The sequence below is a fragment of the Methanomassiliicoccales archaeon genome (assembly GCA_026394375.1).
In the GTDB taxonomy this organism is placed as follows: domain Archaea; phylum Thermoplasmatota; class Thermoplasmata; order Methanomassiliicoccales; family UBA472; genus JAJRAL01.
This window is the reverse complement of the sequence record JAPKYJ010000003.1, coordinates 55002-105765: the sequence shown is the minus strand read 5'-3', so window position 1 is coordinate 105765 and position 50764 is coordinate 55002. Positions and strand designations below refer to the sequence as shown.

Sequence of the window (50764 nt, the reverse complement as noted above, 5' to 3'; positions counted from 1 at the left end):
GTTGAGCATGGCCAGCAATGCCGATAATCCGCCGAAGTTGGCGCCGTACCCGATGCTGGTGGGTACGGCTATGATCGGCTTGTTCACCAGTCCGCCTATCACGCTGGGCAAAGCGCCTTCCATGCCCGCCACCACGATGAGCACGTCCACGTCCGCCTTCAGCATGTCCTCCAGGGGAGTGAGGAAGCGGTGGAAGGCCGCCACTCCTATATCGTAGGAAGTGAGGACCTCGCAACCCATGGTCTCGGCGACGATCCTGGCCTCGTCTGCAACGGCCACATCGGAAGTGCCGGCGGCCAGTATGCCTATTCTGCCTACCTTGCTCCTCCGTACCCGGCGGTCCACGGTGATCATCTTGGAGAGCTTGTGATACCTGACCCCTTTCTTGCCGATGCGTTTTACTACCGTGCGGAAGTGCTGCTCGGAGGCGCGGGAAACTAGCACGGCCTCCTTGTCCTCCAGCACCTTCTCCACGATCTCCGCCACCTGCTGGGGCGTCTTGGTCTCGCCGAAAATGATCTCGGGGATGCCTTTACGCGCTTCGCGCGAGTGATCGAACACCGTATGCTCGCCCACCTTCTCGATGAAGTCCAGACGCAGCAGCCTTTCGGCCTTGGCGCTGTCGATCTCTCCCTTCTTGTACATGTCCAGCACGTCACGGATGTTCATCTTGTCCCTCAGCTCCCCATGCCGATAGGTCGCAATGTGTAATGGTCCCTCAGAGATAACATTTATTGTCAGGCCACGATTCATGCACGTGGACGAGGTCGAAGGAAAGCTACGCGCATTGCAGCGAAGGTTGAGCGAGCTGGGAAGGGTGGCCGTCGCATTCTCCGGAGGAGCGGACAGCACCTTGCTCCTGGCCACGGCGAAGCTCGTGCTAGCGGGGGACGTCATCGCCGTGACTGTGCGTACCGAGCTCCATGGAGGGGAGGAGGTCGAAGAGGCCGTCCGTTTGGCCCAAGGTATCGGAGTGCGACTTCTGCTCCTGGAGAGCAAGCTCCTCCAAGACCCGAAAGTGGCTGCCAACGGCCCAGAGCGCTGCTACCTATGCAAGAGAAAGCTCTTTGAACTGATATCGTCCCAGGCCCAGAAAGAAGGGTATCTGGTGGTTGTCGACGGCACAAACGCCGACGATGCCCGCTCGTCCAGGCCGGGTCTGAAGGCCCTCCGGGAGTTGGGTGTGGTCAGTCCCTTGGCGGAGGCGGGCATGACCAAGTCAGAGGTCAGGGAGGCATCGGGCCGGCTTAAGCTCTCGACGAAAGAAAAGCCCAGCAATCCCTGCCTGGCGACCCGCATTGCTTTCGGAGAGAAGCTCACTTCCAAGAAGCTAGAGATGGTGGCCAGGGCGGAGTCATCGTTGCGCGACCTCGGTTTCGAGGAGGTCCGGGTGAGATACCATGGCACCGTGGCAAGGATAGAGGTGCCTAAGGCATCGATGGACAAGCTCCTGCAGCTGAGGGAGGAAGCGGCCGAAGCGGTCAGATCGGCCGGCTTCACCTACGTCGCCATGGACCTCGATGGATATCGGAGCGGCTCGATGGAGGAAGCACTTCAAAAAGGAGAAGGGCGGCGCTAGCGCGATTGCTTGGACGCGATCTGCTCCCCATCACATGCGCGAGCGTGTGAATCTGAGACCATTCACCAAGGCCGTGGGAGCCAGGACGGGGATCTCCACCTCCCACCACTTGATCCACTTGCGCTCCTTGGACAGAGCACTGGTGTCGCTCAATATGCGCAGGACATTGTCGCTGATGCGCATCTCTTTGATGGACTTACCTATCTGGCCGTTCTCGATCAGGAACATCGCGTCTCGGGGTATGGTGGAGAAATCCCCGGTCTGCATGTTCTGGTAGCGGAGATACCAATTGTTCGTGACGTAGATGCCCTTGTCAACCGAACGGATCAGCTCGTCCACGCTTCTTGTGCCAGCATCGACGGTCAGATTGAAAGCGTGCGGAGCGACCAGACCGGCGTTGGCCGTGCTCTCCACCCCGAACTTCTTGGCCGTGGCGCTGTTGTGCAGGTAGCTCTTCAGAACTCCCTTCTCGATTATCGCTGTCCGCCGCGTCGGCAGTCCCTCGGAGTCGAAGGCGTATGAGCCGTACGCACCTGGCAACGTGGCGTCATCGCACACCGTGAGCTGTTCGGAGCACACCTTTTGCCCCATCTTGCCCGCCAGGAAGGAGAACCCGGCGTCCACGCTGAAGGCCGACGCCATCCTGCCAGCATGCTGCACTAGGTCTGCGAAGACCAGCGGACCGAGGACCGCCTCGTACTGCCCCGGTTCGATGTTCACCGGGTCCTTGGCCAGGACCGCCATCCTCCCGGCCTCCTCCCCCGCTTCCGATGGCCGGAAGTCCTGCTCTGAGCCCGAGATCCTCACCGCATGTCCGGAGGCGAGGCTTGATTGGAAGGCACGCAGGGACAGCTCCAACGATGATTTCTTGGCCACGCCGAACGCACCCGCGCTCGTCTGGAGCGTGACCCGACTATTGTCGGCGATGAGCGAGCCGGCCACCCGCTCCGCCCCTTGGCCCAACGCCGCATCCATTCCCTCCTTGACATAGGATACGAGCTTCTTCGCCTCCATGGGCACTGGATTGTTCTCGAGCAGCGTCGGTTCGTAGTTGAACGGCCCTTTCGGCAACGGAGCGGACACGTCCCCGGCCGGACCTCTCTTGGCCGATTCCACCACCTTCTTGGATGTGTTGACCAGCGTCCTCTTGGACAGGTCGGCGACGTTGGTGCCCGCCTTGCGTCCGGAATCCGCCACGAAGATGAAAGCCGAGGCCTCCTGGAGCGCATTCGTCACCGTGATCTGATTGTTGGAGAAGCGCACCATGGTGTTCTCGGATTGGGTGACCGCCACCACCGCGTCCGCCACCCCCTCCGCCTTGCAGGTGCGCAGCACCAGCTGGCAGATCTCATCCGCCCTCACGCCGATCCCCCCAGGCGGACGTTGCGCAGCCTCATGTGAGGTCCGCCGGTCCAAACGGGGATGCCCTGCATCGGATCCCCTTTGCCACAGGTGGCGGCGCTGAACCTCAGCTCCTTGCCCACAGCGTCCACTGCGGACCAAAGAGCCGGAGTGGTCATCTCCAGCACGGGGTTGCGCAGTCGTCCTCTGAGCTCGCCGTCCTCGATGCGATAGGCCTCCAGTCCGACGTATCGTTGGTTGTACCTGCGGTCGTCGATGTTCCATTCCATGAAGTTCTTGATGTAGACCCCGAACCGAACGCCTTCCACCAGCTCCTCGAAGCCCAGGTCGCCTGGCTCGACGAACGTGTTGGACATGCGCACGATCGGCTCTCGGTTGTAGGCCACCGACCGAGCGGAGGCGTTGCTCGCCACCCCGAACTCGTTGGCCGTCTCCCGGTTGTGCAGGAACTCGCTGATTCGACCTTCCTTGATCAAGTAGCGCTTCCGGGCCCTTACCCCCTCATCATCAAAGAGATAGAAACCATAGGAACGGGGGATGGTCGGGTCCTCCACCACGTTCACTACCTCTGAACCAACCTTCAAGCCCAACGAATCGCGCTGCAGATAGGTCTCGCCTGCCTGGGCCGCCTCCCTCCCCAGTATCCGGTCCGCCTCTCCCGGATGCCCACTGCTCTCGTGGCTCACAATTCCTACCACGTCCGGGCCAAGGACGACGTCGCTGGTCTCCTCCTTCATCGTCTCTGCCTTGAGCAGTATGCTCGCCAGGTCCTCGACCTCCTTGCCTACGGTGGTGGGCACATCCCAACGCTCCACCCCTTCCCAGCCTGACGACTCGCCCAGATTGATCATGCGCTGCGCCGAGCCTTTCTGAGGGTCGTAGGCGGTGAGGAAGATGTCCATCGCTACCCTCGGTACGCGTGAGTACACCTTCGCGCCTTCTGAGCTGACCACGATCTTCTCCGTGGTCAGCGTGTCCAGGGAGATGTAGCGCCCGGCGAGTTTGATGCCAGACCTCTCGGCCGACCTCATTCCGGCCTCATCTACTTCCTGCAAGAGCGATATGCGTCCTTCCAGGCCCACGGCGTCGAAGCCTACGCGAGGCCTGATCTCCACCTTCCCTTGGCCCATCTCCGCTGGGCCCATGACGATGGGCGATCTGCGAACGCGAGCCGACTCCTTTGCCGCCGACAGAGCGCGCTTCACCACCGACCGCAGATCCTTCTTGGTCATCTGATTGGTGGCCCCGAAACCCAATCCACCGTTCACCAGCACCCTTACCCCGATGCCTTTCTTGGTCTCGAAGGAAGAGACCTCCGGGACTCCATTCTTCAGAAGGTTCGATTCGCTGTGATCCGATTGAAAACGCGCCTCGGCGTAGGTCGCTCCCAGGCTCCGCGCCAACTCGATGACGAAATCCAAGTGATCCTCCATCTTTCTCCCTCCTAGCTTCGCTTGAAACGTGTGGTGCGCGTAGATAAGACCTTCGCCTAATGACGCCAGATTCGTCGACCGTCAGCAAAAAGCATACATACTCGCTTTTCCTAGAATCCCTGCGTGCGCTTCTCCGTCACCCTGCTGCAGTACGAGCATGGCCTAATCCGCCAGGTCATCGATGTTCTAGCCGAGATGGTGAAGAGGCAGGATATGGAGAAGCACCGCCGGCAAGCGATCAGTATCGTCCGGTTCCTGGACGAGTACATGGACAAGTTCCACCATCCGAAAGAGGAGCGATTCCTCTTTCCTGCCGGGGCAAGGGCAGTGGGCGGGATGAGGGACGAGGTGGAGCGACTTCTATTAGACCATCGCAGGGCCCGGGCCATGATATCCAAGATGAAGCGGCAGGCGGGTCAGAAGGACGAGCCTCTGGCCAAGGAGTTCCAGGTCACCGCCCGGCAGCTCATCGACCACCTAGTGACGCATATCCGGCACGAGGAGGACGTGGTCTTTCCCCGGTTCGAGGAGGCGTTGAGCATGGAGGAGGATGAGAAGCTGGCGATGGACTACGCCAAGTTCGCCCAAGGCTTCGATCCGGAGTTCGTGAAGCGGGCCGAGGACTTTGCGGTGAGGATGCAGGACGAGGTCCTCGGGCCCGGCTACTACCAGGGCATCCGCTGAGCTTTTCCGTTCACTTTCTCGGAATAGAGCGAGCCTTCTAGCCTCCAGTGAATGGCGAGAAGAAAGGAAAAGATGGAAAATGAAAAGCGTTTGAGCGCGCCCTTCTCAGGACGCGCATGACCTTCGTCGCTTATGCCTTACGCCGGCGCAGGAACAGGAACACCAGAGCCGCACCCAGGACGATGACCACGATTACGATCGCCAGAGTGTAGTCCGCCGTCGGGTTCATTCCCAAGTTGCCTAGGTTATTTACCAGCCCCGGACCGACGGTGATCTGCTTGCTCAGGTCGTCGAACCCGCTCTTGGTCACTTTCAGTGCGTAGGTACCGCCAGCGATGACAATGGCGAAGTGTCCGGTGGCGTCGGTCAATGCATAGACCGTCGTCATTCCGGGCATGCTCAGGGACACGTTCGCGCCCTGGATCGGGTTGCCATTGGCGTCCTTTACGATACCGGTCACCTGGGTGATGGTCTTGAACACGATCGTCCGGTCGCCGGATATCGCGTTGCCCGCCAGGTCAGTGCCGCTCACCGTCAGGGTGTAGTTCGTCGCGTAGGTAAGCGCACCGCCCACCGGCTGGGTCCAGGTGGCGGTTGTGTTGCCAATGTTCCAGGATGGTGTGCCCATGGTCACTGCCGGCACGCCGACGATGCTCACCGAGGACGTCAGCATCGCCTCAGAGAAGGTAACGCTGACGGTCGTTCCGATCGCCACCGCCACTCCGGTCGGGGATTTGGCAGTGATGGTCGGTGCGACCAGGTCCACGTGGAAGGTGACGCTCACGACCCTCTCGTTGGTGACGTTGTCGATGGCCTTCACGTAGATGGTGTGGTCACCGTGCGTCAGTGCAGCGAAGTCGTGCGTGGCGTTCCAGCCGATGGATGTCCAGTCGACAGCGGTGTCCAGCTTGACCAGTATCTCAGCCACTCCCGATTGATCGTCGACCACGGTCCAAGCGCCGTGTATCAGGGCGACGTTGTAGTATTGGCCCTCAACCGGTGCAGTGATCTCGATGGTCGGCGCGTTCAGATCCACCAGGAATGACACAGAAGCTCCCTTGTGGTGCCCTGCGACATCATAGGCGACTACGTCAACCGTGTGCGATCCCTCGCTCAAGGCAGCGAACCACATGCTGTAGGGTCCGACTCCCTCGATCTTGACCGCCGCTCCGCCGTCGATGGCATAAGTGGTGTGGTTGACACCGCTAGTGGCATCGGTTGCGTTCCAATACGCCGTCACATTGTCCATGTTGGTCATGTAGCCCAGTGCCGGGAAGCTTATGGTCACTTCCGGGTCGGTGCTGTCGGTGATGAAGTTCACATACGACGTGTTCGTGTTCATGGCCAGGTCGAACGCCTTCACGACAACGTTGTGCATTCCATCGTTCAGCATTTCGAACACTTTGCTGATGTCGCTGCCAACGGACTCGAATGGCTCGCCGTTGTAGCTGACCTCGTAGTGATCTATTCCATTCAGGTCAGTGCCGTTCCAGTAGACCGTCACGGTGTCGACATCGAACAGCTGACCCTCATACGGGTCGCTGATCGTCACGACCGGCGCAACAGTATCGATGGTGAAGCTCCGGCTGGCACCTGCGGTGTTCATCGCCATGTCGAAGGTTCTGACTTCCACTGTGTGCGCACCGTCGATCAGTCCGGTGAAGGTGTATGCTTCGTCGGTGCCCACGTTCGTCCAGGTCGCGTTGCCGTCGATCCTTACCTCAGTGTAGTTGATCCCGGATCCGCTATCGCTAGCGGTCCAGACGACCATGACTGAAGTCGTGTTGATGTACGCGTCGACCAGCGGCTGGCTAATGACGACCGTCGGCGAGATGGTGTCGACGGTGAACTCCACCGACTTCACGACCTCGTTCCAGATGATGTCATGCGCCTTGACGGTCACGTTCTGCAAGCCTTGTCCCAGACCTGTGAAGTTATACCACATTTGGGTCCAGCTCTGGTCGCTCACGAGCACGCCATTGAGGAACACCGTGGTGTTCTGCATGCCGTCCGGGTCGCTAGTAACCCAGGTGACGTTCATCCAGGTCCGGCTGAAGTAGCCGCCGCTCGCTGGATAGGTGATATCCAGGGACGGAATTGCGGTGTCGACGATGATATCTTGCGCTTCATTGCAGACGTTGCCCGCTTCATCGGTGACGTTCAGGTAGATGGTATATGCGCCATCTGCCAGAGTGTCACTGCCCAACAGGTCCCAGATGTCGTAGGTTAGGACGCCCACGGCTGGGTTTGCGGTCCCGATCAAGCCACCAGTTGAGTTGGTGATCTGAAGCATCTGGTCGACGATCGGAGCGCCAAAGATGTCGGCTGTCGCCGTCCACTCGATGGTGAAGTTGTTGTCGTTAGTGTACCAAACAGGGTCCACAGTCGACGGCACCACGAATTCGCATTCCGGTCCAACGATGTCAATACCGATGTCCTGTACCTTATTGACGACGTTGTCAGCTTCATCGGTGACGTTCAGGTAGATGGTATAGTTGCCATCTTCCAGAACTTCACTGCCCAACAGGTCCCAGATATCGTAGCTTAGATCGCTCACGCCCGGATAGGCGGTCCCGATCAAGCCACCTGTGCTGTTGGTGATCTGAAGCGTCTCGTTGAATATCGGTGCCAGGCTGATGGTCACTGTCCACTCGATGGTGAAGTTGTTGTCGTTGGTCCACCAGCGGCCAAGCATATCCTCAGGCACAACGAACTCGACCACCGATCCAACGGTGTCCACACCGATGTCCTGTACCTCGAGCTCATAGTTGCCCGCTTCGTCAGTGACGTTCAGAAAGACAGTATAGTTGCCATCCTCCAGGGTCAAATTGCCCAACAGGTCCCAGATTGTGTAGTTCAGGGCACTCACAGCCAGGTAGGTGATATTGATCACGCCACCAGTGCTGTTGGTGATCCAGAGCGTCTGGTTGAATATCGGTGCCAGGTTTATGGCCACGGTCCACTCGACGGTGAAGTTATTGTCGTTAGTCCACCAGCGTCCAGAAACATCCTCGGGTACCACGAACTCGACGACCGGTCCAACGGTGTCGACGGTGAAGTTGGCCTCCTTCGAAACGTGGTTGAGGGCCATATCATAGACAGTCACTTCTATCAGGTATGCCCCATCGGACAGGTTACTTCCCCAGACGTCGCCGATCTTTGTGGTGTTCGTGGTTCCAGTGATCGTCAGCGTCATGGTGACTGGCGTCGCGGTCAGGTTGGTTATCTTGACCACGCTGTGGTCGATCGCCGTGCCTGTACCGGTCGCGTTCCATTCCGCGGTGAAGTTATTATTATTCCAATAGGTGTCGTTGGTGGGGTGTGTGATAGATAATGTTGGATCCACTGTGTCGATCTGGAACTCTTCGTCGTCGGTAGCGTTGTTGCCAGCCTTGTCGAACGCCTTCACCTCTATGAGGTAGAAGCCATCCTCGAGGTCAGCATGGGCGACCGTGAAGTTGGTTATGTACGCGCTGAGGTCCAGGCCAACATCGACCCAACCGGAATCAAGACCACTGCTGTTCGTCAAGTTCACCTCGAAGTGATCGAGCCCGCTGATTATGTCGCTGCCCTCCCACACCAGGGTGAAGTTGACCACGTTAGTGATCCAGTCGTCCGCTGGGTAGGTGATGTTGACGTATGGCAAGGTCAGATCCACCATGATCTCCTCGTCGTCCCACGCGCTGTTTCCAGCCATGTCGAAAGCGGTCACGTTGAATGTCCAGTTGCCCTGGTCAAGGAGCAATCCGCTGGTCAGATTGGTTATCCATGCGGAAACGTTCAACCCAACATCCACCCAAGTGGAGTCGAAGCCAGTGTCGTTGGTGAGGCGGATCTCGTAGTGATCAACGCCAGTCCAGACATCGCTTCCCGTCCAGAAGATGGTCATGTTCTGCTGATTGGTGATGACGTCATCGGCCGGATCATAGATGTCCACGACCGGATCGACGTTATCAACATTGAACCCGACGCTATCAGTGTACTCGAACGTGGTGTTGTCGACGAGCTTCACCATGAACGTATAATTACTGTTCGTGAGGCTGGTTCCGTTCAAATCATTCCAGTTGTTGAGTTGGGTGATGTAGAATGAGGTCGAGGTCCCGAATATGACCCAGCCGCTGTCATAGGTGGCATTTGCGAGCCTGAGCTCGAAGTGACCGAGGAGCGTGTTCTGGACAAGTTCGTAAGTCCACGACGCGGTGAAATTGCCAGGGTAATAGCCGCCTTCCGCTGGCACAACTATGTCCACGTCCGGCGTGATGTTGAAGTTCACCGAGGCTATGTTGCCGGGATTCGTCAGGTTATCGTATGCTTGGACCTCTAGCGTCCACCATCCTGATGTAAGATTCACGTCCGATGTGAAGTTGATGATCCATGGGGCGTTGTCCAGGCCAACGTTCACCCAACCATAGGTGTAGGGGCCAGTGTTGTTGATCAACCTGCCCATGAAGTGATCCACCGTGGATAGGGCATCAGTGGCATTGTAGTAGGCAGTGAAGTTGACAAGCTGCGTCTCCCAATCATCGGTGGGGAATGTAATCGTTGTCACGGGGCCGGTCGTATCGACGGTGCAAGTCACGTTGGCGCGGTCCTTTTCAACCGTTGGTCCAGCCGTTTCATTCATCATTGTTCTGACATTGACATAATAGATTCCGTCTGCTAGACCCGAATATTCATGACTGATGTTCACGGTGTCATTATACCAGGAACCCCAGGTGCCATGCCAGATTCTCGTTTCGGACCAATTCGTGTCAGAAGCTGGACCCAAATCGGTCACATTCCAATATACAGTGCCTGCGCCCGTGTTGATAAATGAGTTGTTCGTCGGCGAGCTGATGGTGACAGTATAGTCTCCTGCAGCCATAGGGGCTGCAGGAACGCTGACGCCATCGGCTGATACCGCGACGCTGCTCAGAAGCAGCGCGCAGAGCATCATCAGGCAAGCGCCTGATAACAATAACCTATTGCGATTTTTCATCTGTAACATCCCTTTCCCTTGAAACTCTCCAGTGGTCCTGGAAGTTTCTCTTGGATTACACCAATTTTTATCATAGTATTTAAAGTATGGCACGCTGGTCGCAAATGCCGATGCAAGCCCCCGCATAGCTGGATAGCCTGCCCCGGTGCATTCTCTAACACTATCAGAAAGAATAACACGGAAGGTCCAAGTCATGAACGATGCGCCAAGATCGCCCAGACCTGAAAGGAGAGTGAATGGCGCCGAGTGAGAGATTCGAACTCCCGAGGCGTTACCGCCAGTAGCTCGCTCGGAGATCAAACGTCCATTCGAGGCTACCGCCTTTCCGGGCTAGGCTACCTCGGCGCGGCTTCTGCCAATGACATACATCTATTTCTAGCTTCTATCGATGCTTCATTGCGCTTGGCTCATCGGACCCACGCGAAAACGGTAAATTCTAGGGAGCGTTCTCCTTCATGTAGGGCTCTGCATGCCGTCCGTAAGAATTCAGAAGGGAGAGGAAACCAAACCGGTGCAGTTGAGCGAAGGTGCGACGATCGAGGATCTCCTGCGGCAGCTCGGCCTCTTCCCGGATGCGCACATCGTGATGATCGGCGCGAGACCCGTTCCCTTGACCTATGTCCTGGTCGAAGGCGATCTGCTCCGAATTCTAAAGGTCGCCTCTGGCGGCTGATGCTGAAGATCAGCTCATAGATAGGCTGCTAGAGCCCAACTTATAGTCGCGGCGATGAAAACCGCTCCCATGAAGAAGGAACCGGTCATGGGTGTGCCATCCACCTGCGAGCACCACGAACGGCTTTCCCATGCGCCATGCCGCCGAGAGCTGAGAACCGCTCATCCTCAACCCCATGCACTCCAACCGATAAGCAGATCGCTCGGTTCGAACCCCGACGATAACCCGTGCAATCGCTTCTATCGCCGAAAACTATATATTTAGCATCGGGAACTAAAGGGCAGGAAGAACACTCCGGGTTGACGCCCGGTTAGTGCATAATCATGATCACTATCACCCAGTCATCATATCCTTGCATAGGATACCATAGGGGTAGATTCGACCAGAGCGCGTTCGGTCCAGGTGACCGGAAGCGCGAAGGCGGCAGCTAGACCGGACAAGGTCTGCGGACTGTTTTTCCCAACCGAGAACAAACAAAAGGTGTGACCAATGAATATCGATCCCAGTACTACCAAGTACTTAATAAAGGCAAGACTGAACGCTGACGGCATAGTGGAGAAACCTGACGTGGTCGGCGCAATCTTCGGGCAGACGGAAGGCCTGCTCGGGGACGAGCTCGACCTGCGCGACCTGCAGAAGAGCGGCAGGATAGGCAGGATCGAGGTCGACGTGCACTCCAAGCAGGGCAAATCCGAGGGCGATGTGCTCATCCCCTCCTCCCTGGACCAAGTGGAGACCGTCATCCTCGCTTCCGCCCTGGAGACCATCGATCGAGTAGGCCCGTGCAGGGCCAAGATCGCGGTCGAGAGCATCGAGGACGTGAGGATCAGCAAGAGGCAAAAGATCATCGAAAGAGCTAGGGACCTGCTCACCGACCTCATCAAGCAGTCCAAGACCAGCGGCATCGACCTCACGGAGAGCGTGCGGCAGTCGGTGCAGGTGGAAGAGGTCATCTACTTCGGCAAGGAGCGGCTGCCAGCCGGTCCGAACGTACCGGAATCGGACGCCATCATCGTCGTGGAAGGCCGGTCGGACGTGCTCAACCTGCTCAAATCCGGCATCAAGAACGCCATCGCGGTGGAGGGGACGAACATCCCCAAGAGCATCAGCGATCTTTCGAAGGAAAGGGTCATCACAGCCTTCGTGGACGGGGACCGGGGTGGAGAGCTCATCCTGCGTGAACTGTTCCAGGTGGCGGAGGTGGACTTCGTTGCTCGCGCCCCGCGCGGTCTCGAGGTAGAGGAACTGACCCAGAAGCAGATCATGAAGTGCCTGCGCAACAAGGTGCCGGCGGAACAGTTCATCGAGATGTTCGGCCTGGAGGGCGACCAGGTCATGTCCCGCAACGGGGAGAAGGCCGCTCTGAAGCGCACGGAGATCGAGGAGAAGGCCGATCGTGGCGAGAAGTCCGATCGGCCGGAGCGCCCGGAGAAGCCCGAGCCTCGACAAGAGCAGCAGCGCCCGGAGCAGAAGCAGGAGAAACCTGAACGCCAGGAGCGCCCGGAACGACAGGAGAGGCCAGAAAGGCAAGAACGGTCCGAGAGACAGGAGCGGCCTGAGCGTCAGGAACGCCAGGAGCGCGTGGAAAGGGCCGAGCCAACCGGAACCGCGGAAGAGCCTCGGGAGCTTAAGGGTCCGGCCAAGAAGCTCAACGCCGCCCAAGAGAAGTACAAGGGCATCATCAATGAGCTTTCGGCCACGTCCAAGGCCAGGCTCATCGGCGCCAACGGCGCCGTGATGAAAGAGGTGCCTGTCAAAGAGCTCGTGAACACCCTGAAGGAAGGAATGGAAGGGCTGAGCGCCATCGTCTTCGACGGCATCATAACCCAGCGCATACTGGACATCGCCGCGGACAAGAAGATCGGCACCATCATCGGAGCCAAGATGGGCAATATCACCAAGCAACCGGCCAACGTGGAAGTGTGGACCAAGGAAGACCTGAACTGAGGACGGCCATGAAGGCACAAGGCGCGAAGCTCCCCGACCTGAAGGCGATCTCCACCACTTCGGACATAAAGATCCCTCAGGACCCGCTCATGCGGGTCATCGGTCAGGAAGAGGCCGTGGCCTTGGCCAAGATCGCCGCCACCCAACGCAGGCATCTGCTGTTGGTCGGACCACCGGGCACGGGCAAGAGCATGATCGCCCAAGCCCTCGCCCTCTATCTCTCCGTCCCCACAGAAGAGATAAGGGTGGTGCATAACCCAGAGAATCCGGAACGACCGCTGGTCGAGGTCAAGAAGGATGTCGAGGTGAGGAGCGAATACCAATCGAAGGAGTTCGCCTCCGGGGACCTGGTCGATCCCAAGAATGCGCCAGTGAACGTGGCCGAGAGACTGGGTTATAGGTGCCGCAACTGCGGCCATTATTCTTCTTACAGGGAACGTTTCTGCAATAAGTGCCAGAAACCAAAGACAGGGGACGCGAGCGCCACCGGAACTCCTTTTGGCGACATCATGACCGGGCTGCTGGAGGCCGGATTGGCCGGAGGACAGATGCAGCTGGGAGGGGCTGGCAAGGACCGAGTCACCACCACCCGCAACCGCTTCGGCAAGGAGGAGGTGGTGGTGTTCGAGCGCACCGGCGAGATGATCCGGGTGTTGGACCAGGCGGCCCTGGAGAAGCGGCGCGAGCTGGAGAAGATCAGACCGCGCAAGGTCATCGTGCCCCTGGAGCGAAATCCATTCGTGCTAGCCACCGGAGCGAGCGAGACCGAGCTCCTGGGCGACGTGCGCCACGACCCTTATGGCGGGCATCCGCAGCTGGGAACTCAGCCATATGAACGAGTGATCGCAGGCGCTATCCAGGAGGCGCATCAGGGAGTGCTCTTCATCGACGAGCTATCGCATCTTGGGCACCTTCAGAGATACATCCTCACCGCAATGCAGGAGAGGCGCTTTCCTATCACCGGCCGCAATCCTCAGAGCTCGGGCGCAAGCGTCAAAGTGGAGAACGTGCCCTGCGATTTTATTCTCGTAGGCGCCTGCAACATCCAGGACCTAGAACTGGTGCTCTCTCCTCTTCGCTCGCGCATCAACGGCAACGGATACGAGGTGCTGGTCAAGACCACCATGGAGGATAGCGAGACAAACCGCGCCCGGGTGGCTCAGTTCGTGGCGCAGGAGATCGCCGTGGACGGGAAGATACCGCCTGCGACCATCGAAGCGGTGCACGCCATCCTGCACGAGGCCAAGCGCCGGGCCAAGGTGATCGATGGCCAGAGCAACTCCCTGACCGTCAGACTCAGAGAGCTTGGAGGCCTCATTCGAGCGGCTGGCGACCTGGCTTCGATGGAAGGGGAGAAGCTCATCGACCGCAAGCATATCGAGGAAGCGATCAAGCGCAACCGCTCCATCGAGGAGCAGATCAAGGACCGCTACGGCTCCTATGCCAAAGGTCTCGGTTCGGACATATCCTCCTCGCAGAAAGAGAAGTCGCCATACTACTTCTGGAACGAGCATGGCGACGACAAGATGTTCCATTGACCTAGAAGAAGGTCTGCATGCGGTAGGCGTCCTCACCGTTTGTGTAGTACGAATCGATCCTTCCCGTGATCTGGAACCCCAGCTTCTGGTAGAACCTTATGGCGGGGAGGTTGCTCACTCGCACCTCCAGGCCCACGGTCCTGATGCCCTTGTTGGCGCACTCCCGCTCGAACGACCGGTAGAGCAGGCTGCCTAGCCCTCTCATTCGATGTGGAGGTTCGACGGCCAACATGAGGATGCGCGCCTCCGCCCGAGAGACCATGATGCCGAAGACGAACCCGATGATGTCCCCACCCTCCTCCAATACGATCAATCCTCCTGGCCAGTAGGCGTAGAGATCGGTGAACACCGTGATGGAGTAGGTCTCGTTGAGCGCCTTGCAGGCCAGGTTGTACACCTGCCCGAGGTCGCGGTGCTCGAAGGGACGGAGCCGCACGGCGCTCGCCATCGGTGCGATTCCTCTTAATCCTTTTCCGCGCTGCCCAGACCAAGGGAATGCTCGCCAAGAGCGTCAGGTAGATCGAACCATCGGAGACGATGGCCTGAGAGCGGATAACATGCACCCTGATGTCCTTGCTGGCGGTGTTGTTGTAGCTATCGACCACGGTCAGCCTGACCAGAACATCGCCGGTGATTTCCAGGTAGCACAAGGCTCCATTCCATTCGCAGCTGCCGTCCGCGCCCACGTCCCACAAATAGGATACGATGCCCGCGGGATCGTAGCAATTGCTGGCGTTGAGCACCAGGTGCAATCCAGCGGCCAGGTCCACCGAATCTGGGATATCGATGATGGCTGGCAGGCTCGGATCAGGCACCCAGTCCCCCTCGAAAGCATGAGCGAAGAAATCCGCTACCGGCCCGGATTCGATCATGAGACCGACCTCGCGGTTGCGATCGAACGGCCCGCTGCCCCAATTGATGCTGGAAACCAGCACCGAGTCATCGACGATCATCCCCTTGTTGTGGATGACCTCGAAGCCATGGTACGGGGTGGAGAGGCGCGCTTGGAGGTTTGGAAGTTGAAAGCTCTCTGCCAGGTTGCCCAAATACTTCACCACCTCAGAGTTCTTACCGCCATCCCCCGTGTTGTACCAGGAGCCGTCAAGCAGCACCTGGACCAGGACGCCACGACGGGCCACCTCCAGCAGGTCGGAAACCAAACCGTCGTCATGGAGCAACGCGGGTTCGCAGTAGAATTGCTCCACCAGAACCCTCGTGCTAGCGCTTCTCACCATGCCCCGCAGGATTTCCAAGGAATTCTCCGGAGAGAGGACTGTGGTTACGCCTGCCCAAGAGGCCGGAGATGGCTCGTTCCCATCGTCCCCTTGCCATCCTGGACCGGATGCCAGCTCAAAGGGTTCACTGAATTCCGGACGGACCACGTCCAAACGGTCTAATGAGTAATCAGCCTCGAAGACCCTGAGGAAGTATCTGGCTAGGGACTCGTCCTCCACGCTCACGCCCCATCCTCGGTTGCCGTTCAGCGAATCATGCATCCAGTTCTCTGATGTGACCAATAGGCGACGGGCGTCGATGACCGCATATTTGCAGTGCACGAAGTCGTACCGCCGATAGCCGTCGAAGGCTTTGATCAGGTGCACGTCGCAGCCGTGGGCCTGTAGAGCAGATAGCAGACGGGTCTCGGTCGAAGGGATGCCGCCCACCGGCTGTCCTTCCACCAACAGGCGGACTTCCACTCCTCGCGCCCTCGCTCGGAGCAGCTCTCTGCCCACCGCCTCATCCCCGATCTCGTAGATGGCGATGCTCACGTTCTTCTGTGCGTAGTGGATCTCCCGCAGCAACCTCGATCTAGCGTTGTCTGGACAGAGGAAAGGCTCCACATAAGCCTCTCGATATTCCTCATCGAAGTTCGAGCGCCCCGGCGTCCCAGCAAGCCAATCGATCGAGCTGTCCGTGTCCGAGCCTCCGGTCCGGACCAGCCACCGCCCCGGGCCCGGCTTGGCCACCGGCGGGCCTACCCACCCTGGTCCTTGGTGCTCCGTCGCACCATATGGAATGACGTCCTGCAAAGAACCATCCGCCCCCAGAAGCTGGACCTCATCGCCTTGGTCGGCCAGGGCGAATCGCCCCTTCCTATCCAGCTCGGTCGAAACGAAGGAGATGGCGCGTACCCCTGGATCCAGCCGGAGCTGCATAGAAGAATTGGAGCAGAGCGAGAGCCTCTCCTCGGGTCCCAGGACAACGCCCGCTCGGAAAGTGAGCCATCCTTCGCCGTCGGAGACCGTCCATCGATCCAGGTCCACCGTCCCCTTGCCCAGGTTGATGATGGTCACCGACTCACAGGCGAAATCCGGAAGGATGGCATGGATGCGCACAAGACCGTAGTCAAGGGAGCGTTCCTGCATCATCTCACCGGAAGCGCTAGGTGATGAGAGGGCGACGTGCATGGTGGGGAGGATGAAAAACAAGGCGACTATGCAGAACGTGCCCCTCATCGTCGCGGAAGCTGCAGGCCTCTCGAAATCGTGTTCCACTACAATGAGCCTGTTCTCTCAGACTAGTTCAGATGTAACGTACAAGGTCCTCGAGCGCCGCTCTCGGGTCCTTGGCCTTGACTACTCCGGAGGCCAGGAGCACGCCTTTGGCGCCGAGCTGGATGGCTCGCTTGACGTCCTCGCCGGTCTTCACCCCGGCCCCGCACAGAACGACTATGCCAGCGTCCACCCGATGCACCGCCGCTACCGCCCTCTCCACCACCTCTGGCCTGGCGTTGGTGACCGATACCTCCCCTCCGATGAGCTCAGGGGGTTCGATCGCGATCATGTCCGGACCGAGCTTGGCCAGGAAGCCGGATGTCTCCGAGGTATCGGCGCAGACGCAGGATATGAGCCTGTTCTTTCTGCAGGAGCCGATGACCTGGGCGATCGCTTCCTCGGGTAGTCTATGCTCGGAATGATTGATGAGCGTGCCGACCGCGCCTGCCGCCTTCACCATTTCCGCGGTCACCCAGCCCGTGGCCGAGCCGGGGTCTTTCGGATCAACATGCTGCGCCATAACCGGTAGCTTGGTCCCGTGGACCACCGCGGAAAGCTCCACTGTTGGAGGGCAGACAACGATGTTCACGCCCGAAGTCTCGGCCACGTCCTGGCAGAGCTTGGAGAGAGCCAGAGCTTTCTTCCCCTCCACCTCGCGGTAGACCTTGAAATTGATGATGACCGCCGGGGTGCGGAGCTCAGTCAATGTCTTCCATCCTTTTGGTCAGCTTCTCCAGGACCGCGGGACGGGTGGTGTACTCCATCTCCTCGGGGCCGAGGATGCCAGGCATGAACGGGCCGTGCTGGCGGATGTAGATGCTGACCTTGACTGCTTTCCGTCGAGCTTCGTCCCATACGCTGCCGGCGAAGAAGTCCACCGGCCTGTGCACTCCGGGAGATGATCCCGGCTCCTCCAGGCCCTGGAACTTGCCGTTGCTGATCTGCAATCCCAAGCACACGACACGGGGAGGACCATCGAAGTAGGAGGGGTCGGAATCCTCCACGGAGCATGGGTACCAAGCGCCATAGTGAGAACCGCGCATCCATCCCGCGACCAGCTGAGGGAACATATAAGGTTGCAGGACCTCGCCCACCGCCGGAAGACCGCTCTGGCAGCGCACTACACAGACCGGGTCATCCTTGCCCACATACTTGCCGGCGCAAACGTTCAGCTTCTCGGTGCTGACCACCGACGCCACTCCGATAGATGCATCCTTGCTAAATATGCGTTTGATGGCGTATCTGGTCGTGTCCCCGAGCAAGCTGAGGATGTCATAGCTTTCCTCAGGAGAGGACATGACGATCTTCTTGCACTTGAACACGTCCACGATCTCGAATTTGAAGCCTACATGCATTCGAGGGTCGATGACCAGGCCAGTGGTGGTGAACGGATCCATGAAGATGCGCGTGAGCGGAAGGGAATAGGCAGAGGGTTCGGTCTTGTCCGCCATGAAGAAGAGGACCGGTTCCGAGCCGCGTTCCACGAACTCCATCTCGGCGGCTCCCGGTCCCGCACCTCGGACGTTCCCGGAGAAGGCATCCTTGAGGATGTCCTGGCCGGCGGCGTAAAGCTTCATGTCCTTGGCGGCCTTGGACGCGGTCATGAAGGCCTCCCAGGCCAGTCCGTGGACGTCCTTGTGATTCTCTCCTTTCCCGTGAGCCATGAACAGGTTGATGTCGTCGCCCACCCGGGTGACGAAGAAGTCGTTAATGACGTCCGCCTTCATGCCCTCCCGAAGGACGTCCTCGCACAGCGCCATCATCTTGGGGTGGGGTCGGGAGTGACCGACCACCGAGCCCACGTCAGCCTTGATAACCGAAACCGTCACTTTGTTGACCATATGGCCATCCCTTTCCTTGGATGCTCAAAGAATGTAATGGCTATATAAAATACTTGACATACCAGCTGGACCTGGAATGGATCTGAACAGGGGCGTCATTCCGGCCTCGCCCCCAGGGGTTATCACCTAGCCCGTGATCTGTTCATTCCAACGAGATGGCGGAGACGGGGCAGGCGTCGGAGGCGGACTGTGCGCACGCCTTCTTGTCATCTGGGATTTCCCCGTCGGTCGGGCCTCCCTTCCTGAAAGGTGCCTTCAGCGAGGAGTTGCCGTCTTCGCCCTCTTCGAAGACGTCCGGGCATTCATCATTGTAGCACAATCCACATGCAGTGCACGCATCGTGATCGATCTTTACCTTGACCGGCATGAGGGGCTGTATTGAAGAATTGGGTATTATAATGTTACCGGAATCCATCTGCCTTCGGCATTTGAAATCGGCCTTGTCCAGAGAACACTGGACCGTGGCCAGCCTATAAATATGGACGGGGCTTATCCCTCCGGCGGGAGAGCCATGAACGAGACGGCACCGATGCGCGACTCGAAGAGCATCACTGCGAACGACTTCGACAAAGATGTCTGCGTCGAGGGGTGGGTGCAAGACACCCGAGCCTTGGGCGGCATAGCGTTCGTCATCCTTCGCGATCGACACGGAGTGATACAGGTAGCGGTGCCGAAGAAGAAGGTCACGCCCGAGCTTTTCGCTGGCATCACCACGGTGCCAAGAGAATCGGTCCTGCGCGTCACCGGCGCAGTCAAGCAGAGCCAGCAGGCTCGGGCCGGATATGAGCTCATTCCCTCTTCCTACGAGGTGGTCTCCACCGCCCATTCCCCATTGCCTATGGGCGTTGTGGACAAGGTCTCGGTGGAGACGGAGACGCGGTTCAACCACCGCTTCATGGACCTGCGCAAGCCAGAAGTGAGGGCGGTGTTCGAGCTGAAGTCCATGGCATTGCAGCTCATCGATCACTATCTGGTGGAGAATGGCTTCGTGGAGGTATTCACGCCCAAGATCGTGGCCTCCGGAGCAGAGGGGGGAGCAACGCTCTTCAAGATCGACTATTTCGGCAAGGAAGCCTACTTGGCGCAAAGCCCACAGCTGTACAAGCAGATGCTCATGTCCACCGGCCTGGACCGGGTGTTCGAGATCGGCCCCGCTTTCCGAGCCGAGCCATCGGACACCATCCGCCACGTCTCGGAGTTCATCAGCTTCGACGCGGAGATGGCGCACATCCGCTCCATGCGGGATGTGCTTGATGTGCTGGAGGGCTGCGTCCAATACACCTTGAAGGGAATAGCAGAGCAGGGCCAGGACCTGCTGTCGAAGGCGAACGCCGAGATCAAGCTGCCGAAGACACCCTATCCCGTGATCACCTACTCGGATGCTCTGGACCTGGTGAACAGGGAAGGATGCAAGATGGCCAAGGGAGAGGATCTGGGCACCGAAGGAGAGAAGGCCCTAGGGGACGTCATGGCAGCGAAAGGCTACGACGTCTACTGGATCACCGAATATCCCGAAGAGGCCAAACCCTTCTATATCATGGAGAGGGACGGCACGCCCTTCTCATTCTCCTTCGATCTGGACTACCGAGGACAGGAGATCGCCTCTGGTGGACAAAGGGAGCATCGCTACGACCGCTTGGTGGAGCGCATGGGCAAGAAAGGGCTGGAACCAAGCTCTTTCGATTTCTATCTGAACGCGTTCGCTTACGGTATGCCCCCGCATGGAGGCTGGGGATTGGGGGTGGAGAGGTTGCTGCAGAAGATGCTCGGCCTCCCTAACATACGCGAGACCATCCTCTTCCCCCGGGACCGCAACCGTTTGTCGCCTTGATGAGGCCGTGCGATTCAAGATGTAAGCAATGAGCGGCGAAGGTTCCATTCAGGAGAAGACTTCAAGCGATAGCATGATGTTCCAGGGACCGATGCCGGAAGAGGGCGGATATGACCGAAGCCCGATTGATGACCTCGACCCTCAAGAAGAGGGATCGCAGGCCGATCGCATCTCTTTCTTCGTGGCCGGAGACCCGCAGCCCAAAGGTAGCACGCGCTCGTTCTACGTCAAGAAGCTGGATCGGGTGGTCACCACGACCACGAACCGGAACACCAAGCAATGGCAGCTTCGGGTGGCCACGGAGGCCCAGAGGGCCAATGAGGCACGCAGGATCTCCTTCTACTCCAATGATGGCGACTGTGCCTACGAAGTGGAGGCGGAGTTCGTTTTCTCCCGCCCGAAGAGCCTTCCCAAGCGGGTCCACCAGAACACACGCCGCCCTGATCTGGACAAGCTCGTTCGGGCCGTGCTCGACGGCCTCGCCAATGTGATCCTGCCTGACGACTCGCAGGTCGTGAGGATAGTGACCAAGAAGCGCTACGGAGGGCCGGGAGAGATCCCTGGCGCCAAGATCACCATCATCAGATTGGAATGAGAGAACATCTGAGCCCCGCCCTCCTTGACCGTTCGTACGCTCATTCCACTGGGGAGCCGGGTCCGGAATCGGTCCTCAGGCCCAAACGGGCGCTCTTCTGGACGATCAAAGGGCAGATGGCCAAAGGCATGCCTTCTGGGGACTCATAGACCTGGCATTTGTGCGCGTAGGAAAGGCGCATCTCCTTCGCGCACCCGTCACGTCGAACACCTTAGAACTGACATTGGCCAAAATCCCTTCCACAGGGAGCGTTGTTCATTGGCTCTGGCCCTCTATACTATTCTATACTATTGTTAGGATGGCTCCCGCATTAATATCCTTTACTCGGCCTCAGAATACCGTTTGTCAGGGGGCGCCGCTGGCAGTCTGCACTCATAGGGCTCATCATCTCTTACGATCAGCTGACCCTCTTCTCTTCATCCTGCCGGGCGATCCGCTCAAAGCGGCACCCGCTTGGGCAGAGGGTTGGACGTATTTAGAAATGACGCGGAGGCAACAGGTTGATATGCCGAGGCAGTCGTAATTGATACGGGTAATGAATGCCAACGGCGATCGTCTTGGTCAACGCGGAGATCGGCAAGGAGGCGGACATCCTGAATGAGCTCTGCGCCCTGCCTGAGGTGGAGAAAGCGTTCCTGGTCTACGGGGTCTATGACGTCGTTGCCAGGGTGAAAGCGGAGACCATGGAGTCCCTGGAGAACAGCATCACCCTGAAGGTGCGGAAGATCGCCGGGATAAGGTCCACGCTGACGCTGATCGTAAGCCGCGAGTGCAAATAGTTCATCTAGGCCCAGATACTATGCCTTCCGTTCCAATGGAGCAAGCTGGTGGAGCCCTGGCGCAAAAGAAGAAGGGCGTATCCCAGAACGTCTATGAGAAGGACGTGGACGTTCTGATCCAAAGACTTTCTGTCGATGTCTCAGGAGAGGTGCAGGCCAACATCGAACGCCTGGCTCAGAGGTTGAAGGAGCTCAGGGACCGCAACATGCTCAAGATAAATCATTCCATCCTCGAGCTCATCGTGGCCAAGAACCTGATCACCGCTGGCTACGACGTCGATCTGGAACACACCTTGGACAGCGGGCTGACGTGCGATGTGTTCGCCAAGAAGGGAATGGGCACGTTCATCGTGGAGGTGGAGACTGGCTACGTTCCGCCCTCCCACGCCCTCGACCCCGTCGACTACATCAAGGCCCGCATCGCCAGCAAGATCGCTCGCTATAGCGGCTTCTGCAATCGCTTCGCCCTTGGCGCGCCGCCGCATTATATCATGCCCATCCCCCGGATGCTCACCAAACCGGCGCGCTTCCGCAGCCAGGAGGAGGTGGTCCAGGTGAAACGCTATTGCGACATGTACTACTCCAATCCCCCGGTCTCCCCGGACGAGATCATGCACGCGCACATCCATGTGGTGCAGGTGATCGATGTGGACCAGGTGCTCATCCACGAGGTCGAGCCCTCGGAGTACATTGACCACTCAGAGCAATGGTACGGTCTTGATAGCATCCGCGCTTCCCCGCCTCTCGGGCGCCAATAAGAGGTTTGAATATTGTGCGAGGGATAGGGGGCGCGAGATGACGCCCGCTGACAATCCTGTACTGTTCCTGGCCACCATCGCCTTCGTCTCACTGTCAGGAGTGATGGCCCCGGGACCGATCTTCGCCACCACCGTGGCCAAGGGCTATGGCGACGTCAGAGCGGGGATCAAGATCGCCACCGGACACGCGGTCATAGAGGTGCCCCTCATCGTAGCGATATTCCTAGGCCTGGACACGGTGCTCCGCAACGATATGGTCTTCTTCGTCATCGGCCTCGTGGGAGGCATCATATTGCTCTACATGGGCTACGACCTGATCCGCACCCGGGACACGCAGTTGAAGGAAGCGGATGCAGCGGGCAAAGGGTCCTTCCTCTCAGGCATAGTCATGACCGCCGCCAACCCCTATTTCATCCTATGGTGGGCGACGGTGGGAGCGGCGCTCATCGCGGGAGCGGTGGAGTTCGGCCTGATCATGCTGCCCCTGTTCATCATCGTGCATCTGGCCTGCGACTACGCTTGGTACTCATTGGTCTCGGTGGCGGTCTTCAAGACCAAGGAGGCCTGGAGCCAGAAATGGCACAAATGGCTGTTCGTGGCCTCAGGAGCGATCATGCTCTTCTTCGGAATCTACTTCTTGGCCAGCTCGCTTGGCAACCTGATGTGATGACCGAGGTCGTCTGTTTTAAAGACCCCACTCCCATATCTGGCCTCTAGGATGTCCAAGACCTACAAGGACCACAAAATCTACGGTTGTTTTACGCTCAATCGGCTGGTCTCGGAGCTTGGCATCGATCTATATCAGGATGGATTGGATGACAAGATAGACTCTATACTTGGCTCCAGTCCACGAGGCATTTCCAAGGAGGAGATCAAACATGAGATCCGCTCCAACCATTTCATGACGAACAAGGTCATCGAGAAGCTGGTGGAGGATGGACTGGTCACCGTAGAGCAGCACGAAGGTCGCTACGAGGTGCGCATCACCAAGGCGGGGGTGCTGTACATCCGCAAGTACAACGAGTTCTTCCTTTCCATCTACAGGGAGCAGATCCAGGAGCACTACCAATATCGAAGAATGCCTCACTGGGCGGACCGTGCAAAGTGAGCGTCTTATCTCTTCTTGCGGACAACGGCTCCCTATCGGCTCATGCCGCGATGTAAGGTATGAACTCGTAGGTGCCATCGTCGTTCTCGATGATGAGCTCCAGGGAGGAGACATAGCGCTTCCCCCAATGGGACATGGCCACCTGGGTTTCGGAGAGCAACTTGTAGGCCTGCTCGGATAGATCCTGCTCGGCCTTTCGCGTCCAGAGAGCGATGACCCGCGACGGTGGCATGTGGTTGTCCTTGCACACGTCCTCCGCGGCGGTCTTGAGCGCGGCCAGGTCCTCCGACCGGGGAGGATATCCGAAGACCTTCACGAACATCTGGTAGCCTGGATAACCGATCCCCAGGAGCTTCCAGAACGTTCCTGGTCTGGAACGCAAGTAAGCATCGAAGTTGTATAGCAGGCCGGAATTGCCCTTCAATATGGCCGCGACCTGGTAGTCATGGTTCGCGATCGCCTGGGCCATGCTTGGGCTTTTCGTCCGTAGCAGCTCCAGGAGCCTGAGCACCGCGCTGTCGCCCTTAGGCACGTAGACGACCGGGTCCTCGTCCCTCACTCGCACGATGGCCGCATGGCGTTGGGCATAGTAGCGCATGAAGTCGCCCAGGTTGCGGAGCATGGCCAAGGCCAAGACGCCGACCACGAAGAGAATGAGCAGCAACAGCCCCACGACTGTCTGACTACCAAGGGTAGCCAGCATAAGAATGAAATCGATGAAAAGCCAGATTCCGATGAAGATGGTGGCGTAGGTAACGAGCTTGCGGAACTTGGGGATCTCCGCATTCACCTCCTCGGCAAGATCGAAGACCGCGGAGATCGGGTTCTCCACCGCCCGTACATCGCCCCGGCTCATTCCCTTCGAACTCTGATTTCCATTATATAATACCCTCAGGAAGATTGTTGAGTAACACTCCTTCATGGCCTTACTAGATTGGTCCTAAGCATAGCACGGGACAGAGGTGAATTCCTCATGAAGGCAACCTACATCGGCATGATCTCGCTCGCGGTCGTCGCCCTGATGCTCACTGGAGGGATGAGCGGCGTCGTGAGCGCGGCTCCAGCGCCTAATCCCATCGACCGGATCAGGCTCGAGACTGGGCATACTAGCGAATGGAATGGCGGCGACTACGTGGCCGTGAACATGACCAAGGACGGTTCCGCCGGTTGGTTCGCGGTGGTGTACGGGACGGAGGCAAATCCAGCTCCCATCACGCTCGTGGGCGTCACCCTGCGCTATCTGGGCGGGGCTCAGGTCGTCGGTCCGAACGGCAACACCATCTTGGACGCGGTCCCGATACCTATCGTCACCGTCTTCGCACAGTCCTTGTTCGGGCTGCTGGAGTTCGATGACACAGGCATTGATACTCTCTTCGGCAGCTATGGAGCGGGGAACGGTCTCTTCGACTTCACCAGCAACCACACGTTCTTCTTCGAGGGCGCGCAGAAGTTCGAGCCATTGTACAAGTACGTGGATATGAAGCGCGCTTGGACCTTGTCTCCCATCACCTCGCTCACGGACACGGTCAACCAGAGCAAGACCTTCGAATTCTCGCTCTATGCTACTAATGTCACCTATTCAAAGGTCTACGACCCGACAATACATGCTGTGCGCGATGGCACCCCGGAGGACGGCGTGGTAGAGAAGATCGAGTTCCGGTTCCATATCGAGGCCACGGCCAAGGAGGTCACGGCCGAGGTGCCGTTCTACAAGGTCACCCTCGACCATGGAAGGATCACCCATTCCGAGCAGATCGCCTCCCGTGAGTACACTGGCGTGGCGGCGAACACCGCCTTCAAGTACGACCACATCGTGGAAGGCTGGGATCCCTACCCTGACGCGATCGATTCCCACCTCATGCTGGAGAACCTGCTGGTCTTCGGCGCGTTCATCCCGGAGAGGGTGGAGGAATGGTACAACGTGCAGTTCCTGAAGAGCCACCTGAGCGACGGGACGGGTTTGGCCAACTACGAGGCGGAAGGTAGCAACCAGACGGTCGCGGAGCAGAGTCAACTGCCTGGTCAGGCCCAGCTGCTCACCAAGGACAGCATCAGCTTCAAGAACAACTGGGAACGCTGCGGCATGCTGACCTGGGTAAGCAACGTGAGCGTGGACGGAGCGGAGAAGCAGATGTACTACCAGATCCACGCCGGCGTCGCTTCCGAGTTCCCCACGGACAAGAGGGATGGCCAGGTGAAGTTGCTTGTCATCCTGGGAGGATACATCTATCCGATGGGCGCGAACATCATGCATGACCCGTCATTCATCGGCGAGACGTTGCAGATCGACATGAACGATGGGCTCAAGGCGCTCCTGTTCGTGCTGTTCGTAGGCGTGGTGGTTATCGTCATCTCCATGATCGCGGCCCTCGTGCTGATCCGCCGCCAAAACAAGAAGGGGAACGAGAAGTTCAACCACCGCTCCCCACCAGAGTACAGGCAGCCCTAGGCTCAAAACCCCTTTTCCGCTTTTCTCATTTTCTTTTTCTTGCCCCTAGAGCAGAGCTCAGTCCCCGCGTCCCACCTGCATCATCTTCTCTAGGGGGAATCGAGCCCTGTGCATTACGTCCTCGGGCAGCTCGACCTCGTAATTCATCTCCTCCAGGGAACGTAGAACTGAACCCAGAGTGATCTTCTTCATGTTCGGGCAAAGCGCCCCGGGGATGGAATGGAAGACCTTCCCTGGCGCCTCCTTCTTCAGGCGGTGCAGGAGCTCCTGCTCGGTGGCGATGATGAACTCTCTGGCTTCGCTCTCCTTCACGAACCGGATCATTCCCTCGGTGGAGCGGACCGCATCCGCCAGGTCGAGCACGGCCGGCCGGCATTCGGGATGAGCGAGCACCTTCGCTCCCGGATGCCTGTTCTTCGCCGCGCGTATCATCTCCGGAGAGATGGAATCATGGGTTGGGCAATAGCCAGGCCAGAAAACGAACTCCTTGTCCGGAACGGAACGCTGCACCCACTTGCCGAGGTTCTCGTCCGGCACGAAGATGATCTTGCTGGCGTCGAGGGACCTCACGACTTTCACCGCGTTAGAGGAGGTGCAGCAGATGTCCGACTCGGCCTTGGCGGCGGCCGTGGTGTTGACGTAGCTGACGACCGCGGCGCCAGGATGCTTCCTTTTCATATCGAGCAGTCCAGACACGTCGAGCATGGCGGCCATAGGGCACTGGGCATCCTTCTCCGGTATCAGCACCTTCTTCTCGGGGTTCAAGACCTTCGCGCTCTCCGCCATGAAATCCACCCCGCAGAAGACGATGACGTCGGCATCGGTCTCGGCGGCTTGCATGGAGAGCCCGAGAGAATCGCCCACGAAGTCCGCCATGTCCTGCACCTCCGGCCTCTGATAGTTGTGAGCCAGGATGACCGCTTTCCTCTGCGCTTTGAGCTCCCGGATGCGATCCTCGACACGCATGAGGCTGCCAATCAAGGGCGGCGTATAAATAGGTTGGCTGGCTGCGACCGAAAGCCGTTCATCTCTCGAACTTCGCCGACGTTTGATCGAGCCGGTCCAGCTCCGCTTGGGTGAAGCTCCAGCCGACCGCCCCGGCGTTCATCTCCACCTGCTGCGCTCGGTTCGCGCCAGGGATGATCACCACCTCTGGATGACGAAGCAGCCAAGCCAGGGCACCTTGGGCCGTCGTCCTGCCATGCGCTTTCGAGCATTCTTCGAGAACCTGAAGCACCGGCTGCACCGCCTTCAGATGGGAATTGCGGAAGTAACGGGTTCTGGCCCGCCAGCCTCCCGGCCTCTTGCCCGGAGCATACTTGCCGGTCAGCACTCCTTGTTGCAGAGGGCTCCAGGCGATGATAGAGAGCCTTTCCTTTCGGCAATAGTCGAGCATGCCATTCCTTTCCGGCGCGCGATTTGCGAGATTGAAGTGCACCTGGTTGGAGACGACGTCGCAGCGCGAGAGGTAGGAACGGGCCTTCTCCAGTGTTTGCACGTTGAAATTGCTCACGCCGATGTGCCTGATCTTGCCCTCCCTGACCAACTTCTCCAAATTGCGCATCGTTGCCCGGAGGGAGAGCAGCGGATTGTGGAAATGGACCTGGTAGAGGTCGATGGCCTCCACTTGCAGACGCTTGCGGCTTCTCTCGGCGTGAGTGAGGACGGAAGAGGGCAGGAGGTGCAAGGGAGCGTACTTGCTGGCAATATAGAAATCATCTTTGGGAACGAGCTCACCGATCAGACGCTCCGAGGCACCCCCTCCATACACCTCGGCCGTATCGAGGAGGTCGATGCCCATCTCCACCGCTTTCTCGATGGCCTGGGCGATATCCTCCTTGCGATAGCTTCTCCCATATTCCCAATATCTCGTCGAACCCCAGGACCACGCCCCTAGGCCAACGGCGGACACCTTCAAATCGCTCCTTCCCAGGGTGCGAATCTCCATCGCCCCCAACAATCGGAATGCACTATATCATTTTGTCTGAGGGATCCATCGCCAGGAGCACCATCATCTTCCGGAAAGTCATTGTGGCTTGGCAAAACTATATCATTGGCCAACCGGATTTGAAGGGGTGGGCAGGGAGGCGACATGCAGGTCCAAGTGAGAAAGGAATTCTGCAAAGGATGCAACTTGTGCGTGGTGGTCTGCCCGACACGTTCGTTCGAGGAGGGTGAGGACATCAGCGAGAGAGGCTACTTCCCTCCTGTCGTCGCCCATCCTGAGAAATGCCCCAACTTCAAGCGCAAGACGAAGAAGAACGCGGTGTGCGAGATGTGCATCCTGACGTGCCCGGACCAGGCGCTCCGCTGGGATGAAGAGGCGGGGGCAGAGCCGTGAGACTCCCGCCGGGGACCTATTTCATGCAGGGGAACGAGGCCTGTGTCGAGGCGGCCATCTATGCCGGATTGCGTTTCTACGCTGGCTATCCGATAACCCCATCCACGGAGGTGGGAGAGGGGCTGGCAGCCAGGCTTCCTGAGGAGGGAGGGGTGTTCATCCAGATGGAGGACGAGATCGCCTCCATATCTGCGATTATCGGCGCTTCCTGGACCGGCGCCAAGTCCATGACGGCGACCTCTGGACCAGGGTTCTCCCTCATGCAGGAGAGCATCGGCTATGCCTCCATGACCGAGACGCCGTTGGTCATCGTGGACGCCATGCGAGGAGGGCCTTCCACGGGCCTGCCGACCATGCCCGCCCAGGGGGATGTCATGCAGGCGCGCTACGGCTCGCACGGGGACTATCCGATCATCGCTCTGGCAGCCTCCACCGTACAGGACATGTTCGACCTCACTATCCGGGCCTTCAACCTGACCGAGAAGTATCGAGTGCCCGTCATCCTCCTGTCAGATGCGGAGGTGGGACACATGAGAGGCAAGTCCACCGTTCCCACCTCGATCGAGGTCATCGACCGAGCCATCCGTTCGGATAAGGTCTGGCACGATGGTTTCGCCTATGACGAGAGCCTGGTGCCCAAGTTCCCCGTCTTTGGCAGTGGGTCGAGGGTCCATGTCACTGGACTTTCGCACGATGTGGCAGGATATCCGAGCAACGATCCGGAGGTGCACGAGGATCTCGTCCGCCGATTGAACGACAAGGTCACGAAGCACGAGGATGACATCTGCCGAGTGGAGACCATCCGCCCCAATTCCAGGAGAATGCTCGTGACCTATGGCTCTCCAGCCTTGGCCGCGCACGAGGTCCTGCGTTCCGATCCTGAAACCGGGATGGTGAACCTGAAGACCATCTGGCCATTCCCCGAGCGGCTATTGCGCCAGGCGATATCCGGGACAGAGGATGTCATCGTGGTGGAGATGAACCTCGGCCAAGCGTACCGGGAGGTGGAGAGAGTGGCCTGCGCCGAAGGACGCATCAAGACCAGGTTGCTTTCCAAAGTGGGAGGAGAAGTGACCACGCCATCGGAGATCGTGAAATTCCTCGGCAAGGGAGGTTGAGATGGAGTTCTTCGATCTGTTCCGGGAGGATAGATGGCCGCACATGTTCTGTCCTGGCTGCGGCATCGGCATGGTGATGAACTGCTTCCACCGCGCCTTCGCCGAGACGGGACTGGACCAAGACCGCACGGTCTTCGTCTCTGGCATAGGCTGCAGCTCCCGCATCATCGGTTACATCCGAGCGGACTCCATCCACACCACCCATGGCCGAGCCTTGGCGGTGGCGACCGGCATCAAACTGGCCAATCCGGACTTGAACGTGGTGGTCTTCTCGGGAGATGGGGACTTAGGGGCCATTGGCGGCAACCACTTCATCAACGCGGCCCGGAGGAACGTGGACATGTCCGTGTTCTGCATCAACAACTTCATCTACGGCATGACCGGGGGGCAGGCTTCCACCACCACGCCGCACAAGTCATACAGCACCACCACCCCCTATGGCAACAAGGAGTATCCCTTCGACCTTTCCGAGCTGGCGGTGACCGCAGGGGCCAACTACGTCGCCCGGTGGACCGTGCGCAACGTGAAGGAGCTGACCGCATCCATGCAGAAGGCCATGCAGAAGAAGGGCTTCTCCTTCGTGGAGATCGCCTCTCCCTGTCCCACTTCTTTCGGGCGAAGGAACCGTATGGCCGACCCCAAGCAGATGTTCGAATGGCTCAAGATCATCAGCGTGAAACGGGAGAAGAGCCAAGCTTGGGGGCTCGACCAGCTGGACCTCAACCTCGGCGGACAGATCACCGTGGGGGAGTTCGTGGAAAGGAATCGAGCCCCCTTCGGCATGATCGCCTGAGCTAGCGGAAATCAGGGGGAGGGATGGCCCGGGGATGGCTCTTGGGCTTGATATCCGCCGTGGAAGGAAGCCCTCTCCACAACCAGCTCAGGAAGAGGATGAACGCCATTCCCACGACCGACATGCCCACCATGCCCCCTCCGCCCAGCTCGTGTATGAACGCGAAGAGGATGAGGAAGGAGAGCACCCCGGACGCAAGGGCAAGCTGATGCCTCGGCTGCCATTGCGCCCCGTTCCCTGACCAGCGCCTTGCGGTGTTGAAACAGTACCAGCTGAGCAACAACACCACGGCAATCGGCTCAAGCGGGTTCACTCCCGTGGCAGGCAGTACCCACAGGGTGATGAAGAAGGTGGAGGAGAAGAAAGCGCCCAGAGCCAGGAAGCGGCGAGGCCGCAGCACTGGAACGTTGCGAGGGAGGAAGTAGTGCCGGGGAAGGGCGCGGGCCAACACGAACAGCGCGAACACCGATGTCAATGCCAGAAGATAGTTCTGCGGCTCAGGGACGTAAGGGGTGAGGAAGAGGGCCCCAAGCGCCACATCCAATGCCAGCACTCCGAACAGTATCTTGAGCGTGCGGTCGGTGACCCATCTACGGCCAGAGTCCTCTCGGAAGAGAAGGGTGATGAGCAGTATGGGGATGGCGATGCTGAAGACCGCGTGGTAGATGGCCAGCTCCGTGCTCCATATCCAGTTCACTCCTGCGTATCTGCCATAGGAGCCCAGGACGCCGATGTCCACCCAGTTGGGATCGAAGAAGGATTTGACCATCAGCCCCTCCTCGATGATGCCGTAGGCCACGCCCATGACCAATATTGAGGTCCAGCCCTTGTTCCAACGTACCACCAGCTCCCTGATGATCACCGCTCCGCTGCCATAGAGCCCCACCATGAAGGCGAGGCCTACCGGGTTGAGGAATTCCAAGGGCGGGGAAGAACCGGAGAGGAGCTCCCCTATGATCGGGGAAAGGAGGAATAACGCCAGGGCGGGGAGGTAGCTCCTCTTCGACTTCATCGATGCCCGATGCCAGATCTTCATTCATAAAGCAGTAGGAAACAATGATAACGGCCAGTAGCTCGATGGATCAAGACCGCAAGGCATCTTCGAGCTTCGCCGCCACGTCCGCGGAAGCATCGTCTACCGGCACCAACTCGATGTCTTCGGGGCGAGTCGCACCCAGTCCCAGCTCCACCGCCCTCTTGATCTGGTCCTGTTCGAAGACCGGCCTGCGTTCGATCTCTTCGGTGGTGCCATGCATCTTCAAGGCGGCAACGCCCACAGCATCCAGGGCCACGCGGTCCCTGGACGCCAGGGTCAGGTTCGCTTTCCATACCCGCCCACGCATGGGACCACCGGAGTAGTAAGACTCGACCCCATCCATGACCACTATGGTCGGATCATATGCGTAGTTCATCTCCGCGATCATCTGTCTCTGGTGGGGAGAGGAATGGAGCTCGTCCATGTCGAGGCGATGCACCATGCCTGTGGTCAGTTTGAGGGACATGGTGAAATGCCCCCCGTACTGATGGGTCTTAAGGCAGCACAAGCAGATGACACGGTCCGCGCGGAGCACCGGCCTGGCGAAGCGAAAGCCAGCCCGCCAGTGGCTCCCAGGCGGTTCGATTTTGGCGTACATGTCGTCCGGCATCTCGTCGAATAGAAGGCATTCGAAACCTTCCTCCTCGCCCAGGTCGAACATGCCTTTCTCCCCGAACACGTCTCTGGTGCTCGCCGGTCCGCTACGGTCCGCCACCGTCAGACTTCTCGGCGCTTCCACCTTAAGCATCTCCACTAGGGCCAGAAGGGTGTCGTTATGGGTGGACCCGGGCGCGGGATCGGCGGTGTTGAAGTTGGGCTTAATGAGGACGCTCCTGCCCTCGATGACAGGTAGGCCGATCTCCTTGACCACGCTCCTGGCCGCCCTTTTCCTGACCGGATCCAAAGCCACCGCCACCTTGGACGACAAGCACTCTACCCTCCGATCAATGCAATATTGCTCACAACCGATAACCTTTCCCTGACCTCATTAGCCGGTAGAACACAGAACAAATATTATCATCTCGGCAATGGCATCGTTGTCCTCATGGAGTGCTCCTTGCGCTTCTCTCTCGCTGGGCCAGACGGTATGAACATCAAGGCGGATGACGCCAAAGCAAGATTGGAGGCGGACTCCCTGAGCCTGGTCGCCAACGACGGTACCAGCTACTTCTTCTCCCTTAGGGACATCGTGACCACGCGGTCTCAGGACTTTCGCATCGAGGCCACCATGGTCAATGGCCAGTCGCTCGTTCTTTTCAAGATCGGGGACAAGTACGAGGACCTGGCGAAAGGCATCAACCGTTCCAGGAACGAGCAGCTCATCCGAGACCTGTTAATGCAAGAGCCTGTTAAAAAGCAGAGCGTGCCCGGGGAGCTGAGAATGGGAGCGCACGAAGAGCAGAAGCCGCTCATCTGCAAGTGCGAGGTGAGGGTGTACCAGAGCACGGTGGCCATCATGCCTGAGAAAGGCGAGTTCATTCGCCTGCCGCTCTCGAACCTCGCCGGGGTGAGCGTGGAGAAGTTCTCCCTGACCATTAGGAAGGAGGATGGGAGCTTCCTCACCGTTGGCAAGCTTGGACGGGAGCTCGAGCCACTCCGCAAGGCGATCGCCGAAGGCATGGCGGAGCAGGCGTTGCGCATCAAAGCACTATTGAAGGACCTGGTCCCGGAGGCGGACCCAGTCAACATCGAGAACGCCTCCAGATACATCAAGGAAGGCAAGGCGGTGAACCTGGCCCTCCTGGACCAGCTCGTCCCTGGTTCGTGGAGGGCGATGGAGAAGAGGCTGGAAGGCGCCGACCTCGGCCCCCAGTATCAGCTGCTGACTTCCCTTGGCATCAAGGAAAAGACCAGGGCGGGGATCAAGCGCACCCGAGGCGAGGAAGGCATCACCGACTACATCTGGCTCTTCGTTCCGATCACCTCGGCCTCAGACGGCAAGGCAGGCAATGCCATCGCCTTCGAGGCATCCTCTGAGGACGATACTGGCCGGGCGACCTATTTCTTCCGCATCGCCCCCCGTGAGGAGTTCAGGCGTTCGGGGGCGGAGGGCGAGAGCTTCGCCGACCTGGATCGAATATTGGACAAGATGAATGCCGCGCTGGAGGCGATCAACTTCCGCCGAGAGCCGATCTACCTGGAAGAGGGCAAGCTCTACACGCCGGAGTACTCCCGCTATCGCTATGCCATGATGAAGATCCCTGAGCTGCGTGATCTGAGAGCCCGCTTCATAGGGCGGGTGATCCACTCCGACCCGCTGCAATGGGCCACCGATGTCAGCGACCTACTGAGCTTCAACGTGTCCGCCAAGGACGACGACCAGCGCTGGGTAAAGAAGGAAGGAGAGCCCACCGAATGAGAGTCGAGGGGCCGGGATGAGACAATGAAGTACACACAGGGCAGACAGGGCCGGGTATTCGTCCTTCGCTTGGAAGACAAGGAGGTGCTCCATGAGACACTGGAGCAGTTCGCGGCGGACCATCGGATAGCGGCGGGCGTGGTCTGGGCGGTGGGAGCGGCGGATGAAGGCAGCAAGCTGGTGGTGGGGCCCAGGGACGCCGATGCCTCTCCGGTGGTGCCTTTGGAACGCACCCTGGAAGGGGTCCATGAGCTGGCGGGCGTGGGCACCTTGTTCCCCGACGAGGACGGCAGGCCGATCCTGCACATGCACGTCGCCTGCGGAAGACGGGACGGCACGACCACTGGCTGCGTCCGCCGCGGGGTCAGGACCTGGAAAACGCTGGAGGTGGTGATCTATGAGATCATCGGGGCACAGGCAAAAAGGGAGAAAGACCCTGCGACTGGGTTCGAGCTGCTCAATCCCAGGCGGCCGACCGTGACCGACCTATCACAGATGCGCTGAGCCTCCAGAGCTTCCAGCAACGGAAACTATTTTATCGGCCGCAAGGCAATCCGTCCAGCAGTGGGAGATGCGCGTCGGTGACGCGCGGCGAGAGGAGGAACGATCAGATGCCAGGGTATTCGATGCCATGCCGCTATTGCGGAGAACTGGTCCCGCCTGACGCGAACGTCTGTCCGTTCTGCGCCGGGGTGAGCCCGATCGGGCCATTGCGCTGTCCGAAATGCCGGGCGCCGATCGAGCTCAACCAGAAGGTGTGCAGCAATTGCGGGCTGGCCCTGATGATCACTTGTCCCTCATGCACCCGGGTCACATTCTTTGGACCTCACTGCCAGTATTGTCACGCGCCCACTCCCATCGTGTGCCCATGGTGCGGAGCGGTCCAGCCACCGGGCTGGGACAAGAAGAAATGCAGCAGTTGCAAGCGACCATTCATGGGAGGAAAAGGAGGCAAGTAGCTATGAGCGACGTCGGAGGCAGGTTCATCCCTTTCACATCGAACATGGAGGACAACAGCACGGACGCGGGTTTCCAGTTCACCTTCTTCTGTGATATCTGCCGCGAGGGGTACAAGAGTCGTTTCATAGAATCCTCGACCTACAAGAAGAGAGGGCTCTTCCGTGGCATAGGCCGGGTGGCTGGAGCTGCGGGCAACATCGCTGGAGGTTACGTCCACGGTGGGCATGACATAGGCTATGCGGCCCAGACGGGGGGCGATGTCCTAGGCGAAAAGTTCGAAGGGCAACCCCCGGAATGGCATAGGGAGCATGAGAAAGCGTTCGAGATCGCCACCAACGAGGCCAAAGGACATTTCAAACGATGTCCCCGTTGCCACAAATTCCTGTGCGACAACGACTGGAACGAGGAAGCGGGACTGTGCATAGAGGATGCGCCCCGGGAGGCGGTGGAGGTCGCCGCTGCCCGAGCGGACAAGATGAAGCAGGACATCCAGGAAAAGGCGCAGCAGACGCAGGTCTTCACGGGCGAGATAGAGCAGAAACAGACCCTCTGTCCCAAGTGCGGGAAGCCGGCCGGCGGCAGCCGGTTCTGCAACAACTGCGGCACGCCCTTAGGCATGATGGATTGCAAGGACTGCGGGGCCAAGAACCCGCCGGGCACGAGGTTCTGCGGGGAATGCGGCGGGAAGCTCTGAACGGACGGCCGCTGGCCCTCGGCCTCAGCTCTTCGTCGCTTGGTGGATGATCGAATAGCCCATCCGCTCTCCATGAACCTCCAGAGTCCCGGAGAACACCTGCACGTCGAGGAATGTTCCATCGGCTCGCCTGATCTGCATCGACGTCTTCGTGCTCTGTCCTGACCTCCGGTGTCTCGCTTCCACGAGGCTCTTCCCATGGGGCGGACGGCCCAGGTCTTGCATCGACATCGCCAGCAGGGAATCGCGATCGTAGCCGAACAACTTGCAAGCGGCCGCGTTCGCACCCTCCAGCCCACCGGTCTCAAGGTTCACCAGGATCATGGCCTCCGTGTTCTCCTGGAACAGGCGCTCATAGATCCCTTCCGAATCGCCAGGACGAGGGAGCGATTCCCGCCTGGAGACGGAACGACGCACCATCTCCAACAGCTCCTGGAATTTCAGGCCTGGCTTGCCTCCTTTCTGGAGATAAAAGGTCGCTCCGTTGTTCAAGGCGTCGATGGCCACATCCTCGCTCCCCTTCCCCGTGAAAAGGATGAATGGTGTGTCCCTGCCCTGCATCCTCAGGGTCTTGAGGAACTGAACGCCGTCTACGTTGGGCATTTGATAGTCGCAGATGATGGCATCGAATCTCTTCGTCTCCAGGGCCACGAGCGCTTCCAAGGGTGAAACAAGGGTTGTCACCTTGACGTCGCCATCGTTCTCCAGATAGGCCTTGGCGATATCCAGTAGGGCTGAATCGTCGTCGATGAAGAGTGCTGAGATTGTCTTCGTGTCCATCATCGGAGTCCAGATGGACCGAAAGGGCCATATTACTTATGCTATCCTTCTCTAGCTGTCCCGGATGCCAGATGCGGCTTATCTCAAATCCGAAGCGTGATAGGCATTAATATCGCTAAAGGTCATCGGATTGGACGAGATGGTGAGAGGCTGAAGGTCTCCGTACGCATAGCTGGCATGGGGGGGCAGGGCATCATCTTCGCGGGCATCGCCCTAGCCCGAGCTGCCGCTCTCTACAGCCATTGGGAAGGCAAGCCTCTAAACGCCATCCAGACCCAATCCTACGGTCCCGCGGCCAGGGGCGAGTCCTCCAAATGCGACGTGGTCATCTGCGACCAGGAGTCCTTCTATCCGTTCCTAGAGAGGCCTGATTTCTTGGTCCTGATGTCCAAACCCGCCTACGAGAAGTACATCGGATCGACATATCCAGGGACGGTGGTCATTATGGATGAGGATGCGATCGCGGATCGACCGGAGCTTACCTGCTACGAGCTCCCCGCAATGCGCCTGGCTGAAGAAATGGGCAAACGCTCCGCGGCCAATATGATAATGCTTGGGGCTTTGGTGGCGATCTCCAGTGCGGTGGACAAGGATGGCGTCTCCAAGGCCATCGTGGACGTCAGTCCTATGGGTAGCGAAGGACTGAACGAGAAAGCCTTCAGAGAAGGCCTCCTCCAAGGTCACAGGTTGCTGTACCAAGACTGAGCGTCTCACCGAGGCAGCAAGTTCTAAGTGGGACCGCGGGAGTATGGTGAGCGGTGGAGTACTTTGGACATCGATTCCCTGCGATCCGCGGGTCGGACCAGTCTGTCAGAGGCGGAGGTCAAGACGCTTCTAAGGGAGAAGGGCATCAAAACGACCGCTTTCACCACCCCAAAACGCTCTGATTTGGATACCCTAGAGATCGATTTCCCTGTTGCGGTAAAGGTATGCTCGCCAGGCGTTCTGCACAAGAGCGACCAGGGCGGGGTCTTCCTGGACGTGCGCGACCGAGGGGAGATGATCTCTCGTTACGATGACATCACCAAACGTTTTCCTGGGGCCGAAGTGCTCATCGAACCGATGGAGAAGAAGGGGTTCGAGGTCATCGTCGGGTTGACCAATGACCCAAACTTCGGACAATGCATCATGTTCGGCAGCGGGGGGGTCATGGCCAACCTGATCCAGGATGTGTCTTTTCGCTCGGTACCGATAGAGAGCAAGGATGCCGAGGAAATGATCCAGGAGACCAAGGCCCGGCACGTCTTCGAGGGCTTTCGGGGGTTGAAGGCGGACCTCGGCTCTACGGTGGACCTGCTGATCAGGGTCTCGGAGATGGGTGATGAGCTCAAGGGTCACCTGGACCAGCTGGACCTGAACCCAGTGATCCTCCACCAGGATGGCTACGTGGTGGTAGACGCGAAGATGGTGCTCCGATGAGCGCCAGTGTCTTTGGTAGGAGATGAGCGTCGAATGACGAGCAAGAGAGAGGAGCTGGCGTCCCGCTATTTCAACTGCTCACTGAGGGAGAGGGCGGTTTTCGAGGCGGGTATCAAGCTTGGAACGATCCATCACCAGTTCGTGGGCACGCCTATCTGCGCGGCCAACGTCGACATCCTGGAGAAAGCGATCCAGGATGGCGTGGGAGTGCAGCCTTTCGTTGAAGGGGTGAGGGTGCACATCGACCGGTCAGCGCTGAGAGGCAAGAAGGATGCCTACGACTACCAGACCCTAACGGGCAATATGATGGAGGTCTCCCTTGTCATCAAGATCGAGAATGTCCGGGTCAAGGCTGAGATGCGGTACATCGAGGAACTCAACTACCCCCTGATGTTCGTTCGCGAAGTGATGGATGTCATTTGAGCGCGCTCTTGTCACAATGCGCACAGAGACCATCAATAAGAGCAGCGCCACATCTAGGACAGATCGCAAGATCCTCGACCCTGTTTCCTCCCACGGCCAGACGTAGATGGGTGGTCCCCATCCTCGCTTCCAAGTCCCTGAGGAAAATCCAAGGCCGGCTCAGCAGAAGAAAGGACGCGATGACCAGCAGTCCAAAGCCTGCGAAGTAGGAGATGGCGAGCGCTGCATCATCAGCATCATTTCCAAGCATGCCGCGGAACGCTTGTTCAAGCAGTTGAGGACCGAACAAGACGATCACCAGCCCACTGATCGTCATCACCGAAGCTGCGATGAGCATATCTCGGCGCAGTCGGGGCCATGCGTTCCTTGTAAGCTCAGTGGCGGAGGTCAAGGTCATGCCTTCCTACCCTAGGCATCCGAATCCGGTCAGTTGATATTAGCTTTCGCGGCGGTCCAGCTACAGTCGAAATTTGATATAGGATTCAATGATCGTTGAAACGCGCCCCACCTCCGACCAAGCCAGGTGACGTCACCAAGAAAAAGGTAGTTAAACAAGAACTGCCATATCGGAAGCCCATCTGATTGTTGGAGGGGCCTTTGGATGGATTGTCCTACCCCTCGGTGGATAGGATGAACAATATCAAGATCGGCATCACGGGCTTGCCCGGAGCGGGCAAGACGCACGCTCTTATCAAGGTCATCGAAATGCTCGAGGCGGAAGAGATCATCGTCGGGGGCATGATCACCGAACCGATCATCGAGGACAATCGCCGGATAGGATTCTCGGTCATGGACTGGCGCACGAAGCAGAAGTCCGTTCTAGCGCACACGGAGATCCAGAGCAAGTTCATGGTTGGCAAGTTCGGCGTGGACCTGACGATTCTGGAGAGCGTAGGGGTAGCGGCCTTGATGCGCGCTTGTGAAGAGGCGAACGTCATCGTCATCGACGAGGTGGGGAAGATGGAGGTGGAAAGCGAGAAGTTCGTAGGGGCGGTCAAGTTCGCTCTGGACGTGGAGAAACCCATGCTGCTCACCTTGCACAAGAAGTCCCGCAATCCGCTGCTCCAGGACATACGACGGCGAGATGATGTGCGGATCCTCGAAGTGACGCCTATCAACCGGAACCTTCTGCCTTACAAGATCATGAAGCTCATGAAGGGCGAGCTCCTGTGAGCATTCTGCCCGATTCAGTCCAAATCCGTGAGGGAGCGACCAGTCTTCTCATCCCTCAGGTGCATTCGGAGAAAGGCCCAGGCAAGCGCATGGGTCAGGTGTTCTTCAACGAGCAAATGGCCTTCAACCGGGATGTCTCGGTGATGTTCACGAGGGCATCCGGATTCCAGGGTAAGAGAGTGCTCGATGCCATGGCCGGCACCGGTGCCAGAGGGATACGGATTGCAAACGAGGCCACGCCGGGATCGGAGGTCGTCATCAACGACAAGGATCCGCGGGCCGCAGGCTACATTCGGGCCAACATCGAGCTCAATCACCTCGAGAACGGCCGAGCCTCGAACCTAGACCTGCGATGTCTCTTGGCCACGGAGGTCTTCGACTATATCGACCTGGACCCGTTCGGAAGCCCGGTCCCTTTCGTGCAAGCCACATTCCAGGGCCTGAAGCGGAACGGAACGGTGGCCATCACTGCCACCGACACCGCGCCCTTGGCCGGAACCCACGCCAAGAAATGCGTGCGCCGCTACATGGCCCGGCCGTCGCGTTCGCCGTTCGGACACGAGACTGGCCTGCGCATTCTCATCGGCTACCTTGCTCGCGAGGCAGCGCAGCTGGACAAGGGCGTGAGGCCGCAGCTCTGCTTCTACGCCGATCACTATTTCCGCTGCTACCTGCGCGTCAAGGAGAACGCCGCGGCCGCGGACGAGGCATTGGGGCATCTTGGTTTCATGGATTTGGACGAGAAGAGCAGGGAACGCTCGCTATCGACCGATGCGAAGAAAGGTAAGATTGGACCTCTTTGGATCGGAAGTCTCTTCGATCACGATCTGCTCGATAGAATGGAGGTGGGAGAGGACCTGCAGCACCCAGTCCGCTGCGCCAAGTACCTTGGGCTCTGGAAACAAGAGCTCGATGTACCTTACTTCTACGAGAACAACGAGCTTTCCTCCCTGCTCAAGATATCACCACCAGTGCTGGACCGGGTTGTGACGGAGCTTTCTGTCCGGGGACGGGCATCGAAGACGCATTTCTCGCCTTCAGGATTCAAGACCGACGTGCCCTTCGAAGAGGTCCTCCAGACGTATCGTGACATGGCGTGACCTGACGCACCAAATGCTTTATTTACGGCATGACCGATGGCAAGCTGGTGAGCGACTGACCTCTCTTGCGGTAGTGGGCACCCAGTGGGGTGACGAGGGCAAGGGCAAAATCACTGACTTTTTGGCCGAAGGCGCCGACATGGTGGTGCGTTTCCAGGGCGGGGCAAATGCCGGCCATACCATCGAGATCGGGAAAGAGGTCTTCGCGCTGCACCTGCTCCCCTCAGGCATTCTACGAAAAGGCGTCATCAATGTCATCGGCAACGGCCTGGTGGTCGACCTGGAGGCACTGGAGGAGGAGATCGCCATAGTCAAGCAGAGCGGAAGGAGCATCGATGGCCTGCGCATCTCCGACCGGGCGAACGTGGTCATGAGATACCATCGGATGATGGATGGACTAGAGGAAAAGCACCGCGGAGCAAAAGGGGTTGGCACTACTGGACGAGGGATCGGGCCTTGCTACGCGGACAAGGTCGCCCGAAGCGGCATCCGCATGTGCGACCTGGTGGAGAAGGAATCGCTGAAGGAGAAACTGGATATCATCTATCCGACCAAGGAGAGGGTGTTCCGCGCCTTCGGAGGGGAGGGATTCCCAAGCAAGCAGGAATTGCTCGATCAACTGCTCCACTACGGAGAGATGTTCGGACCGAACATCTGCGACACCTCCGTGCTGGTGAACGATGCCATCGAGAAAGGCAAGCGAGTGCTTTTCGAAGGCGCCCAGGGAACGATGCTGGACATAGACCACGGCACCTATCCCTACGTAACATCGTCCAGCTGCGTGACCGGGGGAATATGTACAGGAGTGGGCGTAGGACCCGCCCATGTCCAGGAAATCATTGGCGTGGCTAAAGCGTACACCACTAGGGTAGGAGCGGGACCGTTCCCTACCGAGCTTTTGGAAGACACCGGCAAGCTCCTATTGACCAAGGGCGGCGAATTCGGAGCGACCACCGGAAGGGCGAGACGCTGCGGGTGGCTGGACATGGTCGTGGTGCGATATGCGGTCAGGCTCAACGGCATCAATTCCCTGGCCTTGACGAAGTTGGACGTGCTCAATGGCATGAAGACGATCAAGGTGGCCACCGCCTACGATATCGATGGAAAGGGAGTGGAGAACTTCCCCGCCAGCCTCTCCAAGCTCGCCCGGGCGAAGCCGGTGTACGAGGAACTGGACGGCTGGGAGGACTGGGGCGAGGGAAGATCGGCCGAGGTGGCGAAGAAAGGATACGAAGCCCTGCCACGATGCATGAAGGACTACCTTGGCTTCGTCTCCAGACACGCAGGGATACCGATCAGCATCATAGGCATCGGCAAGGAGCGGAACGAGACCATCGACCTGCGCCACCACCCGATCTCCAGACTGGACGGTTACTGAACATCATCTCCCTCGTCTGATCTTGTTCATTTGTTGCTGACGATCAGGGAAGCTTGGCGATATCGAAACCCTTCTCCCCGAGCGGTTTGGTGGCATCAATGCCGACCTTGGAAGTGATCCCTTCGGTGCTGGGATCGAGGGAAGAGCCAGCGGCATTGTTCACCACTACCAATCCGCGACTGGCCTGGAACCTCGTGGCCACGGCCCACTCCACCTGCCGATCGTCGTAGATGTCCACGTCCTCGTCCACGATGGTGACCTTCTTCATGGATGGATGCCCGGAGAAAGCGGCCATGATGGCGTTCACTCCATCCCCTTCCTTGTTCTTGGTGACGGAGACCACTCCGTGGAGCCAACAGCATCCGCCTTCGGTCAAACGCACGCCGTGCACTCGAGGAACGACCTGTCCGACCGAGCGATAGATCATCGGTTCCCGGGGAAGTCCCATGAGCAGGTAGTGCTCCAGACCACCGGGCAGGATGATGTGAAACACTGGATCACGGCGCATGTACAAGCGGTCGATCTCCACCACCGGCTGCTTCCTCACGTCATCGTACGTCCCGGTGATGTCGACGAACGGCCCCTCGTCCACCGTCTCCTTGGTGATCCTGCCCTCGAGAACGAACTCGGCATGTGCTGGCACCAGGATCCCGCCTTTGGTCCTGGCGGCCTCCAATGGTTTGCCGGTGCATTCGTAGCGCAGCGCAGAGGCTATCTCCAGCTCATCCTGGACGTAGTCGGTGGAGGTGGCCGCGGCCAGAAGCACGGATGGGCAAACTCCGATGCAGAACGCCACCGGCAGCTCCTTACCCTTGGCCAGACTGGAACGGAACATGGTGTACAAGTGCCTCGGGACAAGGCGGATGGCGAAACGCTTCTTGTCCAGGAGCATCAGCCTGTGGAATGAGACGTTGCGTTTGCCCTCGAACTCAGAAACGCCCACCCCGGCGGTTACATAGCGGCCGCCATCGCGAGGATAGAACTTGGGTATGGGCAATGTGGTCAAATCGAAATCCTCGCTCATGGTGTCCATCCATCCCGGGTTCTTGATCTCGGTCGGAGGGCGGGGACGAGTGCTGGCCGCCAGCATCTTCGCCATTATCTCCTCCCTCTCGATGCCCAACGCCTCAGCGATGCGGGACCTATCGGCGAAAAGATTGCCCACGGCCTCGTAGCCGTTCAGGTGTCTGAATCTGACCGGAGTGGATGGATGTTCTAGGAGAATCCGGGTGACATCGTACTCGAGGGCTACTGGCTCCTCGACCACGAAAGCATTTTTGGTGCCGGACAGGATGCCTCGCAGGGACATGACCGGTAATCTGCGCGACGGTATTTAATCCTCCACTGGGGCGGGGTTGTCAATAGGACGGCCGAAGCAGAAGCCACTCCTTGTAGCGCTGGAGGACCTCGTCCGCATGGCGGGCGGCCATCGGCTCCTGCATAAGCACGCTCTCAATGCCCGGGATGTCGTCGTAGTCCAGACCGTCCATCGCGGTCACGCACCGGTCGGCGGTTCCAGGATCAACGAAGCGAAGCAACAACTGTTCCATGAACGATTCCGGGGATTGCCTGGCCATCCTTTCGCCGTGGGAGCATGCGTTCCCCCGACCTTCAGCCTTCCGCCATGCTGACGAAAGCTCAAATACGGAGCTATGCGATTGGCCGCCGATGTCGGACGAGATGACGAAAGAAGCGATCAAGAAGTACGCCTTGCAGAACGCTGTACTATACGGCGGCAAGGCGAACCCCAAGGCCGTTTCGGGCAAGGTGCTGGCGGAGGAGCCAGATCTGAGGCCGAGGGCCAGGGAGATCCTTCCGCTCATAGAATCCATCGTGGCCCAGGTGAACCAGATCCCTCTGGAGGAGCAGAAGCGTTTGCTGGAGGGCATCGACGCTTCCCTGCTCAAGCGAGAGGTGAAGGAGCGCACTCATGCTCTTCCCGATCTCCCTGGCGCAGAGAAAGGCAAAGTGGTCATGCGCTTCGCCCCCGGTCCCTCGGGGCCGCTGCATCTGGGACACACCCGGGTCGCCATCCTCAACGACGAGTATTGTCGCCGCTACGACGGCTGCTTCATCAACCGCATGGAGGACACCAACCCGGACAAGATCGATCCCGATGCCTATGACATGATCCCCGAGGATCTAGAGTGGCTCGGTGTCAAGGTCGGCAAGACGATCATCCAAAGCGAGCGTTTCGAGCTCTACTACGACATCGCCAGGCAGTTGATCGAAATGGGCAAAGCCTACGTATGCACGTGCCCAATCGACGACTGGCGCAGATCCAAGGAAGAGATGAGGCCCTGCCCACACCGCGAACTAGCGCCTAATGAGCAGATGGAGAGATTCGAGCAGATGCTGGCCGGACGATGTGAGGAGGAGAAGGCGGTCCTGGTGATAAAGACCGATCTGCATCATCCCAACCCGGCCATTCGCGACTTCGTTGGGCTTAGGATCGTCACCTCCACACCTCACCCTCGCACAGGCACCAAGTACTGCGTCTACCCCATGATGAACTTCAGCGTGGCGGTGGACGATCACGCTCTCGGTCTGACCCATGTCATTCGGGGAAAGGACCACCTCAACAACACCCATCGCCAGGAATACATCTTCGAATACTTCGGCTGGAAGCGGCCTTGGTACCATCACTATGGCCTGGTCTCCATCCCGGAAACGATCCTGAAGACCTCCACCGTGGGAAAAGGCATCAAGACAGGCGAGTACACCGGTTGGGACGACGTCCGTCTCGGCACCGTGCGGGCCATGGCCAAACGAGGCATCCTTCCCGAGGCCATCCGCGCCTACTGGATCGACTGCGGCATCAAGGGCGTGGACGTGGAGTTCACCTGGGACACGCTGTATGCGTACAACCGGGACCGAGTGGACAAGATCGCCGACCGATCCTTCTTCGTCTGGGACGCGACGCCCCTGGATATATACGGTGTCGATAGGCTGGAATCACATGCGCCGGTACAACCTGACTTCCCGGAGAGAGGGGTCCGTAAGAGCACGATGAGCGGAGAGCCGATACGTGTGTACGTGGTCAAGGACGACCTCAGGCACCTAGAGGAACGAGGGAAGGTGCGTCTCAAGGACCTCTGCAACCTGGAGCTGAGGGAGGGAAAGGCGTACTACATCGGAAATGACCTCTCCATCCTCAAGGAGAAGGTGAAGATCATCCACTGGGCGCCACCCGACTCCCGAAGGTGCGAAGTGTGGATGCCCGATGGAACGAAGAAGACCGGTTTGGCCGAACCCTTCGTCAAGGACGAGAACGACCGGACGATGCAGTTCGAACGCTTCGGCTTCGTGCGCATCCAGAGGTCAGAACCGGACGTGCTCGCCTACTTCTCCCATACCTGATCAGAACACGGAGAAGAGGAAGTGAGCGGTCCCTCCCAGAAGGAACGCGAGGGTAACGGACGCCAAGGTCACTTTGGCCGCATCCCTTGCCCCGAACTCCCGGGTCATCACCGCCAGGGCGGACAGACAAGGCATGTAAGTGGCCATGATCAAGGCGAACACGAAGAGCTGTTCATTGCTCAGCACTGAGTTCAGTTGCGAGGTGCCAAAGAGAACCACCAGCAGCTGCATGGCCATCTCCTTGCGCAGGATCCCGAACATCAAGGCGATGATGATAATCGGAGGCAGGCCCAGGAAGCCGAGGGTAAAAGGGGACAGCGGTCCGACAAGGGCATCGAGCACTTTGAACTCCATGAGCAGTTCCAGCACGATGCTGCCCCCCAATAGGAGGGGGAATGCCACCGTGAAGAAGTCCTTGCTGCGCACCTGGGTCTTCCACAGCACGTTCCGGAGGCGAGGCCAGGTGAGGTCAGGGATCTCCAATGCCAGAGACGTGGGCTCGAAGCTCAGCGCCTTGTGCAGCAGCCTTCCAAGAACCAAGAGGATGATTAAGAGGATGATGTAGATGGCCACGGCCCACAGGAGGCCAGCATAGTTGCCCACGGTTCCCATGATCACCGCCGTCTGCGCGGAGCAAGGAACGGCCATGATGGTTATGGTGGCTAGAATAAGACGTTCTCTCCGGGACTCCATCACGCGGGTGGCGAGTATGGCCGGCACGTTGCAGCCCATGCCCAAGATCATGGGGATGATGGCCCTGCCGTGCAACCCCATCTTGTGCATGATGCCATCGAGCAGTATCACCATCCTAGGAAGGTAGCCGGTGTCCTCTAGCAATCCCAGGATCAGATAGAAGACCACGATGTAGGGGATGACGATGGAGAGTATCGCTTGCAGGCTCAGGTCGACGCCTTTCGCCAGCGCTAGAGCGAACGGTCCACCGGCGTTCGCCAGATCGATGAAGAAGTTGCCGACCAGGGCTTCGTATGCACCGAGGAGGACGGACTCCAGTAATCCCCCTACGAATATCACGGTGAGGAAGACGCCGGCCAGCACAGCCAACATGATGGGGATGCCGGTCCGGGGGCGCAAGGTCAGGTCGGAGATCTGGTCGGCGCGGCCTTTGGGAGGGATGCGATCGCTGATGACCTCCTTGGCGATGCGTCCGGCCTCGCCGTAACGGTCGCGGTTGATGTGGACCGCGATCTCCTCCCTGTGGTCTCTCCGGAACTCATCTCTATCCCGCTCGACCTTGACCTTGAATTCGTGCGAGAACTGCTCAGCGAAAAAGGGGTTTCCTTCGAGCAGTTTGATGAGAGCACCGCGTGTCGGAAACCGGGCAGTCTTGCTCTCCGGTTCAAGTGAGAGGTTCCCTATCATCTCCTCGATGTGCCTATCATAGCGCACCTTGAAGTCGGATGGCTTGACCTGCGCAGTGAGCAGCACTTCCACCAGGTCCTCGACGCCCTCACCAGTGATGGCCACGGTTGGAACGATCGGCACTCGGAGGATGCTTTCCAGGCGCGTGATGTCCACGTGGTAGCGCTTGCGAGCGACGTCCATCATGTTGAGCGCCACCACCACCTTGAAACCGAGCTCGATGAGTTGGAACACCAACACCATGCTCTGCTCCAACCGAGTGGCGTCGGCGACGGCCACGATCACGTCCAGTTCCTTCTCGGCCAACAGTCTGGTGGCCACCGTCTCGTCTTCCGAAACGCCGGTCAGCGAATAGGTCCCAGGCAGATCGTGAAAATTGAGCCTCTGTCCGCCTCGATAGACCGCCCCCTCTTGGAACTCGACGGTCGTTCCGGGGTAGTTGGAGGATATCGCTCCAATCCCCGTCAGCTTGGAGAAGAGGACGGACTTGCCCACATTCGGCTGACCGATCAGTCCGATCTCCATCTCCCGCTCCCCATAATAATTAGTTCCTAGCCTTGCCGGCCTTTGTTCCCTGATCCGAAAACCTCTGCATCAGCACGAGATCTGCGTATTCCTTGGCCAGGGCAACCCGACATTCCCCTATTTTGACCAAAAGAGGTCCGCCAAACGGAACGTGCTCCTCCAACGACACCTCTCTTCCTGGAACGAAGCCCATGGAGATGAGGCGCCGGATGCTGGCCGAATCCTCGCACTTCAGATAGATGATCAAGCCCTTCTCGCCCGCCTTAAGATCTCTCAGTGGCACGGCGGGGTCGCCCGGGCAGTTGATGCAATCGCCATCTTCGCACTCCGGGATGGGATCTCCGTCCGGACAGTATCGTGGATTGTTCGTGATCTGGCAGATCTTCCTCTCCGACTCATCAGAGATGACGTGCTCCAAGCGGCAGGCTTCCTCGTGGCTCTGGCTGCGCCGGACCCCGACCACGTCCACCAGGAATCGTTCCAGCAGCCGGTGCTTCCGCTTGATCTTGCGTGCGATGAGCAGCCCTTCGTCAGTCAGCGATGCACCCTTGTATTTCTCGTACACGAGGTATCGATCAGCGGCCATCTTCTGCACCATCTCCGTCACACTGGCCGGGGCTACCTTCATCTTGGCCGCGATGTCGCTCGTCCTCGCTGTTGAACCCTGCCGTGTCAGGTCATAGACGCATTCCAGGTACTCCTCTGCGATTTCGCTCAGCATCAAAGTCAACCGAGGGAGCATTCTCTATTAAACGATTTCGGATGACCTAAAATAAGGAACGAAGAGACTCCAGTTCCGTGCGATATCCTAAAGGATGCTTCTCATATGTCCTTGAAAGGCACGATGTCGCAGCAAGTACAGGCATTGCACATTGTCTGGAACGTCAGAGTGCTCAGGCCGTGCATCTCAAGGATCCTTCTGTGCCCTTTGGCTAGATCGAGCATTCTCTCAGGCTCCAGATTCGGGAGCTGGCCCAGAGCCTCCTCGAGCGACTCGCGGTTCAGCTCGTTGACACGAAGAGGTCTTAGAGTGGCTACGACCCCTATCCTAGCCAAAGCTTCCACCCCGGCAAGCACGTTCTCGTCGCTCTCCCCCAATCCGTAGATGATGTTGGAGCACACCTTGCCTTTGCCGAAGATCTTCACCGCATGCTCCAGCGCCTGGAATATCCAATCGAGGTCCAGTTCCCCGCAGACCTTCTGGAAGATCTCTCGGTCAAAGCTCTCGACGTTGAGCTTGATCTCGTCCGCCCCCGCCTCTTTCAGCTGATCGATCTGGTCCAACTCGTCGACGTAGGGCTCCACCCCGATAGGAACTTGGGGCAGGGACCGGCGGACTTCGCGAACGATGTAGAGCATCTTCTGCAAGGTCTGTTTCGGCGAGCCAACGACCGCAGAGGTGAGCGCCACCGCCTTGAAATCCGGGCGCTTGGACTGTTCTCTGACCAGATCCACTATCTTCTCTGGCGTGAGGCTTTTGGTCACTTGCTTCTCCAGCCGCCGGGAGGTACAGAACTTGCAGTCGTACATGCACTCGGTCTCGATGTTGTAGAACGCTTGTTCCGGTGAGTGTGCCAGCGTCGGCTGGACGTGCACGTGCTCGATGAACACCTCCCCCTCTCTCAGCAGCGCGAACTCCTCGCCCCGCTTGGCCAGTTCGAAATCGCCCTCCTCCCTGGAGATGGCCTTCTTGACTCGATGGCCCTCGAATTCCAGAACGATCCCGATGGACCCGGCCCCGGGACCGGCGGTGGAACGGCTGGGCAGGAAAGGCAGTCTCAGCTCCGGAGCGACCTTCACCTTGCCCCCTGCCAAAAGGATCGCTTTCTTGCGCGCGACTGACCTCATATTCGCTTCCATTTCGCGCCCTCGGCCGTATCTTCCAGCTTGATGCCCTTCTCCGCCAGTCGGTCGCGGATACTGTCCGCGAGGTCGAAGAGCTTGCGCTTCCTCAGCTCCTTCCTGACCTCGATGAGGATCTGAACCACGCCGTTCAGCGTCTCCTCCCCCGCTTTCTCCTGGGGCAGGATGCCGAGCACCTGGTCCGCCTCCTCCAAGAAGGAAAGGAGGTCACGCACTCCCGTCTGGCTCAGCTTTCCCTCCGCCTGCAGACGGTTGGTCTCTCTTGCCAGATCGAAGATGACCGCGATGGCCGCCCGCGAGTTGAAGTCGTCGTCCATCTCCTCGATGAAGTCCTTCCGGGCCGTTTCCACCAGCGGGCCAGCGTCATCCTCCCCTTTGGTCGTGGATAAGGTCGCCTTCAATTCGGCATAAGTGCCGTGCAGCCGCTTGAGCGAGGCCGCCGCCTCCTCCAGTGCCGCATCTGAATAGGCGAGCGGACCGCGGTAGTGAGTGTTGAGCAGGTAGAAGCGCGCCTCTTCCTTGGAATGCTTCTCCAGCACCTGGCGCACGGTGAAGAAGTTCTTCAGCGACTTGGCCATCTTCTCTTCTTGCACTTGGAGCATGCCGTTGTGCAGCCAGTAGCGGGCAAGCGGTTTGCCTGTGACGGATTCCGACTGCACGATCTCGTTCTCGTGGTGGGGGAAAATGAGGTCGTTGCCGCCTCCGTGGATGTCCAATGTCGCCCCGAACAACTTCATGCACATGGCCGAGCATTCGATGTGCCAGCCTGGCCGACCCTCACCCCAGGGGCTTGGCCATGATACCTCGCCCGGTTTCGCACCCTTCCAAAGCGCGAAGTCCGTGGGGTTCCTCTTTTCCTCATCCACGTCCACCCTCGCGCCAGCCTTCAGCTCATCGATCTTCATGCCCGAGAGCTTGCCGTAGTCCTTCACCCTGTCCATGGAGAAATAGACGCTGCCGTCGCCCGTTCTGTAGGCAGAGCCGGCGGCCTCTATCATCTTCACCAGTTCGATGATCTCCTGGATGTATTCCGATGCCTTGGGGTACTTATCGGCGCGCTTGACGCCCAGCGCCTCCGCCTCCTGAAAGTAGCGCTCGATGTACATGGAGGAGAGCTGCAGCGCAGGCACCCCCACTTCGTTCGCGCGGTCGATGATCTTATCGTCGACGTCGGTGAAATTGGTGGCGTGGACGACCTTGTAACCCTTGTATCGGAGGTAGCGGGCGATCATGTCGAAGACGACCATGTTCCGCGCATGCCCCATATGAATGTCATCGTAGACCGTGACGCCGCAGACGTACATGTTGACCTGATCATCGTTGAGCGGCTGGAAATCCTCCTTGCGCTTGGTCAGGGTGTTGTACACCTTCAGGCCCACGGCATCATTCCTCGCAGCACAGAACACGCTCAGCCTATTTCTCTTTTCTCCGCTCCTCCTCGAGGGCGAGCATGCGCTTCTCCAGTTCCACCATATGATGGTTGACGTCCACAAAGGCGTCCACCAATGGATCTGGGAGTTGATCGTGCCTTAGGTCGATCTTCATGGTCAGGCCATCCCGCTTGACCACTTTTCCCGGGACTCCGACCACCGTGGAGTTCGGAGGAACGTCCTTCACCACCACCGAACCGGCGCCGATCTTCACGTCGTCCCCGACGGTGATATCCCCTAGTATCACGGCGTGCGCACCGATGGTCACGTTGTTGCCGATGGTGGGATGCCTTTTCCTTCCCTTGTCCGCGCTCACGCCTCCAAGGGTGACTCCCTGGAAGACCGAGACGTTGTCGCCGACAATGGCCGTCTCACCGATGACCACGCCGACGGCGTGATCGATGAAGAACCCTTTGCCTATGGTGGCCCCCGGATGGATGTCGGCCCCCGTGAGCACTCTGGCGAAGTAGTTCACTGACCTGGCCAAGAAGAGATTCCCCTTCTTGTAGGCGTTATGCGAAAGGCGGTGCAGGAGAATGGCGTGCAGTCCCGGGCTGAAGAACAGCGCTTCCTTGTAGGACT

General features: G+C 58.8%; 49 protein-coding genes and 1 tRNA gene (1 of these 50 running past the window's edge). 26 read left to right on the top strand and 24 right to left on the bottom strand.

Going from position 1 to position 50764, the window contains the following annotated elements:
• The coding region (gene larB / locus NT137_00605; GenBank protein ID MCX6651845.1) for a nickel pincer cofactor biosynthesis protein LarB at positions 1-669 on the bottom strand (669 nt) is incomplete at its 3' end.
• Positions 670-757: 88 nt separating this feature from the next.
• Between larB and larE the strand changes: the two genes are divergently transcribed.
• A complete protein-coding gene (larE, locus tag NT137_00600; protein MCX6651844.1) occupies positions 758-1579 on the top strand; it encodes an ATP-dependent sacrificial sulfur transferase LarE in 822 nt (273 codons plus the stop codon).
• Positions 1580-1609: 30 nt separating this feature from the next.
• Here the strand turns inward: larE and NT137_00595 are convergent, their stop codons facing one another.
• Entirely contained in the window at positions 1610-2941 is a 1332-nt protein-coding gene (locus NT137_00595) for a TldD/PmbA family protein (protein ID MCX6651843.1), read from the bottom strand.
• On the bottom strand, positions 2938-4374 hold the full coding sequence (locus NT137_00590; GenBank protein MCX6651842.1) for a TldD/PmbA family protein: 1437 nt from the start codon (positions 4372-4374) through the stop codon (positions 2938-2940). The genes NT137_00595 and NT137_00590 overlap by 4 nt, the downstream gene beginning before the upstream one ends.
• Before the next feature lie 123 nt (positions 4375-4497).
• On the opposite strand from NT137_00590, the gene NT137_00585 reads away from it, so the two are divergent.
• Positions 4498-5058 (top strand): hemerythrin domain-containing protein, encoded by a 561-nt coding sequence (locus tag NT137_00585; protein MCX6651841.1) that lies wholly within the window; start codon positions 4498-4500, stop codon positions 5056-5058.
• A 130-nt stretch (positions 5059-5188) separates the two neighbouring features.
• Here NT137_00585 and NT137_00580 read toward each other — a convergent pair whose 3' ends face one another.
• Both NT137_00580 and NT137_00575 read right to left on the bottom strand, forming a co-directional pair.
• Positions 5189-9637 carry an Ig-like domain-containing protein gene (locus NT137_00580; protein ID MCX6651840.1) on the bottom strand — a complete coding sequence of 1483 codons (4449 nt, stop codon included), beginning with the start codon at positions 9635-9637 and terminating at the stop codon, positions 5189-5191.
• A gap of 636 nt (positions 9638-10273) precedes the next feature.
• Positions 10274-10381 (bottom strand) — tRNA-Ser (locus tag NT137_00575).
• A gap of 124 nt (positions 10382-10505) precedes the next feature.
• On the opposite strand from NT137_00575, the gene NT137_00570 reads away from it, so the two are divergent.
• From NT137_00570 to NT137_00560, 3 genes are all read left to right on the top strand, one after another.
• Complete coding sequence (locus NT137_00570) at positions 10506-10709, top strand: MoaD/ThiS family protein (protein ID MCX6651839.1); 204 nt, start codon at positions 10506-10508, stop codon at positions 10707-10709.
• A gap of 489 nt (positions 10710-11198) precedes the next feature.
• A complete protein-coding gene (gene dnaG, locus NT137_00565; protein ID MCX6651838.1) occupies positions 11199-12656 on the top strand; it encodes a DNA primase DnaG in 1458 nt (485 codons plus the stop codon).
• A complete protein-coding gene (locus tag NT137_00560; protein MCX6651837.1) occupies positions 12632-14194 on the top strand; it encodes an ATP-binding protein in 1563 nt (520 codons plus the stop codon). The genes dnaG and NT137_00560 overlap by 25 nt, the downstream gene beginning before the upstream one ends.
• A 32-nt stretch (positions 14195-14226) precedes the next feature.
• Here NT137_00560 and NT137_00555 read toward each other — a convergent pair whose 3' ends face one another.
• The 4 genes from NT137_00555 to NT137_00540 all read right to left on the bottom strand — a co-directional run bounded on the left by NT137_00555 (position 14227) and on the right by NT137_00540 (position 18897).
• Positions 14227-16650 (bottom strand): phospholipase D-like domain-containing protein, encoded by a 2424-nt coding sequence (locus NT137_00555; GenBank protein MCX6651836.1) that lies wholly within the window; start codon positions 16648-16650, stop codon positions 14227-14229.
• Positions 16651-16717: 67 nt separating this feature from the next.
• Complete coding sequence (gene tpiA, locus NT137_00550) at positions 16718-17395, bottom strand: triose-phosphate isomerase (protein MCX6651835.1); 678 nt, start codon at positions 17393-17395, stop codon at positions 16718-16720.
• On the bottom strand, positions 17388-18530 hold the full coding sequence (locus NT137_00545) for a fructose-1,6-bisphosphatase (GenBank protein MCX6651834.1): 1143 nt from the start codon (positions 18528-18530) through the stop codon (positions 17388-17390). Before NT137_00545 ends, tpiA begins: the two co-directional genes overlap by 8 nt.
• A gap of 142 nt (positions 18531-18672) precedes the next feature.
• Positions 18673-18897: a ferredoxin gene (locus tag NT137_00540; GenBank protein MCX6651833.1), complete on the bottom strand. Its 225-nt coding sequence runs from the start codon at positions 18895-18897 to the stop codon at positions 18673-18675.
• Positions 18898-19041: 144 nt separating this feature from the next.
• Between NT137_00540 and aspS the strand changes: the two genes are divergently transcribed.
• Together aspS and NT137_00530 are read left to right on the top strand one after the other, a co-directional pair.
• The gene (aspS, locus tag NT137_00535) at positions 19042-20361 is read left to right on the top strand and encodes an aspartate--tRNA(Asn) ligase (GenBank protein MCX6651832.1); all 1320 of its coding nucleotides are present in this window, start codon (positions 19042-19044) and stop codon (positions 20359-20361) included.
• 28 nt (positions 20362-20389) lie between these two features.
• Positions 20390-20956 (top strand): RusA family crossover junction endodeoxyribonuclease, encoded by a 567-nt coding sequence (locus NT137_00530; protein MCX6651831.1) that lies wholly within the window; start codon positions 20390-20392, stop codon positions 20954-20956.
• Positions 20957-20996: 40 nt separating this feature from the next.
• On the opposite strand, the gene NT137_00525 is transcribed toward NT137_00530, so the two are convergent.
• Complete coding sequence (locus NT137_00525; GenBank protein ID MCX6651830.1) at positions 20997-21137, bottom strand: hypothetical protein; 141 nt, start codon at positions 21135-21137, stop codon at positions 20997-20999.
• Between the two features lie 358 nt (positions 21138-21495).
• On the opposite strand from NT137_00525, the gene NT137_00520 reads away from it, so the two are divergent.
• From NT137_00520 to NT137_00505, 4 genes are read left to right on the top strand one after another with little or no spacing between them, the layout of a single operon-like run.
• Positions 21496-21735 (top strand): Lrp/AsnC ligand binding domain-containing protein, encoded by a 240-nt coding sequence (locus NT137_00520; GenBank protein MCX6651829.1) that lies wholly within the window; start codon positions 21496-21498, stop codon positions 21733-21735.
• Positions 21736-21770: 35 nt separating this feature from the next.
• Positions 21771-22493, top strand: coding sequence for a hypothetical protein (locus NT137_00515; protein ID MCX6651828.1), 723 nt, complete (start codon positions 21771-21773; stop codon positions 22491-22493).
• Positions 22494-22530: 37 nt separating this feature from the next.
• Entirely contained in the window at positions 22531-23160 is a 630-nt protein-coding gene (locus NT137_00510; GenBank protein ID MCX6651827.1) for a LysE family transporter, read from the top strand.
• Between the two features lie 51 nt (positions 23161-23211).
• Complete coding sequence (locus NT137_00505; GenBank protein ID MCX6651826.1) at positions 23212-23601, top strand: hypothetical protein; 390 nt, start codon at positions 23212-23214, stop codon at positions 23599-23601.
• A 40-nt stretch (positions 23602-23641) separates the two neighbouring features.
• Here NT137_00505 and NT137_00500 read toward each other — a convergent pair whose 3' ends face one another.
• Positions 23642-24457, bottom strand: a complete 816-nt coding sequence (locus tag NT137_00500; protein MCX6651825.1) for a hypothetical protein — start codon at positions 24455-24457, stop codon at positions 23642-23644.
• A 117-nt stretch (positions 24458-24574) separates the two neighbouring features.
• Here NT137_00500 and NT137_00495 point away from each other — a divergent pair, with 117 nt between their 5' ends.
• Positions 24575-26050 carry a hypothetical protein gene (locus tag NT137_00495; protein MCX6651824.1) on the top strand — a complete coding sequence of 492 codons (1476 nt, stop codon included), beginning with the start codon at positions 24575-24577 and terminating at the stop codon, positions 26048-26050.
• Between the two features lie 57 nt (positions 26051-26107).
• On the opposite strand, the gene nadA is transcribed toward NT137_00495, so the two are convergent.
• Both nadA and NT137_00485 read right to left on the bottom strand, forming a co-directional pair.
• Positions 26108-27016, bottom strand: coding sequence for a quinolinate synthase NadA (nadA, locus tag NT137_00490; GenBank protein MCX6651823.1), 909 nt, complete (start codon positions 27014-27016; stop codon positions 26108-26110).
• Positions 27017-27074: 58 nt separating this feature from the next.
• Entirely contained in the window at positions 27075-27998 is a 924-nt protein-coding gene (locus tag NT137_00485) for an aldo/keto reductase (protein ID MCX6651822.1), read from the bottom strand.
• Between the two features lie 144 nt (positions 27999-28142).
• On the opposite strand from NT137_00485, the gene NT137_00480 reads away from it, so the two are divergent.
• The 3 genes from NT137_00480 to NT137_00470 are packed head-to-tail and all read left to right on the top strand — an operon-like array spanning position 28143 to position 30302.
• Positions 28143-28391 (top strand): ferredoxin family protein, encoded by a 249-nt coding sequence (locus NT137_00480; GenBank protein ID MCX6651821.1) that lies wholly within the window; start codon positions 28143-28145, stop codon positions 28389-28391.
• Positions 28392-28414: 23 nt separating this feature from the next.
• A complete protein-coding gene (locus NT137_00475; GenBank protein ID MCX6651820.1) occupies positions 28415-29509 on the top strand; it encodes a 2-oxoacid:acceptor oxidoreductase subunit alpha in 1095 nt (364 codons plus the stop codon).
• A 1-nt stretch (position 29510) separates the two neighbouring features.
• A complete protein-coding gene (locus NT137_00470) occupies positions 29511-30302 on the top strand; it encodes a 2-oxoacid:ferredoxin oxidoreductase subunit beta (GenBank protein ID MCX6651819.1) in 792 nt (263 codons plus the stop codon).
• 1 nt (position 30303) lies between these two features.
• On the opposite strand, the gene NT137_00465 is transcribed toward NT137_00470, so the two are convergent.
• A complete protein-coding gene (locus NT137_00465; GenBank protein MCX6651818.1) occupies positions 30304-31314 on the bottom strand; it encodes a hypothetical protein in 1011 nt (336 codons plus the stop codon).
• Positions 31315-31384: 70 nt separating this feature from the next.
• Positions 31385-32266 carry a DUF362 domain-containing protein gene (locus tag NT137_00460; GenBank protein MCX6651817.1) on the bottom strand — a complete coding sequence of 294 codons (882 nt, stop codon included), beginning with the start codon at positions 32264-32266 and terminating at the stop codon, positions 31385-31387.
• A gap of 117 nt (positions 32267-32383) precedes the next feature.
• Between NT137_00460 and NT137_00455 the strand changes: the two genes are divergently transcribed.
• From NT137_00455 to NT137_00440, 4 genes are all read left to right on the top strand, one after another.
• The gene (locus NT137_00455; protein MCX6651816.1) at positions 32384-33697 is read left to right on the top strand and encodes a hypothetical protein; all 1314 of its coding nucleotides are present in this window, start codon (positions 32384-32386) and stop codon (positions 33695-33697) included.
• A gap of 24 nt (positions 33698-33721) precedes the next feature.
• On the top strand, positions 33722-34201 hold the full coding sequence (locus tag NT137_00450) for a DNA-binding protein (GenBank protein ID MCX6651815.1): 480 nt from the start codon (positions 33722-33724) through the stop codon (positions 34199-34201).
• Between the two features lie 77 nt (positions 34202-34278).
• Positions 34279-34656, top strand: coding sequence for a zinc ribbon domain-containing protein (locus NT137_00445; GenBank protein ID MCX6651814.1), 378 nt, complete (start codon positions 34279-34281; stop codon positions 34654-34656).
• Positions 34657-34658: 2 nt separating this feature from the next.
• Positions 34659-35351, top strand: a complete 693-nt coding sequence (locus tag NT137_00440) for a zinc ribbon domain-containing protein (GenBank protein MCX6651813.1) — start codon at positions 34659-34661, stop codon at positions 35349-35351.
• Positions 35352-35375: 24 nt separating this feature from the next.
• On the opposite strand, the gene NT137_00435 is transcribed toward NT137_00440, so the two are convergent.
• Positions 35376-36134, bottom strand: a complete 759-nt coding sequence (locus tag NT137_00435; GenBank protein ID MCX6651812.1) for a response regulator — start codon at positions 36132-36134, stop codon at positions 35376-35378.
• A 93-nt stretch (positions 36135-36227) separates the two neighbouring features.
• On the opposite strand from NT137_00435, the gene NT137_00430 reads away from it, so the two are divergent.
• The 3 genes from NT137_00430 to NT137_00420 all read left to right on the top strand — a co-directional run bounded on the left by NT137_00430 (position 36228) and on the right by NT137_00420 (position 37973).
• Positions 36228-36836, top strand: coding sequence for a 2-oxoacid:acceptor oxidoreductase family protein (locus tag NT137_00430; protein MCX6651811.1), 609 nt, complete (start codon positions 36228-36230; stop codon positions 36834-36836).
• A gap of 63 nt (positions 36837-36899) precedes the next feature.
• Entirely contained in the window at positions 36900-37550 is a 651-nt protein-coding gene (locus tag NT137_00425; protein ID MCX6651810.1) for an acetate--CoA ligase family protein, read from the top strand.
• 33 nt (positions 37551-37583) lie between these two features.
• A complete protein-coding gene (locus tag NT137_00420; protein MCX6651809.1) occupies positions 37584-37973 on the top strand; it encodes a dihydroneopterin aldolase family protein in 390 nt (129 codons plus the stop codon).
• On the opposite strand, the gene NT137_00415 is transcribed toward NT137_00420, so the two are convergent.
• Complete coding sequence (locus tag NT137_00415) at positions 37966-38289, bottom strand: hypothetical protein (GenBank protein ID MCX6651808.1); 324 nt, start codon at positions 38287-38289, stop codon at positions 37966-37968. The genes NT137_00420 and NT137_00415 overlap by 8 nt on opposite strands.
• Before the next feature lie 281 nt (positions 38290-38570).
• Between NT137_00415 and NT137_00410 the strand changes: the two genes are divergently transcribed.
• From NT137_00410 to NT137_00400, 3 genes are read left to right on the top strand one after another with little or no spacing between them, the layout of a single operon-like run.
• Entirely contained in the window at positions 38571-39146 is a 576-nt protein-coding gene (locus tag NT137_00410) for an NTPase (protein ID MCX6651807.1), read from the top strand.
• Positions 39143-40246 (top strand): tRNA (guanine(26)-N(2))-dimethyltransferase, encoded by a 1104-nt coding sequence (locus tag NT137_00405; protein ID MCX6651806.1) that lies wholly within the window; start codon positions 39143-39145, stop codon positions 40244-40246. Before NT137_00410 ends, NT137_00405 begins: the two co-directional genes overlap by 4 nt.
• A 13-nt stretch (positions 40247-40259) precedes the next feature.
• Positions 40260-41624 (top strand): adenylosuccinate synthase, encoded by a 1365-nt coding sequence (locus NT137_00400; protein MCX6651805.1) that lies wholly within the window; start codon positions 40260-40262, stop codon positions 41622-41624.
• 43 nt (positions 41625-41667) lie between these two features.
• Here NT137_00400 and NT137_00395 read toward each other — a convergent pair whose 3' ends face one another.
• Both NT137_00395 and NT137_00390 read right to left on the bottom strand, forming a co-directional pair.
• Positions 41668-42933, bottom strand: a complete 1266-nt coding sequence (locus tag NT137_00395) for a UbiD family decarboxylase (protein ID MCX6651804.1) — start codon at positions 42931-42933, stop codon at positions 41668-41670.
• Between the two features lie 49 nt (positions 42934-42982).
• Positions 42983-43201, bottom strand: a complete 219-nt coding sequence (locus NT137_00390) for a hypothetical protein (protein MCX6651803.1) — start codon at positions 43199-43201, stop codon at positions 42983-42985.
• Between the two features lie 91 nt (positions 43202-43292).
• Here NT137_00390 and NT137_00385 point away from each other — a divergent pair, with 91 nt between their 5' ends.
• Positions 43293-44984 carry a glutamate--tRNA ligase gene (locus tag NT137_00385; protein ID MCX6651802.1) on the top strand — a complete coding sequence of 564 codons (1692 nt, stop codon included), beginning with the start codon at positions 43293-43295 and terminating at the stop codon, positions 44982-44984.
• Here NT137_00385 and feoB read toward each other — a convergent pair whose 3' ends face one another.
• The 5 genes from feoB to cysE form a co-directional block, all read right to left on the bottom strand.
• Positions 44985-46889, bottom strand: a complete 1905-nt coding sequence (gene feoB, locus NT137_00380; protein ID MCX6651801.1) for a ferrous iron transport protein B — start codon at positions 46887-46889, stop codon at positions 44985-44987. It lies immediately after the preceding gene.
• A gap of 19 nt (positions 46890-46908) precedes the next feature.
• Complete coding sequence (locus tag NT137_00375; GenBank protein ID MCX6651800.1) at positions 46909-47610, bottom strand: metal-dependent transcriptional regulator; 702 nt, start codon at positions 47608-47610, stop codon at positions 46909-46911.
• Positions 47611-47711: 101 nt separating this feature from the next.
• Positions 47712-48749 (bottom strand): radical SAM protein, encoded by a 1038-nt coding sequence (locus NT137_00370; protein MCX6651799.1) that lies wholly within the window; start codon positions 48747-48749, stop codon positions 47712-47714.
• Positions 48734-50131 carry a cysteine--tRNA ligase gene (gene cysS / locus NT137_00365; GenBank protein ID MCX6651798.1) on the bottom strand — a complete coding sequence of 466 codons (1398 nt, stop codon included), beginning with the start codon at positions 50129-50131 and terminating at the stop codon, positions 48734-48736. The genes NT137_00370 and cysS overlap by 16 nt, the downstream gene beginning before the upstream one ends.
• A 34-nt stretch (positions 50132-50165) precedes the next feature.
• A protein-coding gene (gene cysE / locus NT137_00360) for a serine O-acetyltransferase (protein MCX6651797.1) crosses the window boundary here: on the bottom strand, positions 50166-50764 show its 3' portion. Its footprint extends 52 nt past the window's final position; the window shows 599 of its 651 coding nt (coding positions 53-651); the start codon falls outside the window, past its right edge; the stop codon is at positions 50166-50168.

Coding starts and splice junctions, on each gene's coding strand:
- NT137_00590 (MCX6651842.1), bottom strand. CDS start 4,374: ATGGAGGATCACTTGGATTTCGTCATCGAGTTGGCGCGGAGCCTGGGA.
- NT137_00570 (MCX6651839.1), top strand. CDS start 10,506: ATGCCGTCCGTAAGAATTCAGAAGGGAGAGGAAACCAAACCGGTGCAG.
- dnaG (MCX6651838.1), top strand. CDS start 11,199: ATGAATATCGATCCCAGTACTACCAAGTACTTAATAAAGGCAAGACTG.
- NT137_00555 (MCX6651836.1), bottom strand. CDS start 16,650: ATGAGGGGCACGTTCTGCATAGTCGCCTTGTTTTTCATCCTCCCCACC.
- NT137_00545 (MCX6651834.1), bottom strand. CDS start 18,530: ATGGTCAACAAAGTGACGGTTTCGGTTATCAAGGCTGACGTGGGCTCG.
- NT137_00540 (MCX6651833.1), bottom strand. CDS start 18,897: ATGCCGGTCAAGGTAAAGATCGATCACGATGCGTGCACTGCATGTGGA.
- aspS (MCX6651832.1), top strand. CDS start 19,042: ATGAACGAGACGGCACCGATGCGCGACTCGAAGAGCATCACTGCGAAC.
- NT137_00530 (MCX6651831.1), top strand. CDS start 20,390: ATGAGCGGCGAAGGTTCCATTCAGGAGAAGACTTCAAGCGATAGCATG.
- NT137_00525 (MCX6651830.1), bottom strand. CDS start 21,137: ATGCGCCTTTCCTACGCGCACAAATGCCAGGTCTATGAGTCCCCAGAA.
- NT137_00520 (MCX6651829.1), top strand. CDS start 21,496: ATGCCAACGGCGATCGTCTTGGTCAACGCGGAGATCGGCAAGGAGGCG.
- NT137_00515 (MCX6651828.1), top strand. CDS start 21,771: ATGGAGCAAGCTGGTGGAGCCCTGGCGCAAAAGAAGAAGGGCGTATCC.
- NT137_00510 (MCX6651827.1), top strand. CDS start 22,531: ATGACGCCCGCTGACAATCCTGTACTGTTCCTGGCCACCATCGCCTTC.
- NT137_00505 (MCX6651826.1), top strand. CDS start 23,212: ATGTCCAAGACCTACAAGGACCACAAAATCTACGGTTGTTTTACGCTC.
- NT137_00500 (MCX6651825.1), bottom strand. CDS start 24,457: ATGAGCCGGGGCGATGTACGGGCGGTGGAGAACCCGATCTCCGCGGTC.
- NT137_00495 (MCX6651824.1), top strand. CDS start 24,575: ATGAAGGCAACCTACATCGGCATGATCTCGCTCGCGGTCGTCGCCCTG.
- nadA (MCX6651823.1), bottom strand. CDS start 27,016: ATGCGTGTCGAGGATCGCATCCGGGAGCTCAAAGCGCAGAGGAAAGCG.
- NT137_00485 (MCX6651822.1), bottom strand. CDS start 27,998: ATGGAGATTCGCACCCTGGGAAGGAGCGATTTGAAGGTGTCCGCCGTT.
- NT137_00480 (MCX6651821.1), top strand. CDS start 28,143: ATGCAGGTCCAAGTGAGAAAGGAATTCTGCAAAGGATGCAACTTGTGC.
- NT137_00475 (MCX6651820.1), top strand. CDS start 28,415: ATGCAGGGGAACGAGGCCTGTGTCGAGGCGGCCATCTATGCCGGATTG.
- NT137_00470 (MCX6651819.1), top strand. CDS start 29,511: ATGGAGTTCTTCGATCTGTTCCGGGAGGATAGATGGCCGCACATGTTC.
- NT137_00465 (MCX6651818.1), bottom strand. CDS start 31,314: ATGAAGTCGAAGAGGAGCTACCTCCCCGCCCTGGCGTTATTCCTCCTT.
- NT137_00455 (MCX6651816.1), top strand. CDS start 32,384: ATGGAGTGCTCCTTGCGCTTCTCTCTCGCTGGGCCAGACGGTATGAAC.
- NT137_00450 (MCX6651815.1), top strand. CDS start 33,722: ATGAAGTACACACAGGGCAGACAGGGCCGGGTATTCGTCCTTCGCTTG.
- NT137_00440 (MCX6651813.1), top strand. CDS start 34,659: ATGAGCGACGTCGGAGGCAGGTTCATCCCTTTCACATCGAACATGGAG.
- NT137_00435 (MCX6651812.1), bottom strand. CDS start 36,134: ATGATGGACACGAAGACAATCTCAGCACTCTTCATCGACGACGATTCA.
- NT137_00420 (MCX6651809.1), top strand. CDS start 37,584: ATGACGAGCAAGAGAGAGGAGCTGGCGTCCCGCTATTTCAACTGCTCA.
- NT137_00415 (MCX6651808.1), bottom strand. CDS start 38,289: ATGACGATCAGTGGGCTGGTGATCGTCTTGTTCGGTCCTCAACTGCTT.
- NT137_00400 (MCX6651805.1), top strand. CDS start 40,260: ATGCTTTATTTACGGCATGACCGATGGCAAGCTGGTGAGCGACTGACC.
- NT137_00395 (MCX6651804.1), bottom strand. CDS start 42,933: ATGTCCCTGCGAGGCATCCTGTCCGGCACCAAAAATGCTTTCGTGGTC.
- NT137_00390 (MCX6651803.1), bottom strand. CDS start 43,201: ATGGCCAGGCAATCCCCGGAATCGTTCATGGAACAGTTGTTGCTTCGC.
- NT137_00385 (MCX6651802.1), top strand. CDS start 43,293: ATGTCGGACGAGATGACGAAAGAAGCGATCAAGAAGTACGCCTTGCAG.
- feoB (MCX6651801.1), bottom strand. CDS start 46,889: ATGGAGATCGGACTGATCGGTCAGCCGAATGTGGGCAAGTCCGTCCTC.
- NT137_00375 (MCX6651800.1), bottom strand. CDS start 47,610: ATGCTGAGCGAAATCGCAGAGGAGTACCTGGAATGCGTCTATGACCTG.
- NT137_00370 (MCX6651799.1), bottom strand. CDS start 48,749: ATGGAAGCGAATATGAGGTCAGTCGCGCGCAAGAAAGCGATCCTTTTG.